The sequence below is a fragment of the Streptomyces sp. NPDC090032 genome (assembly GCF_044748025.1).
GTDB lineage: Bacteria > Actinomycetota > Actinomycetes > Streptomycetales > Streptomycetaceae > Streptomyces.
Genome location: NZ_JBIVFF010000007.1, coordinates 222455 through 277803, shown reverse-complemented (window position 1 = coordinate 277803; position 55349 = coordinate 222455). Strand labels below are relative to the sequence as shown.

Below are 55349 nucleotides of genomic sequence, written 5' to 3'. Positions count from 1 at the left end.
ATGGCGATGCCGCCGAGTGCGGAGCCGAGCGGTGCGCCGCCGTCCATGAGGACGGCTCCGCGGCCGCGTTCCTTCGCGGGCAGCCAGTTGGCGTTGAGTTTGCCGCCGGCGGGCATGACCGGTGCCTCTACGGCGCCCAGGAGCAGGCGGAACCCTAGGAGGGAGCCGACGCCGGTGGCCGCGCCGGTGAGTCCGGTTGCGAGGCCCCATCCGACACAGGCGCCACCGGCCATGTAGCGGGGCCCGAAGCGGTCGATGAGCCAGCCGCTGGGGATCTGCATCAGGGCGTACGTCCAGAAGAACGCGCTGAGGACGAAGCCGGTGACCTCTTTGGAGAGGTGGAGGTCCTCGGTGATGAGGGGCAGCGCCACGGAGACGGAGCCGCGGTCGATGTAGTTGAGGGCCACGACGGCCAGGAGAAGGACGAACACCTTCCAGCGGGTGCGGGTGGGCCGGGCGGCGGGGGCGGGCCCCGCGTCGGCCCCGGTTCTTTCGTCTGTGCTGTGTACGGGGTTGACCTGAGACATGGCGGACCCTCGATTCGGCGGACTTCGGGTACGTGCTGACGTGCAACTTCCGCGCTATGGCATACCAAACAATGAGGGGAACCCCAGGGCCCCGTCAAGCGTTTGGTATACCGTAAGGGCAACTTTTCGGGGAGGACACATGACACAGGGCCAGGCCCGGGACGCCACGTCCCAGAGCGGGACGGGGTGGCTGCGCGACCAGGTCTGCGAGGGGATCCGCGACCAGATCATCGGCGGCCGGCTCAAGCCGGGCGACCGCCTCGTCGAGCGGGACGTGGCCGAGGAGTTCGGCGTCTCCCGCATCCCGGTGCGCGAGGCCATCTGCATCCTGATGAGCGAGGGGTTCCTCCAGGCCCTCTCCCCGCGGCGCATCGTCGTCAAGGAGCTGTCGCGGCAGGACGTGGCGAACCTCTTCGACCTGCGCGAGGCCCTGGAGGTCCTGGCGGCGCGCCGCGCGGCGGAGAACGCGGACGAGACTCAACTCCTGCGACTGAAGCGCCTGTTGGAGAGCGCCCGCAAGGCCACGCTCGCCGGGCGCCCCGAGCGCGTGTCGCGCGCCAACACCGCGTTCCACCACCACATCGTCGAGACGGCGGGCAACGAACTCCTCGCCGCGACCCTCGAACCCCTCGAAGGCCGGCTGCGCTGGCTGTTCCACCAGATCGACGACCCCACGTCGGTGTGGGAGGAACACCGCCGCCTGTACGAGACGATCGCCGCGGCCGACCCCGACGCGGCCGCCGCGTGCGCGCTCCGGCATGTGCGCCACTACAGGGAGGTGGCGCTGCGCCTCCTGTTCGAGGCGCCCGACACCTAGGACCTCTCGTTTGGATCACGCCGGTCTCGCGGGATCTGGCACCGCACCCTGACCCGGCCTGACCCAAACGAAAGACCCTACTGAGCCCCGAGTCCGGACGGCCGACGGTGGGCCCAGGGCGCCGCCCGCTCGAACGCGGCGGCGGCGCGCAGGACTTGGGCGTCGGCGAGGTGGCGGCCGACGATGTGCAGCCCGACCGGCAGACCGCCCCTGGTCCATCCGGCGGGCACGCTCACGGCGGGCTGGCCCGTCAGGTTGGCGGGGAACGTGAAGCCGGTCCAGGCCGTGTCGGCGACGGCGCGGCCGTCGATGCGCTCGGGTCCCTGGATGCCGATCCCGAAGGGCGGCACGGCGGCCGTGGGCGTGACGAGCAGGTCGTACGTGGACATGAGGCGCGCGGTCCGGTTGACGACCGACTTGCGGACCATGTTGGCGTCGGTGAACTCCTCGGCCGTCCAAGGGCGTTGCATCATCGCCACGAGGTGGGGCGACATCCGCTCGCCGTGCTCGTCGACGAGGCGGCGCATCCCGGTCAGATCGGTCTCGGCGGCGATGAGTGCCGCGAACGCGCCGGCCGGGTCGTCCCAGCCGGGGTCGACGGCGTCGACACGGCAGCCGAGGTCCTTCTCCAGGACGGCGACGGCCTCGCCCACGACACGCCGCACCTCCGGGTCGACGGCGAGATAGCCGAGGTCGGCGCTGTAGGCGACGCGCAGACCGGAGAGGTCGCCCTCCTCCTGCTTCACGGTCCAGTCGACGTCGCCGCACGGGATCGAGTGCCGGTCGCGCGGGTCGGGGCCGGCGAGGACGGACATCATGAGGGCGGCGTCGGCGACGGTACGGGTGAGCGGGCCGATGTGCTCCAGGGACTCCCAGCCGGAGACTCCGGGATACCGTTCGTCGCGGCAGCCGGGCCATACCGGGACCCGGCCCATCGCGGCCTTGAACCCGACGAGCCCACAGTGCGCGGCGGGCACCCGTACGGAGCCCCCTCCGTCGGAGCCGAGCGCGACCGGGCCGAGGCCCGCGGCGACGGCGGCGGCCGACCCGGCGCTCGAACCGCCGGGCGTGAGCGCGGTGTTCCAGGGGTTGCGGGTCGCGGGGAACACCGGATTGTGGCCCACGGCGCTGTAGCCGAACTCGGTGGCGTTGGTCTTGCCGAGGACGACCGCGCCCGCGGCGAGGACGCGTTCGACCACGATGTCGTCCTCGTCGGGCACGAAGTCCTCGTAGGCGACCGAGCCCGAGGTGGTGCGGATGCCCCGGGTGGTGATCAGGTCCTTCACACCGAGGGGTACGCCGGCCAGCGGGCCTGGGTCCTCGCCGCGTGCCAGGCGCTCCGCGATGCGGCGGGCCCGCTCGCGCGCCTGATCGGGGACGGGGGTGCAGAAGGCGTGCAGGGTGATGTCGAGGTCCGCCATGCGGTCGAGTACCGCGTCGACGGCCTCGACCGGCGATACGTCCAACTTCCGTATACGGGTGGCGAGTTCGGTGGCGGGCAGGCTGCAGAGTTCGTTGCGGGCGGCGCGGTCCATGGTTGTCCTCCTCCGGCGTCCGGCGTGCGGGTCAGGCGGTCCGGGTCGCGGGCGGGGCGGCGACGCGCTCCGACATCACGTACACACCGCAGGCCACAGCCATGCCGATGACCGCGTCCACGGAGCCGGGCAGCAGGTAGTGGGCCAGGGTCGCGGCGCAGGCCCCCGCCGCCCAGGCGGCGAGGGCGGACGGGCGGAACGCGCGCGGCGCCCGCCCAGCCGTGCGGCGGCGCAGGAACACCTGGTCGGCGATGAGGACGGCACCGATGGGCGGAACGAAGATGCCGAGCAGGTTCAGCCAGTCGAGGAAGAGGCTCCAGACACCGGTCAGCGCCGCCGCGAGGCCGATGACGCTGAGGACGATCGCGAGCGGGCGCATCCGCAGCGGCGTGATCGCGGACCAGCCGACGGCTCCGTTGTAGAGGCAGTGCGAGGCGACCGAGCCGAGGTTGACGAAGACGAACAGCACGGCGACGGCGGTGAGGAGCGGCCCGTGGCCGGTGAGGAGACCGAGGAATCCGCCTCCGTTGACCGCGGGGTCGACGGCGCCGCCGACGGCCACGACGAGCCCGCCGATCAGATACGAGACGCTGTTGGCGAGCGGGAACGCGCAGCCGGCGGCGGCGACGGCGGCCCTGCCGTTCCTGGCCCACCGCGTGAAGTCGGCCGTCATCGTGCCCGAGTCGGAGAATCCGGCGACGACGATGCTGGTCGCCGCGGCGAAGGACAGGGTGTGCCCCGCGCCTTCGTACGACAGGGCGGAGCCGAGCGAGGCGCCGCCCTCGCCGAGCGCGAACCAGACGGCGACACCCGCCAGGACGACGAACAGCGGCGTCGCGATCAGGCCGATCAGCGCGAGCGCCTGGATCCCGATGACGGTCAGCACGGTGTAGAGGACTCCGCCGGCCAGCGCGCCCAGCAACGGCGCCCAGCCCAGGGCCTCTTGGAGTGTGGTGCCGCTCAGGCCGATCTGGAACGAGTACCAGCCGATGACGACCGTGGAGAGGAACCCGGCCGGGACGCGGCTGCCCAGGGTGCCGAACGTGCGGGCGGCCTGGTGGGAGAAGTTCTCTCCGGTGCGGCCCGCCAGCCAGCTGAGGGCGCCGACGTAACCGAAGAGCACCAGGTTGCCCAGCAGGATCGCGGCGGCTCCTCTCGCGAGGCCGAGGTTGAAGACGATGACGCCGCCGAACACGGCGTTGCCGAGGTTCATCGGGAAGCCGAACCAGACAGCGGACACCGACAGGAGTGAGCGGCGCGCGTGCGGGGGCACGGGTTCGTGCTCGAACTCCTCGCCCAGCGGCCCGCCGTCACTGTGCGGCGGCCGGGCGGCCTTGCTCGCGGTCGTGGTGGTGGTCACGGATCCTCCCCGGATTTTTGGTATACCGTTCGTTCGCTTGGACGGTAGGTTCCGGGTGTTTCCGCCGTGGACACGACGCGTTACGGGAACGGGACGCCTGCGCCGGCGCGTTCGGGCCCGCGCGGGTTCGCGGTCAGTGCCCCGCGAGCAGCTTCACCCCCACCACGCCGGCCCCGATCACCCCGTCGACCACGGCCGCCAGGCTCGACGCGAGCAGCCCGCCGCCCATCCGGCGGCCGCCCTCGAAGCCCCAGGCGGCGAGGCCGGCGATGCCCACGCCGGCCGCGATCCACAAGGCGGTGTGCAGATCGAGGGCGCCGGTCGCGGACAGCGCGACCATCGCGAGCGGGCCCGCCGCGGACGACAGGAGAGGGCTGCTGACGAACAGCATGTGCCGCGCCTCGGCGCGCCCCGGGAATCTCTGGTGCACGACGCGGTGCGACTGCACGTCCGCCACCAGCGTGGCCAGCCACAGGCCGACCGCCGTGCCCGTCACATAGGCAGCGGCGGTCCAGTGTCCGGTGTGCGCGTTCTGCGCGAGACCCACGACCACCGCGAGCATCGTGATCGCGGCGTAGATGCGCTCCTTGAGCCGCTCGCGCAGGGTGTTGAGCAATTCCCCTTTTTTCTCCACATTCACAGCCATGCGCGAACGATAAATTGCGCGAACGACAAATGCAGCGTCCGCCGGGAGGTCGCTCCCGCCGGACGCTGCACCGGTGTCCGCTGTGATGCGCCTACGGCTTGCGCGCCACCCCGGCGTAGATTCCGCCGTTCTCCGACGGCGGTGCGTCCGCGCCCTGGAACCAGTCCGTCGCCGTCACCAGGCCCGGCTCCACGAGTTCGAGCCCCTCGAAGAAGCGGCCGACCTCGTCCCGCGAACGGAACCCGAGTTCGATCCCGCCCTTCGCGTACTCGGCCGTCACCTGCGCGGACAGCTCCGGGAAGATGTCGGACGACGCATGCGAGAGCACGAGACAACTGCCGGAGGGCAGCGCTTGCACCAAGGTGGAGACGATGTCGTACGGCTCCTGCTCGCCGGGCAGGAAGTGCATGAGCGCGATGAGCGAGAGCGCGATGGGCCGGTCGAAGTCGAGGAGCTTGCGGGCGTGGTCGAGGATCTCCCCGGGCGCGCGCACATCCCCCTGGACGTAGTCGGTCATGCCCTCCGGGCTGCTGACCAGCAGGGCCTCGGCGTGCCGCAGCACGATGGGGTCGTTGTCCGTGTAGACGACGCGGGACTCGGGGCGGATCGCCTGGACGATCTGGTGCAGGTTCGGCGCGGTCGGGATCCCGGTGCCGATGTCGAGGAACTGGTCGACACCGGTGCCGGCCAGCCATGCGACGGCGCGGTGCATGAACTCACGGTTCTGGCGCGCCCCGTCCCGTGCCTGGGGCGGCAGCTGCTCCCCCACTTCCTCGTCGACGGGGTAGTTGTCCTTGCCGCCGAGGAGATAGTCGTAGACACGGGCCGGGTGGGGCTTGCTGGTGTCTATCCGGGGGCTGGATGATGTCTCTGCCGTCATGACCATGCAGTCTGCCACAGCAACTCGCTTGTCAGTACGGGTGGTTGGCGGGCAACCTGCGGCCGGTCAGCTCACACTGAGCGACGTGTCGTCGACGACGAACGACGTCTGCAGGGTGGACCCTTCCGTGCCGGTCAGCTTCACGGTCACCGCCTGCCCCGCGTACGCGGCCAGGTCGAACGTCTTGAGCGCGTAGCCCGAGGCCGCGTCGAGGTTGGAGTACGTGCCCAGCGTGGAGAGGACCGTGCCTCCGCTGCCCAGGACCTGGACCTTGAGCGTGTCGTACGCCGTAGTGATGGTGGTCTCGGCCGTGTCGATGTGGAGGTAGAGGCTGAGGGTGGCCGCGCAGCCGGTCGGGATGTTCACCGTCTGCGACAGGGTGTCGGTGTGGGCCGAGCCGTAACCGTTCAGCCATGCCTTGTAGATGCCGGTACGGGCGGGTTCGCCGGTGTCGTCGGTGATGACGCCGCTGGAGGCGGTCCAGGTGGTGCTGCCCGACTCGAAGCCCTGGTTGGCCAGCAGTTGGGCGGCGGTGCAGGTGCCGCCGCCTCCCCCGCTGCTGCCGGTGGCTCCGGAGAGCCACTCGGTGGCGTTCAGGGCGAGCGGCGCGTTCGTGCCCGCGGGGTCGTTCCAGCCGTCGTAGAGGGTGTTGCCGGACTGGCCCGTGCCGTCGTCGATCGGGGAGCTGTCACCCCAGAACGCGACGCGGCCGCTGCCGAACGCGCTGGTGGCGAAGAAGGCACCCGTATTGCCGGAGGAGCCGGTGCGGTGGACGAGGCCCTTGACCGAGGAGTTGTCGGCCGGCTTGAGCGTGGCGGTGGTGCCGCTGCGGATGATGCTGCCGCCGACCTTGCCGAACGACCCGTTGATGACGGGGTCGGTGGCCGAGGTGATGGCCTTCGGGTTGTCGGTGCTGATGCTCAGGGTGTCGACGGAGAAGCCGAACGGGTCGGTGGAGTCGACGGAGTTGTTCGTCATGAGGTCGTTGATGACCTCGACCGCGTCGTTGCCGTCGTTGTTGCGGTCCGCGCCGGTGTGGTCGGAGATGAGGAAGAGGCCGCCGCCGTTCTGGACGAACTTCATGACGGCGGTCTTCTCCGCCGCGCTGAGCAGCACGTTCGGCTCGGGCAGCACGAACGTGTCGAAGTTCTTGAGATCCAGGGCGGACGAGGTCCCGTAGCTGATGGAGTTACCGGCCGGCAGCGTCTTGAGCGCGTAGTCGCCGGTCTTCTGGAGGCCCACGCCCCATGCGGAGAGCGCGCCCGTCCAGTCGTTCTCGGCGGACGGGGTGGCGTCCTGGCCGAGCGGGTCGGGCTGGCTGGTGCCGATGATCCAGTCGGCGTTGCCCGCCGTCTCGGCCTTGGTGTTGTCGAAGAGCACACGGTGGGGCGTCGCGGCGGTGGCCGGGGTGGCGGCCGAACCGACCGTGACACCGGCGAGAAGCATCCCGAACACGCCCGCCGCACACGCGATGCGGCGGCGGGTCCCGATGGATCTGAGCATCCGTCATACCTCCTGGAGGGGTGGGGAGAAGGCGGTGCGGGCGCCGAGTCTGCGCGCGTAGAACGTCGCCCGTGAGTGGGGTGGGCCACGCATTGTTGAACAGTACATGGCAATCCGATACCTCGACAGGCATGGCGAGACGTCGGTCCGCGTCACCACGAACCGTCGCCCCGGGTCACTGCGGACCGATACGCCGCGCGATCTCCTCGGTGTGCCGCAGGCGCGCCTGCGCGTCGTCACCGAGCGCCGCGACGACTCCGGCGACGACGGTCTCGACCACGGCGAGGGGCGTGCACGTCTGCGGTCTACGCGGCCACGGAGGCCGGCGTCGGAGCGGGCGGGCGAACGTCCGCCATGCGGCGCTCGGGTCCACGCCGCCGCAGCACCAGATGACCGACGAACGCGGCGGGCCCGAAGAAGATCTGCGCGGGCACGATCTCGGGGAGATGCCCGGTGAGCGCCTCGACCGTGACGGGTGTGAGGGTCGGCAGCAGCGCGCCGAACACGGCGACGAGACCGAGAGCGGTGGCGAGACCGGACCGCCCGTAGGCCTTGTACGCGACGGTGCTGTAGAGGGCGTACACGAGGAGGTCCCCCATACCGAGCACCGCGCCGAGGTCTCCGACGCGCAGGCCCGCGGAGGGCGCGAAGGCGTAGCCCTGCACAGCGTCGAAGAGCCGCTGCGTGATGGGCACGGCCGTGGCGAAGAACAGGTCGTACGCGGCGAGGGCGAGCGCGAACCGGGCGACGTGCCGCAGGCGGAGACCGCCCTGGGCATTGAGATTGGCGGCCCCGACCGCCATCAGCATGATGACGGTGCTGTTGATCAGCCAGTACGGGAGCGCATGGGTCGGGTCGTGTTCGGCGGTGCGCGCGGCGAACCAGTCGGCCGCGAGGAGCGCGGCGATGAGGAGCCACCGGAGCCGGGCGCTTCGGACCACGGGGCCGTAGGCGACGGCGAGGCCGCCCGCCAGGGTGAGGCCGAGGACGGGCGGCAGGAGCGCACCGGGCAGGGCCAGGTAGAGGAACGGCAGGGCGACGACGAAGCCCATCATGATGACCATGTCGTTGCCGTTGAAGGCTCCGACTGCCGGCCGCGGCAGGGTGACGAGCCGGAAGTACGCGACACCGGCGAGCGAGACGCCCACGGCGATGCCCAGCGTGACGAGGGTGAAGAACACGGACTGTGCGACGCTCACGAGGCCCTCCCGGCGAAGCTGTGCTCGACCAAGTCGCAGCGGTACCGCCGCAGTTGGTGTCCTTCGGCGTCGGTGAGGGCGACGGTCGCGTCGATGCCGGCCTCGGCAAGGCGGCCGGCGATGTCGGACGGACTGTTGTCCCCGGCGCACGCGGCGGCGAGTTCCAGCCGCAGCCGGCCGTCGGTGACGTCGGTCCGGTAGCGCATGGGCCACCGGACGCCCGGCAGGGCGTCGAGGACCTCGATGATGTCGCGCGGCATCACGGCCCCGGCGCCGGTGCTCAGCACATGGTCGGCCTTGCCGAGAATGTGCGAGGTGGCCGGGACGTTCGCCATCTCGCAGGTGAGAGGCACGTCGGGCAGGCGCCGCACGAGATCGCGGGTGTCGTAACGGAAGAGCGGCATGCACTCCCGGTACGGGAAGAACGGGGTGGCGACGATGGTGCCGAGCGCACCGGGCTCGGCCGGCTCCCCGGTCTCCAGGTCGCACACCTCGACGAGGCCGATCCCGGCGTCGATGTGCAGATGCCGCTGCGCGCAGATCGCGCCCGCGACCGGAGTCACCTCGGTCATGCCGTAACCGTCGTGGACCGGAGCGCCGAAGGTCTCCTCGGCGGCGGAGGCCAGGGCCGGCGACAGGACCTCGCTCCCCACGTTGATACGCCGCAGTCGGAAGTCGGCGGGCCCGAGGCCCCGTTCACGCGCGAGGACGACCAACTGGCCCAGATAGCTCGGGTAGGTGACCATCAGGGTCGGGGCGGGGGCGTCGGTGCCGACGGTGAGGTCGAGGGTCTCGACGGGGGGCACCAGGCCGACCATGCGGATCGCGGCCCCGGCCATGCGGGCCACCTGCATCTCCGCGTACGCGGTGCCGGTGGCGCGGGAGCTGACGTTGAACTGGACGAGGTCCGTGGTGCGTACATTGCCGCGCAGGACCTGCGAGAGAGCGACCAGAGCGGGCCACAGCCGCTCCTCGTAACGGGAGTACCAGACCTCGGCGGGGCGGCCCGTCGTGCCGGTGGTGCGCGAGGCGAGGAACGGCTCGCCGCACAGAAAGTCGCGAGACCGCTTGACGAGGTCCGTCTTCGTGGTGACGGGGACGCTGCCCATGGTGTCGACGGTCAGCGTGGCGGGGTCGACGCCCGCGGCCTCGAAGTGCTCGGCATAGAAAGGTGACTTGTCGGCCAGTCGCCTGGCGGTGCGGCGCAGGGCCTTGTTCGTCAGGTCGGCACGCAGTTGCGGGTCGGCGGCCGCGCCCCGCAGGAGTTGCTCGACATCCTCTCCCGGCGAGCCGAACTCGGCGATCGTCGCCAGGGCGTCCTCGACCAGCCGCTCGGCGGACCGTACGTCGATGGGGCGGCCGAGCACCATCGCCAGCGCCATTCGGAACTGCCGGATCCCCGCGTCGAACATGGTTCCTCCCCCGCCTCCGACACATCGCGCACCGTGAACCGTGACGCCCTGAACCAGCAAAGAGACGGGGCGGGCGGCCGTCGCCGCCCGCCCCGTCGCCGCGTCAGCTGGGGCAGTTGGTGAAGAGCACCGCCGCCAGCGAACCCATGACGTACTTGGTGTGCTTGAGCGTGGAAACGATCGCGGACATTCGTAAACCCCCTCCATCGTTCGGATGACCTTCACCGGTCGGTGAAAGCACAACGATGCTCATGGGGGCAAACTCTTCTGTCAAGAACGCAACCAACGATCCATCGTCCGCACCGAAACATGCAATCGGGCGAGATCGTCCCGCGTCCCGCCGCTGCCGCGTTCACGCGATGAGTTCCGGCGCCGCAGGCCCCGAGGCCATCGCCGAAGTGGCGCGGGCCGCCGAGCGGTTCGGGTTCGACAGCGTGTCCCTGTCCGAGCGGCCACGGCTCCCCGCCGGGACTGGCGACGACGGGCATCGTCTCGGGGACCAGGTGGCCGCGATGGCGGCGCTGACGAAGGCCCTGGACCTCGACACTTCCTGAGGGCCACTGCGCCGGACCCGCCCCGGCGTGCTCCGTTTACGATGGCGGTGTACCGCCGCTCATGTGCCGGCGGGCCGCCGGTCGGGAGGGGCCATCAATGATCATTTTCGGTACGCGGGGATATCTGTACCAGCTCGCGATGCTCACGTTCGTCTGTGGCAACTGCGGGAATCCCGCGGCGCACGCGCTGCGCAAGTACGTCACGAAGTTCACGCTGTTCTTCGTGCCGCTGTTCCCCATCTCGAGCAAGTACCGCTCGCAGTGCACGTTCTGCGGGATCGAGCACCACCTCGCCAAGGAGCAGGCGGAGGCGCTGCTCGCGCAGGCCGCCGCGCCCGCCGGTTACCCGGCTCAGGGCCAGCAGCAGCCGGGCCAGCCGCTCGGGCAGAACCCGTACCAGCAGTAGTCGTTCAGGGGCTGGCGGCGAACGGCGCCGTGAGGCGCAGCCGCCAGTCCCGGTCGGTACGGACCACGAGATCGACCCGCCAGGCCACCACACGCAGCGGAAGCAGCGGCCGCACCCGGTCCCGCACGAGCTCCGCCTCCTCGTCCGTGGCCCCCGTCGCCAGCGTGACATGCGGCTCGGGACGCTCCCCGAACCGGCCGCCGTACGGTGCGATGTGCGGCCAGCGGGCGCAGAACGCGTCGGCCACGGCCTGCAGCGCGGGCACGGGCACGGCGACGAAACGCGGCGCCGTCACGAAGTCCTTCAGATCAGTCTCGACCGCGGGCAGTGACGCCGCGAGATCGCGCACCTCTGCGTCGACCTCCGCCGTCAGCTCCGCCGCGGGCAGGAACGGGTAGAGCAGCGAGACATGGGCGGGCAGGCCCTTTCTCACCAGCGCGGGGCTGACCTCCGCCACCGCTTCGAGCAGTGGGTTCGCCATGGGCAGGGTGATGACCAGAGCGCTCCGGTCCTCCGGGGGGCGCCCCTCGCCGACGGCCGTCATGGCCACCTCACCTCCGTGCTCGGACATGCGTGCGGGGGCGGACCAGGAACGGCCCGCCCCCGCACATGTTCTCAGCCCTGAGCGGCGCTGCGGCGCTTGCGCGTCGCCCACACAAGACCGCCACCCGCGACGATCACCACGGCGGCCGCCCCGGCGATGAGCGGCGTGGCGCTGGACGAGCCCGTCTCGGCGAGGTCACCGGAGTCGGGGCTCGGCTTGGACGAGGGCACCGCGGCAGCGGAGCTCGTCGCCGTGCTGGGCTTGTCGCTCGGCGTGGGAGTCGACGTGTCGGCAGGCTTCGACGGAGTCGGAGTCGGCTTCGGCGTGTCCGACGGCTTGGGCGTGCTGCCCTCGCACACCGGGGCCGTCTTCTCCTCGTCGCGCGAATACTGGTCGCCGTCGCCGGCCTTCACGACCAGGCGGACCGTGAGCTCCTTGCTGTGCTCAGGCAGGTCCAGCTTCTTGTGGAAGTCGTTCTGGAACTTCTCGGTGGGCAGCAGGTCCTTTCCGTCCACCGTGACATTCACCGTGTTCTCGGACCGCGACCCGTAGTTGGTCAGGTCGAGGCTGACCTGCGAGCAGGTCACCTCCCACACGGGGGTGTGCGCCTGCGCCGGGCTCGCGAAGAGCCCCACGCCGAACGCACCGGCCGTGGCGGCCGCTATGAGGGCGCCCGATGCCCGCCACGTCTTCTTGTTCTCAGCCACAGAATTTTCCTCCGCGATGTTTCGCCCCGTGTGACAGTGCGCGCACCCTACTCCTGACGCACCGGGGGCTCGCAACCGCCTCCCCCTTATCCCCCGTCCCCCTGGTTCAGAGGGAGTTGGGAGCGTCCCCGAAGTCCGGGATGTCCAGGCGTGTACCCCCGCGAAGGGCCGACTCGTGGGCGACGATGCCGGGCATCGTGTAGCGGGCGGCGACCCAGGCGTTCACCGACGGCAGGGTCCTCGTGGCGACGGCGGTGACGAAGTCGTCGACGAGGAAGTGGTGGCTTCCCTCGTGACCGTTGGGCATGTGGTCGAACTCGCGGGGCAGCCGGGCGCGGTCGTGCACGGGCGCCGATCCGGAGGTGAACGCGTCCCTGAGGGCGGGTGCGATGTGCTGGAGCGAGGGGTCGTCGGCAGGCAGGGTCGGCTTGGGCTGGAGGAGCTCCGAGATGTCCTGCACGCCCTTCTTGTCCTGCCAGAAGCTGACCGTGGCCAGCTGCTCCATGCTGGCGTCCGTGCCGAAGAAGCGGAATCGCGATTCGCGGATGTGCGAGGGATAGCCGACCCGGCGGAACTCGTTCGTACGGAACGAGCCGCCGCCCGCGACCTCGAAGAGCGCCGTCGCGTTCGACAGGTCGTTGCCGAACTGGCTGACGTCCTTGTCGAAGACCCCGTCACCGCGCTCGTCGGGCACACCGATCGCGGAGACGCTCACGGCGTGGGTCTGCCAGGCGCCGAGCACGCCGCCGACGGAGTGCGTCGGGTAGAGCAGGGGCGGATAGCTGGCGGTGGCCTTCCAGTTGTCGCCGCCGCTGTACCGGTAGGCGTCGTAGAAGCCGAGGTCCATGTCGTGGACGTAGTCGCCCTCGGCGTAGAAGAGCCGCCCGAAGGCGCCGTCCGCGATCTGGTTGCGGGCGTGCACGGTCGCCGGGTTGTACTGGCTGGTCTCACCCATCATGTACGTCAGCCCCGTGTCGCGCACGGCGTCGATGATGGCGGCGATCTCGTCCTCGGTGATCGCCATGGGAACCGCCGAGTACACGTGCTTCCCGGCGCGCAGCGCCTTCAGGACGAGCGGGCCGTGGGTCCAGCGCTGGGTGAAGACCGCCACGGCGTCGACCGTGTCGGACTCCAGCATGGCGTCGAACGAAGGGAAGGTGCCGGTGAGCCGCTCGGCGGCGACGAGCTGTTCGGCGCGCTCGGGCAGCAGGTCCGTGACGTGGATGTCGCCGACACCGGGGTGGGCGCGGAACAGTTTGGCGAACTGCCCGGAGAACTGCCCGGCGCCGACGATGCCGATGGAGAACGTCATGAGGATCCCTTCACAGACTGAACTTCACTGAACTGCACTGAGCTGCACTGGACTTCCTGAACTGCACTGAACTTCACTGGGAGAGCAGGAGGTTGATCTGGCTGTTGGTGCGGTCGAGGCCGCCGACGGGCGCGTCGTTGGCGTAGATGTCCTGCATGGCGGGCCGCATCAACGCGTACACGTCCGCCGCGTAGTTGGTGATCGGGAAGGAGAAGGTCGTCTTGTCGGCGACCGGCTTGGTGAACGCCGTGACGTCGATGCCGTCCTTCTTGTACGCGGCCACAGCCGCCGCCGTGCCGTCCTTGGTCGCCGGGAACACGATCCCGTGCTCGCCGACCGTCCGCTGGCAGGCGTGGGAGGCGAGGTAGGCCACCCACTTCTCGGCACCCGGCTTGTTGCGCGCGTTCTTGGTGACGGAGTCCGCGAGGCCGTTCATCATGGTGGCGCGCTTGCCGCTCGGGCCGACGGGAGTGACGGCGGTACCGGCCTGGATGCCCTTGAACCCGTAGTACGTCTTGATCATCCACGAGCCGTTGAGCGAGGTCGCCGCCGTGCCCGAACCGAACTGCACATCGGGGCCGTTGGTCTGGGAGAAGTCCTTCTGGGGCGGCAGGTAGCCCTTCTTGGCGAGGCCGAAGTACCAGTCGATCGCGGCCTTGAACCTCTTGTCGTCGTAGTTGTAGTGGGTGCCCCAGGCCGGCTGGTCGGTATAGCGCCAGCCCATGGACGCGGCGAACGTGCTCCACTGGGTCTGGCCGTCGCCGTCTCCCGCGTCGTTCGTGGCGAGGCCGTAGACCTTGACGTGGTTCTTGTCGAAGCCCTTCTCGTCGCCGCGCACTCCGTTCCTGTCGACGGTCAGGTGCGCGATGGCCTTCTCGAAGGTGCCGCCGTCCTCGGGGTTCCACGTGAGGTTGTTCAGCTGCCCTGCGGTCAGTCCGGCCTCGCGCGCCATCTTCTTGTTGTAGAAGAGCGCGACGGTGTCCCAGTCCTTCGGTGCGCCGTAGCGGTGCCCGTCCTGGCCGACCCAGGAGGCGGCGAGCCCGGGCTGGTAGTCCGCGTCCTTGATGCTCCTCGTGTGCGGGAGCTTGTCGAGGGGCGCGAGCACTTCCAGGTCGGCGAACTGGGCGAACTTCTGGATGTGGTCGGTGAACACGTCGGGCTGGGTACCGGCGATGAAGCTCGCGGTGAGCTTGGTCCAGTAGTCGTTCCACCCCATCTGTGTGATCCGTACGTCGAGGCCCGGGTTCTCCTTCTCGAAGTCCTTGGCGCAGGCCTCGTACGCGGGCAGCTGGTTGGAGTCCCACAGCCAGTACGTCACGGTGTGCGCGGCGGAGCCGGAGGAGGTTCCCGCCGAACAGCCGGACACCAGTGAGAGGGCGAGCGCCCCCGCGAGGGCGGTGAAGGCACGCAGTCGCATCAGGTTCCTGCCTCTCTACTTGATCCCGCTGAAGCCGATGGAGTTGACGATGCGCCGCGCGAAGCAGCCGAAGAGCACGAGCATCGGGAGCGCGGCCACGAGCGTCGCCGCCATCAGCCCCGACCAGTCGGTGCCGCTCTGCGGCGTCTGCGCGCGGAAGATGCTCAGCGCGACGGTGAGCACACGTGAGCTGTCGCTGTACGACACCATCAGCGGCCAGAAGTAGTCGTTCCAGGCCGTGATGTACGTCAGGACGCCCAGCGTGACGACCGGGGTCGACGCCATCGGCAGCAGCACCCGGAAGAAGATCCGCACCTTGCCGGCGCCGTCGAGCAGCGCGGCCTCCTCGACCTCCCGGGGCAGGTTCATGAAGAACTGCCGCAGGAAGAACACCGCGAAGGGCGTCATGAACAGGCTGGGCAGGGCGATCCCGAGCAGGGTGTCGACCAGGCCGAGCTGTTTGATCAGGACGAAGTTCGGCAGGAGGGTGAAGATGGTCGGCACCATGAGCCCGGCGAGGAACAGCCCGAACATCCGGTCCCTGCCGCGCCAGCGCAGCCGGGCGAAGGCGTACGCGGCCATGGCGGAGAACAGGAGCTGGCAGACGGTGATCAGGGTCGAGACGACCACGGAGTTCAGCAGATAGCGCCAGAAGTCGATCGACCCGCCCGCGCCGCCCTGGGCAAGCGCCTCCTTCGTGCTCTGCTGCCCGAAGACCCGGGCGAAGCCGCCGCCTGTCAGGCCGGTGGGCAGCGGGGACGAAGGGTCGGCGGTGAGCCCGGCGTTGGAGGACAGGGCGGTGCGCAGGATCCAGTAGAACGGCACCAGGGTGATGACGACGATCGCGGTCAACACGGCCCAGGCGAGGGCGCGTCCGGGCGAGATCCTGCGCCGGGCGCGGGCGCGGGGCGCTGTGGTGGTCACGGCGGCCATGGCGATGGCTCCTTTCTCTCGCTCGTCGCTATCCGAGGTCGGTGTGTCCGGCGCGGGTGAGCCGGTACTGGATGACGGTGATCACGCTGAGGACGGCCAGGAGGGCCACGGACATGGCGGAGGCGTAGCCGAACTGGAAGCGGCCGAACGCGGAGCCGTAGATGTACAGCTGGAGGACGTTCGAGGCGTTGGCGGGCCCGCCGTTCGTCGTCACGGCGACGGAGTCGAAGACCTGGAACGAGCCGATGACGGTCATGATCAGGACGACCGCGAGCACCGGCCGCAGCAGCGGCAGCGTCACGCGCCAGAACATCCGCCACTCGCTCGCGCCGTCGACCTTCGCCGCCTCGTACACGTCGGAGGGGATGGCCTGGAGCCCCGCGAACAGGAGCAGCGCGGTGTAGCCGACGTGGCGCCATACGTTGATCAGCGCGATGGTCGGGATGGCCCAGGCCTCGTCGGTCAGGAAGGGGATGTGGTCGAAGCCGAGCCCGCCGATGACGCGGTTGCCGATGCCGAGCTGGGTGTCGAGCATCCACAGCCAGACGATGCCGGCGACGACGTTCGACACGAGGTAGGGCGTCAGGACGATGCCGCGCAGCAGCGCCGACTTCGTCAGCCGCTGCATCAGGACGGCGATGGCGAGCGCCGCGACCGTCTGGACGCCGATGTTGATGATCACGTACTCGACGGTGACCTTCAACGACCCCCAGAAAATAGGGTCGTTGACCATGCGCACATAGTTGTCGAGGCCGACCCACTCGGCGGGTGTGAGCAGGTTGAAGCGGGTGAAGCTCAGATAGATCCCGCGCAGCGTGGGCCAGAGCAGGAAGACCAGGAAACCGAGCAGTGCGGGGGCGATGAACACCGCCGCGAGGACACCGTCCCCGCCGTTTCCGCCGCCGTCCCGCTCCCTGATCCGGTCCTTGGTCTTCTTGCTCGCTGCTTCGGCACCAGACAGCCGCACTCGGGTGGGTGGGCTGCTTGAGGCGACAGTCATCTGAGACTCCCTCGTCCGCGACTCGTCCTCGCGCCGATTACTTTTGACGCGGAACAATCAGCGCGTCAAGAGGCCTGCAGCGACCTTCTCCAGAGCACCTCACGCGAGATCGAGCCTTGACATTGCTTCCGCCCCGGAATAATCCTATGTCACAGGCTGTGACAGACTCAGGCCCACACGTCACCCCCTTCAAAACCAGCGCGAGGAGCCCATGAGCGCACGTACCGCGAGCTGGCTGCCCCTGAGCCCCGGTGAACGCGCGGTCGCGATCGAGGTGTTGACGCACGGCCCGCTCTCGCGCAGCGAGCTCGCCAAGCGGCTCAGCCTGTCCGCCGGCAGCCTCACCCGACTGACGAAGCCGCTCATCGAGTCCGGCCTGCTGGTCGAGGACGCCACGACGGCGGCATCGCTGCGCCAGGGGCGCCCCTCACAGCCGCTCGACATCGTCGCCGGGTCACAGAACTTCGCCGGGTTCAAGATCACGGCGGACGCGGTCTACGGCGTGGTCACCACGCTCAGGAGCGAGATCGTCGCCCGCCGCGCCGAGCCCCTCGACACGCACGATCCGGAGGAGATCGCTGACCTCCTGCACCGGATGACCACGGGTTTTCAGGAGAGCTTCCCGCGCCTCGCCGGAATCGGCATCGGCGTGGGCGGCAAGGTCCGACACCGGGCGACCGTCGTCGCGAACGCGTTCCTCGGCTGGGAGGAAGTACCGCTCGCCGGGATGATCGAGGAGCGCACGGGACTGCCCGTCGTCGTCGACAGCGACGTGGCGGCACTGATCGAGGCCGAGGCCTGGTTCGGCGCGGGCCGCGGCCTCGACCGGTTCGCGGTCCTCACCATCGGGGCGGGCATCGGCTACGGTCTCGTGCTCGGCGGACGCCTGGTCCGTACCGGCGAGGACGGCCACGGCGTCGGTAAGCGCTGGATCATCAACACCAACGGCCCGCTCACGCCGGAGGGCGAACGGGGCAGCGCCATGGCCCTGTTGACCATCCCGAGCATCTGCTACCAGATCCGCGCGGCCACCGGCCGGGACGTGACGTACGAGGAGATCCTGGCCGGCGCCGAGTCCGGAGACCCGCTGTGCTCACGCGTGATCGGCGAAGCGGCCCGGGCCCTGGGCACCCTCGTCGCACAGATCGCCAACTTCGCGATGCCGGAGAAGATCCTGCTGGCGGGCGAGGGGGTGGGCCTCGCCGACGTCGCGGGCGGCGTGGTCCGCGAGGCGATCCTCGCCAACCGCCACCCCCTGGCAGACCCCGTCCCCCTGGAGACAAAGGTCTCCGACTTCCACGAGTGGGCCCGCGGCGCCGCGGTCCTGGCCATCCAGGTACTGGTACTCGGGACGAACGAGGGGTGAGGGGGCGGCCTGGTGGGCGCCGCGCACGACGCCGGCGATCAGATCGTGGATGAGGAACTCGCCGGGCCCACAGTTCTCCTTCAGCCGGTCCAGCTCGTCGGCCCCGAACCAGCCGTACTCGGAGTGCTTGGCCCACTCCAGGGCGGGGTGGGCCAGATCGCCGTCGACCTCGACGACCCAGTCGGCCTCGTGCCGTCGGCCACCACCGTCGTCACCGGTCCAGGTGGAGACACCGAGGAACGCGCCCACCCGTCGTAGCCGCCAGCCCGTCTCCTCCGTGATCTCCCGGGCCAGCGCGCCGAGGAGACTCTCGCCCGGCTCGACATGGCCGCCGACAATGTCCCAGGTGTCGGGAAAGAGACGCCGGTCGGAGCTGCGCCTCTGCGCGAAGGCCTGCCCCTGCCGATTGAGGATCACGGCGCCCACGGTCCACACCTCGCCCGCTCTCATCACGGGAAGTGCGGGTGTCGGGGCGCTCTGGTCGTGGTGCTCGCTCGGCGGCATGGGGCCACTCTAGAAGGGCTCGAGCCGGACGCACGGAGCCCGGGCTCACGAGGAACTGACGGGCTCCGTGCGCGACTGGTCGGAAGAGCCCCCGGTAAGTGGCATCGTGGAAGGTGAGCGCACCGCCGGCGCCGCTCCGCGTGAGCGGCCCGTACGGCGGCGTGCCGCTGCGGAGCGAAGGCGGTGACGGCTGTGGCAACCACTCTGAAGGCCGGAGGGAGCCGGTTCAAGGCCGACCGGCAGCTGACCGCACGCATGCTGGTCACCGTGTTCCTGCTGGGCCTGCTGTACGTGGCCTTCGTCGGCGCGCTCCTCGTCCTGCTCAAGTCGACGCTCCTGGTCGTCGTGATCGCCGCGGGACTCCTCGGGTCGCAGTACTGGTTCTCCGACCGGATCGCCCTGTACGCCATGCACGGCCGGATCGTGACCCGTGAGGAGCAGCCCCAGCTGCACGGCGTGATCGACCGGCTGTGCGCGACCGCCGACATGCCGAAACCGCAGGTGGCCATCGCCGGCACCGATCTGCCGAACGCCTTCGCCACCGGCCGCAACGCCGATCACGCCGTGGTCTGCGTGACCACGGGCCTGCTGCACCGTCTGGAGCCCGATGAGCTGGAGGGTGTCCTCGCGCACGAGCTGTCCCACGTGGCGCACCGCGACGTCGCCGTGATCACCGTGGCCTCGTTCCTCGGCGTGATCGCCGGCATCGTTGTGCGCTTCGCGTTCTACTCCGAGCTGCTCGGCGGCCGCCGCAGGACCGACCAGAACACCCTGATGGTCCTCGCGGTGGTGGTGGGCGTCTCGGCCGCCGTCTACGCGATCAGCTTCGTCCTCATCCGGGCACTGTCCCGGTACCGGGAGCTGGCCGCCGACCGGGCCGCGGCGCTGCTCACCGGCCGGCCGTCGGCGCTGGCATCCGCGCTGACCAAGCTCGACGGGGACATCGCCCGCATCCCGAACAAGGACCTGCGCACGGCCCGCGCGTTCAACGCGTTCTACTTCATCCCCGCGCTGTCGAGGACCGCCCCGCTTCCCCGGCTCTTCTCCACGCACCCCTCGCTCGAACAGCGCCTCGACCAGCTGGCGGCGATCTCCGCCGACCTCGGGCGCCCGGCCTGAGCCCCGAAGGGATCCGCATGGGCTTCCTGGACATCCTGCTCGGGCGCACGAGGCCCGCCCCACCGGACCTCGACCGGCTTTTCGGCCTGCCGGCGGCGGCGGTGACGCTGGAGGCGGCCGCCGGGTTCACGCCGACCGGCCTCGGCTCGGTGTGCTTCACGACGGTCGAGGGGACGGCCTTCGACACGATCCGCCAGGACGTAGGGGCACTGCTGAACGCCGACGCCGAACGGGGCGAAGCGGCGGAGTTCAGCCGGGACGAATACGGCTACACGTGGCTGCTCTCCCGACGCGCCCCCTCGGACCTGCCGGCGCTGGTCGGCGATCTGCACGCGGTGAACGCCACGCTCGAAGGCAACGGCTTCGGCCCTCAGCTCCTGTGCTCCCTGGCCGGCTTCCGTGACGCGGAGGGCCGCTCACTGGCGCTCGTGTACCTCTACAAGCGGGGCACGTTCTACCCCTTCGCCCCGCTCCCCGGGGAGAAGCGTGACAACGCCCTCGAACTGCGCGTACGTGCGGTGGTCGGAGACGACCTCCGCATCGAGCCGGACCTCGAACGCTGGTTCCCGGTGTGGGGCGCACCCGGACTGGGACAGACGTGACCTAGGGCCGGACCGGAGCGACAAGGCGGACCACGGCGTCGAGTCCGCGACGAGCCCCGGGGGCCGCCCCGGCCGGCAGGACGTAGGCGCGCAGCCCCGCGGCGACGGCCCCGCCGTCCTTGGCCGGGTGGTCACCCACCATCAGGGCCTCGGCGGGCGCGACGCCCAGTTCGTCGCAGGCCAGCCGGGCACATTGAGTCGACAGACCCCGATGATCACGCCCGCAGAGCGACAACCGCCTCATCCGTGTACATCAGGAACGTCAGCGTCTCCTGGAAGTACAGCTCGACGCCGTTCGCGTCGTGGGAGGTGTAACCGATCGAGAGATCCTGGCCGATGCGGAGTTCGTAGTCGCCGCCGCGGGTGGTCAGGACGAAGGCGCCGTTGATCGCGGGTGCCCAGATCAGTTCGCCGTCCAGGAGGCGGGCGATGTGGCCGGACACGGGGAACCCGTGGTCGGTGGTCTCGCTGACCGCCGTGTACTGCTCGGCGCCGAGCAGCAGCGAGTACGGGCCGTCGACGCCGGCGAGGCGCAGGGCACTGAGGGCCCTGCTGATGGTGTCGGGGTAGTCGCGGGGTTCGGCGGGCAGACTCAGCACCGGGTTGGACGTCCGCTCACGGACACCCTCGATCTGCGCCGCGGCGTAGCCGTCGAAGATCGCCTGGTCCTCGGCGAAGGCCATGGTGCGGGCCGCGTCCTTGACCGGCTGCCAGTCGGAGTCGTTGGAGCCGCGAGCGACATCGTCCACGGCTTCGCGGCTGACGGTGAAGGGGACGCGCAGTTCGACGAGAGGCTGCGCCTCGCGCAGCCGTGCCATGACGCCCGGGGCGGGCGGCGTGACGGACCGCAGGTGCCCGGTGCCGACGGCCGCGAGTTCGAGCCCGTCGGGTCCGGTGACGTCGAGGACGCGGCGCCCCGCGACATGGCGCTGGAAGGTGCGGCCGGCCTCCTGCTCGATCTCCGCCCAGGCGGCTTCGCTGATGGGGGCGAGTTCGCGGTGCAGATTGTTCATGACGCGGGGGCTCCTTTGAGGCCGCCGATGCCCAACGAACCGTCGGGCGGGGCGACGACGGGCTGCGGTGACACCACCGCAGGGGCGGGAAGTTCGCGTGCTGCGTCCCGGAGAGCGGGCGGGTCCGGCAGGTTGTCGAGGAAGTCTGCGCTGGGGACGAAGAACAGGTTTCCGGTGACAGCGGTGGAGAAGTCGAGGATCCGGTCGGTATTGCCGGGCGGGCTGCCGATGAACATGTTCTCGAGCATCTGCTCGGTGACCTCGGGGGTCCGCGCGTACCCGATGAAGTACGTCCCGAACTCGCCGCGCCCGAGCGTCCCGAACGGCATGTTCTGACGGACGATCTTCCGTTCCTCGCCGTCCTCGGTAATCGTGTTGAGGGCGACGTGGGAGTCGGCGGGCTTGGTCTCGTCGGACATCTCGATGTTGTCCGCCTTGGAGCGGCCGATGACCTTCTCCTGCTCCTCCGTCGACAGTGCGTTCCAGGCAGTCATGTCATGCAGGTACTTCTGCACCACGACGTAACTGCCGCCCGCGAACGGGGCGTCCTCATCTCCGATGAACACGGCAGAGCGCGCCGCGTCACCGGTCGGGTTCTCGCTGCCGTCGACGAAACCGAGCAGGTCCCGGTCGTCGAAGTAGTTGAAGCCATGCACCTCGTCCACCACGGTCACGGCGTCGCCGAGCTGACCGACGATGTGGCCGGCCAGCTCGAAACAGAGGTCCATGCGCCGCGCCCGCACATGAAAAAGGAGATCCCCCGGCGTGGCGACGGCCCGGTGCCGATCGCCGTTCAGCTCACGAAAGGGATGCAGCCCCGCAGGCCGCGGCCCGCCGAACAACCGATCCCAGACAAGAGATCCGATCCCGACGGTGCACGACAGGAACGAGTCCGGGGAGCGGAACGAGACCGAGCGCAGCAGCCCGTTCAAGCTACTGAGCTCGTCGCGGACGCGGAGTTCGGCGCCGGGAGCGGTGGTCACGACGAGAAAGAGGGCCGCTGTCGAGTACGGCGCCATAACAGGCTGCGTTTGCGTCACTGGCTCTCCCGCAGGGGTGCAGTGCAGTCGGCTGACTTCCGTCACCCTAAGCCGGGCTCACCTCTCCCGCACGGTCAGTCGGTGACCCGCCGCGGATCACGCCCTCTGCGGACGTCCTCCACGAGGTGCATGGCGGCCTCCTCGGCGGACGCGGCCGCACCGTCGATCCCGACGTCCTCGGCGAACAGCTCACTCTCCTTGTCCCTGCGCACGCCTTCACCGGGCGCCACGAGCCGGCCCGAGCGCGTGTCTCCCACCTCGTCGTCGAGCGGTTCGCCGTCGGTGTCCCAGGTGTCGCCGATGCCGTCGTCGTCGGGCACCAGCAGGTCGGGGATCTCCTCGGACAGACGCTCGTCGAGCGTCTCGCCGAGCCGCTGCTCGGTGCAGGTGACACCGGTGTGCTCAACCCCCCAGGGCCGCTCGGGCGGCGAATAGCCCTGGTCGAGCGGATCGGTGACGCCGCCGCCGAGCAGGGTGTCCTCCTGGTCGAGGAGACCCTCGTCGTCCTGGACCTCGGACCCGTCGGGCTGGTAGACGTCGTCTCCCCGCCCTTGATCGTCGATGTCCACGTCGCCTCCTTCAGCGGTGGCCCCTGCCTCCATTGTGGGCGGGGAGGGGGCGGCGCGTCCTGCGGAAGGATCCCGGAAACGAAAGTGCCCCGACCGTGACGGGGGATCACGGCCGGGGCGGTCCAAGTGGCAGCGGATGGCGGTCGCCTCTCGGCGGGGGCTCCACAAGGCTTCAGCCGAACGATCGTCCTTGCAGGCACATGAGATGAGGCCCGGGGACACAGTTCCATCCGCGTCCACTGCCTAGTTTAACGGCGAACCACCCAAGGGAATTCCCCACCCCCGAAGTCCGCCCTATGAACTACGCCACGGTCACCACGCGGCGCCACCCCGGATACGCCCGCACAGGCCGGCACCCGACAACGCACCAGAGCCCACCAGCGCACCTCCACCCCTCCGTCAGGGCGTGACCGGCACATTCTCCAGCGCCGAGAGACGCCGGCCGATCGCCTCGAGCGCGCCGGGCCGCCGCCCGGGAACCGCACGGCGCAACCGCGTAAGAGACGCCGCGAGCGCACGCGCCTGCGCCGGATCGGCAAGCTGCTCCCACTGATGATGCGCACGGTCCACGGCGGCCTCGACGTCCTCCTCGCCCGGCACCTGCCCGCGCGCGAGCCGGGCCTCGGCGGCAGCCGTCCACAGTTCGCAACTGCGCCCAGGATCCTGCGCGAGCCGGGCAAGATCCGCACGCACCTCGAGCCAGTGGAGCGCCTCGGGCGACCCCACGCCATGAGTACGCAGAGCGGTGCTCTCCCACATCGCGGCGATGGCGGCGGCCTCACCGTGCCGCCCGGACTGCGCGGCGGCAATGATCGCCGGGTGCGGATCGGCATCAGGGCCGGGCCCGACGACTGGAACCGCCACCTCCGGAGCCACGGGCGGCACAGCCGACCGGGCAGCCGCCGGCGCATGCCCCGGCCCACCATCGGCCACGAGGAACACCGCATCGCCGGGACCGGCCTCCGCAGCCGCCTGAGCATGAAGATGCGCAAGCGGCGGACGGTGCCCGTTGCGCCATATCGACGCGTAGGTCTTGAGATAACCAGGCACCGCAGTAGAACGGCGCGGAGGCGGCGGCGATACCCGCCCGAACAAGCGAACCCCAGGCCCTACGCCGAAACCTCCGCCCCGCACCTGCTCCCACGCCTCACCGTCAGCCACCAGATCGAGGACCACCGTGGTGGTGTCGGGCCGCCGCAGCGCGAGTTCGCCGGTGAGCCAGTGCCAGGGCAGGGCGGTGTAGCGCAGGGTCGACGGAGTCGTACGGGCCAGGGCGAGATGAAGCAGGCGCTGGCGGTGATCCAGATGGAGCTGCCCGGTCACGAACAGGGCGAGAGACCCGGGCGCGGCGGCAGCGGTGCGGATGCGGGTGAGGACGGTCTGCGGATCGACGGGGTCGGCGAGTTCGACGACGGTCGCGGCGGCGGTGCCGGTCAGGGCACTGGGCGGTACGGCCGCGAGAGCGGGCAGTACGGAAGTCGCGTCGATGAGGCAGCTCTTGTTCGCCGGGGCGGCCGCAAGGAGCAGTGCGGCCCCGGTCACTGTCTGTTCCCCGTTGTCCTGCTGAGTGATCACCACTACAGCACCGTAACTGGTCCATCGATGGCACCGGTGACCGGTGGCAGGAGCTCGACTGGTGCTCATACAGGGCGATTTGGGCGGAATCAGGAAGTGGCTGCCGCGCGCGCACGGGTTCCGCCATTGTTGGCGGAACGAGAAAGACAACAAGAAAGAGAACGAGAAAAAGCCGCCCCCGCGGCCGATCGCGGACGCCACGCGTCCAGCGCCGGTGCCCCGTCCGGGTGCGGAGCCGATTCATGTCACGGAAGCTGATGACTATGGACGAACCCGAAGGATTTCCACCTGTCGTCGTGCATGCCACCCAGCCCGGCGGCCGCCGTGTGACGATCCGCGGCGAGGACGCCGGGCTGGCCACCGGGCAGGAGGACGTGCTCGAGTTCCTGCGGCGCGCGGGCCTGGAGGACGCGCGGCTGGACGACCCCGAGCTGGTCGAGTGGCGGGGCGGCGGTACAGAGGTCTGGCCGGCGCAGATCTGAGAGCGACCGCCCGCACCCCACACCCCACAAGGCGTCAGCGGTACGAGTTCGCGTCGGCCGGCTTGCCGGGATCCTGCACCTCGACGAGATAGCGCCAGGCGTCGGGCCGGCTCCCGTCGACGTCGGTGAACCCGTACACCTGGGCGAGTGCCCCGCTGGAGGTCGACTGTCCGTTCCAGCGGGCAACTTCGGGGTCGGCGGCGAGCGCGGCGACGGCCCGGCCGACGTAGAACGGGGTCTCGGAGATGCCGAAGTGCGGCTGCCGCTCCAGGGCGTCACGCCAGTTGTCCTCGGTGACGCCGTAGTGGCCGAGCATGATCTCCGAGCGGAGCCAGCCCGGGGTGAGGGCGAGGGCCGTCGCGCCGCGCGGGCCCAGCTCCTGCCCGAGGGCGAAGCCCATGCGCAGGACGGAGCTCTTGGCGAGGTCGTAGAAGAACGAGACGCGATAGTTGTCGCGGTTGTACTCGGCCGTGCCGTCGGTCACCTCGACCACCAGACCGCCGGGGTTGCGGAGCAGGAGCGGCAACGCGTGGTGGCTGGTGATGGCGTGCGTCTCGACGGCGAGGCGCAGCAGCCGGAGCCCGTCGTCGAGGTCGTGCTCCCAGACGGGGGTGTCCCAGGCGAAGAGGTTCTCGCCGCCCCAGATGTCGTTGACCAGAACATCCAGCCGGCCCTGCTCGGCGGCGATGCGGTCGACGAGTGCCTTGACCTGGGCGGGCTCCAGGTGGTCGGTGGGCACGGCGATACCGCGCCCGCCGGCCGCGGTCACCAGGTCGGCCGTGTCCTCGATGGTCTCCGGCCGGTCGTACTCGGAGCGCCGGTCGCGGGTGGTGCGCCCGGTCACGTACACCGTGGCGCCGGCCGCGCCGAGTTCCACGGCGATGCCCCGTCCCGCGCCGCGGGTCGCACCCGCCACGAGGGCGACCTTGCCGTCCAGCCGGGGACTTCCGGTCCCGGGTTCCTGCGTCATGAATCCGCCTCCTTGCTGCTGCTGGACGGGGCCGCCGTGCCACGCCACGCCCTGGGTTTCGAGCATGACCCGAAATCCGGACAACGAATGTCGCCATTCATGAGCGGATGACGACGCCGATGACCAGGACGAGAAGAGCGAAGAACGAAGAGCCGAGGAAGAACCAAGACCGAAGAATGAAGAGTGATCTCGCCCATCGGTCACATACCAGGCCCGGCCCGTGTCATAACAGTGACCAGGGAACCCGCACGATGTGACAGGGAGACGCTGATGCCACCCGCCCGGACCACGAAGCAGCGCAAGCAGGACACCCTCGACCGGCTCGAACGGGACGAAGACGTTTGGGTGGCCACGGCCGACGGGGAGGATGCGACGCCGTATCTCGTACCGCTGTCGTTCCTGTGGGACGGTTCGACGCTGCTGCTCGCCACCCCTGCGGCCGGCCCGACGGGACGCAATCTGCGGACCACGGGGCGGGCCCGGCTCGGCGTCGGCCCGACACGGGACGTCGTCATGATCGAGGGCACGGTACAGACGCTGACGGCCGCCGGACTCCCGGACGACGTCGGTGACGCGTTCGCGGAGAAGACCGGGTTCGACCCGCGCCGGCAGACGTCGGAGTACCTCTACTTCCGGGTCACACCGCAGCGGGTGCAGGCCTGGCGCGAGGCGAACGAGCTGGCGGGCAGGGAGCTGATGCGCGAGGGCGAATGGATCGCGGACTGAACTGCCTGCACCGACCCACGAGTTGAACCCACCGAAACGACCACACGACCGCACCGCACCACACCGCACCACCGCCGAAGCCCGACAACGCAGAACAAGGAACGCGGAACGCGGAACGCGCCCGCCGAAGAGATCTCCGACGGGCGCGCCCTGGGCCACACACTCACGCCGGCTCAGCCGGCGGCGGCAGGCTCCAGCTCCTTCTCCTCGCCGCCCGGCCGCGGCGTCTCGTTCTCGGCGTGCCAGTCCTCGTTGTCGGCGAGCGGCTTCTCCTTCAGGACGAAGGCGAGAACGAGGCCGACCGCGAAAACGGGCACCAGGTACAGGAAGATCGGCACAAGTGCCTCCTGGTACGAGGACACGACGGTGGCGCGCAGGTCGCCCGGCAGCGCCCGTACGAGGGCGGGCGTCAGCGAGTCGCTGTCGCCGACCTTCGACGCGGCGTCGGCGGGCAGGCGCGAGGCGAGCTGGTCGGTGAGGCGGCTGGCGAAGACCGCGCCGACGACGGCGGTGCCCAGGGTCGCGCCGATCTCGCGGAAGAAGTTGTTCGCGGAGGTGGCGGTGCCGACCTCCGCGCCCGGGAAGTCGTTCTGCACGGCGAGTACGAGGGTCTGCATCATCAGGCCGACCCCCGCGCCCGCGAGACCGACGTACAGGCAGACCAGCCAGACCGGGTCGCTCACGTCGAGGCGGGACATCAGGAACGCGACGAGCATGATGATGACCGTGCCGACGATCGGATAGATCTTGTAGCGGCCGGTCTTGCTCATGATCGCGCCGGACGGCAGGGCCGTGGCCATGATGCCGACGACCATCGGGATGAGCAGCAGCCCCGACTCGGTGGCGGTCTTGCCGTAGACCATCTGGAGATACGTGGGCATGTAGCCCACGATCGCGAACATGCCGAGGCCGATCACGATCATGCCGAGCAGCGTGGCGACGTTGAAGATCGGGCTGCGGAAGAGATGGAGCGGGATGACCGGCTCGGCGGCCCGCTTCTCGGCGACGAAGAACAGCACCCAGGCGACGACCGCGCCGATGCCGAGCGCGATGACCAGCGGGTCGGACCACTCGTACTGCGTGCCGCCCCAGCTCGCGAACAGCACGGTGCAGGTGACGGCCGCGGCCATGAGGGCGGTGCCGAGGTAGTCGAGGGTGACCTTGACGGCCTTGCGCGGCAGCTTGATCGCGACGGCCGCGACGAAGAAGGCGAGGATGCCGAGCGGCAGGTTGACCCAGAACGCCCAGCGCCACGAGTGCTCGTCGGTGAACCAGCCGCCGAGCAGCGGCCCGACGACCGAGGAGAGACCGAACACGGCGCCCATGGGGGCCATGTACTTGGCGCGTTCCCGGGGCGGTACGAGGTCGGCGATGATCGCCTGTGAGGTGATCATGAGGCCGCCGCCGCCCAGGCCCTGGAGGGCGCGGCCGGCGACGAGCGTGCCCATGTTCTGGGCGAGCCCGCAGACCACGGAGCCGACCAGGAAGAGCGCGATGCCCGCGAGGAAGATGTTCTTGCGGCCCATGAGGTCGCCGAGCTTGCCGTAGACCGGCATGCCGATGGTGGCGGCGAGGATGTACGCGGTGGTGATCCACGCCATGTGCTCGATGCCGTTGAGCTCGCCGACGATGGTCGGCAGGGCGGTGCTGACGATGGTCTGGTCGAGCGCGCCGAGCAGCATCGTCAGCATCAGAGCGCCGAAGATCAGCCCGAAGTTGTGCGGCTTGGCCATGCCGTCCTCAGGGGCGGGAGCTATGCCGTCCTCAGGGGCGGGAGCTATGCCGTCCTCAGAGGCGGGATCGGTGCCCGCCGGTGCGGGGGCGTGGGTCATGCTCAGGTCTCCGTACGTGAAGGGATGGGATGCGCGGCGCGCGAGCGGTCGCCGCCCGAGGAGTCCGGGGATTGTTCTGGGGTGTTCGGGGCTGGGGTGGGGAGTCGCGTGGGGCCTGCGCGGGGAGCGCTCGCACCGGCGCCGTGGGGGCGGCTGCCGGGTCGCGCTTCGGGAGCCGCGCCTCAGGCCTCCCGTTCCGTGGTGGCGTGTGGGGAGTGCGCCGGTGAGAGGAGGCCGCGCAGGGCGGTGAAGGAGTCGCGCACCGAGGCCGCGGGACCGTCGGGGTGCTGCTTGTCGCGGGCCCATCGCATGAGGCCGTTGCGTACGGCGGTCATGGCGATCCCCGCGAGCAGCGCGACGGTCTGCCCGTCGGGGGCGGCTCCGGTGCGGCGGGCGATGGCGCCGGCGAGGTCCCGTTCGAGCGCGTCGCACTCGGCAAGGAACGCGCCGAGCGCCGAGGGCACGTTCTCGACGATGGCGAAGACGTCCTCGAACGCTCCGGCGCCGGGCGCCATCTCGTCCACGTGCGTGGCGAACACGTCGCCGAGGTCCCTCAGCACGGAGTCCGGGTCGCGGCCGGGCGCGGAGACGAACTGCTCCGCCTCGGCCTCCGTCAGACCGCCGGGCCAGGCGAAGAGCGCGGTCTCCTTGGTGCGGAAGTAGTTGAAGAAGGTCCGCGGGGAGACGCCGGCTTCCTTGCTGATCATCTCGACCGTGACGTGTTCGAGGCCGTGTTCACGGGCCAGGCGGACCGTGGCGGCGTGCAGTTCGGCCCGGGTCTGGCGCCGTCGCCGGGCGCGGAGCCCCTCGGCCGGCGCCTGCTCGCGGACCGCCGACGTCGCGGCGCCTGATGTCTTCACGCCGCAGATTCTTGCACACACTGCAATCTTTGCGCGCACTGCACCTACGGCCATCCCCGGCATACGGACCTGCGGTTACGGCAGGAGCCTGGGCGGTGACGTGGGCAGATGCTTTCATCCGAGATACGCTCCTTAGGCATTGTTTCGGGTGAAATGGGAAAGCCACTGTTCGCCGGGAGACCAGACTGATGCTCACTCGCACCGTTCTTGCCGCCTCCGCCGCCGCGCTGCTGGTGTCCGCCACCGGCGTGTTCGCCTCCACCGCGCCGGCCTCCGACGCCCGCCCCACGAACCCCGCCGCCGCACCGGCCGCCACCCTCAAGCCCTGCGCGGAGAAAGCGCTGACGCTGAGGGCGGCCCCGTCGGCCCAGGACCACGTCCTGCGGCTGAGCGTCAAGAACCACTCCTCGCAGGCCTGCCTCGTGGACCGCGTCCCGCTGGTCACGTACGGCGATCTCGACGGGGCCGCCGTTCCGTTCCCGCTCTCCGGCAGCGCCGCGTACAAGCTGGATCCGGGCAAGACGGCCCACGCCGTCGTGCGGTCCCTGTCCCCGAGCGGTGGCAGCGAAGCCCGGTCGGTCGGCTACGTCATGGTGTCGGCGAACCCGGAGCACCACGGCAAGAAATTCACCGCCGCCACGCTCGCCGAGCCGGGCGGGCTGCGCGTCTGGGAGCCGGTGACGACCCTGTGGCAGCCGACGCGGGCCCTGGCGGACGAGGTCCTGGCCGAGTCCGACGGCGCGGGGATCCTGCAGGTCTGACCCTCGCGCCCCGGCGGACCAGGGTCTTTCGTTCGGATCAGGCCGCGTGCCCGGCATGCCCGAAGGAAAGACCTAGGCCGCGACCCGCACCGCGAGGAGCGAGGCATCGTCCTGGAGCCGGCCTTCCGCATGGCGGAGCAGGTCGGCGGCGAGGTCGTCGGTGAAGTCCTCGAGGACCGTGTTCTCCAGGGCGGCGGCCCGCTCCGCCAGCGGGTAGAACGCTCCGCGCGCGTCCCTGGCCTCGCTCACCCCGTCCGTGTAGAGCAGCATGGACTCCCAGGCGGTGGCCGGCACCGGCTGGGCGGCGCACCAGCCGGAGTGCAGGTCGAGCAGGCCGAGCGGCGGCGCGGGCGCGGGAACCGCCGCGTGGACGGCGGCGCCGTCGCGCAGCAGGACGGGCGGCGGGTGTCCGCAGCAGACCAGTTGGGCGGATCCGTCGGGTTCGACGCTGAGCAGGGTGGCCGTGACGAAGCGGTCGGGTTCGTCCGAGCGCGCGATCAGCGCGTGCAGCCGTACGGCGATTCCCTCCAACCGCGCCTCACAGGCGGCGAGATCGCGCCAGGCGCGTAAGACGGTGTCCGCGGTGCGGGCGAGCGCGCGACCTTTGCCCATGACATCGCCCATCAACAGGCGTGTGCCGTAAGGGGATTCGAGGGCGCCGCACACATCGCCACCGGATCCCGCGGGGCTTCTCTCCACCGGCGCGACGGCGGCGTTCGCCAGGTGCCGGGCGCTGACACGCAGCGTGCCGACCCGCTCGGGGAGAGGAGAGACCGGTTGGGAACGGGCAGCCATGCAGGGACCTTCCGGGGTGCGGCCGGACGTACTGCCCGACGTGTCGCGCCGCGCCAGTGTAGCCAGTCGCACGCGAACGGTAACCGATTGTCACCGAATCCGTCCAAGCGGCTTCCGCTCCCCCGAAGTCGTCAACTCCGCGCTCGCACCTGCCGGTTCACGTGTCCGCATCCGGGGCCGCCGCCCTCGCCACGCCACTTGGGGGCCTGCGCCCGCACGGCGCGCCTCAGTCGGTGAGGTCGGCCCGCAGCGTCAGCAGATTCGTGCCGAGGGCGCGCACGGCGGCGCTGTTGTAGCGCGGCAGGCGCTTCAGTCGTGCGCGGGCGTCGTCGTCCGGCAGCAGGTGTGCCGTGCCCGTGTGCCAGCGCCCCTTGATCCGTACGCGGATCCTGGGGTCGGCCTGGATGTTGCGCACGTACTGCGACTTGTCGCCGTACTCGGACACCCACCAGAACTCGCGTCCGACCAGGCGGCCGCCGACAGGGGTCCGCCTGGGCAGCCCGGACGTGCGGCCGGTGGTCTCCAGCAGGATCTGGCCGGGGAGCCGGGAGATGAACGGATTCCCGATGCGCCGCTGGAACGACGTCACAGCCCTGAACTTGAACTCGCGATACCGCGACATGTGCGTCCCTCCGCCGGCACTGTGCCTACCAGCCGCACTCTAGGTGACCCGGCGGACGGGGGCAGGCAGGCACCTTCCCCGGTGCCGCGGCCAGCGCCTTACCCCGTACCGCGGCCGGCACCTTCCCTCATGCCGCGGCAGGCGCGGGACGGGGCAGGGCCAGGGCCGCCGCCACCGCGAGCGCCGCGACGGCCGCGGCGGTCAGCCGGCCGTGGCGGAACGCCGTGAGGGCGGCTTCCGCCGTACGGGGCTCGCCGATGAGTCCGACCATCACGGCCACTCCGAGGACGGATCCCGCCTGCCGGGCCATGGTCGTGACCGCGGACCCGGTGGCGAACCGGCCCGGTGGCAGCGCCGTGGCAGCCGCACCCACGAAGGTCGGCAGGGCGAAACCGACGCTGACGCCGGTGACGAGCATGCCGGGCAGGAACGCGGCCGCGCAGTGCGGCGCCGCGCCCAGAGCGAGGGCTCACCACACGAGACCGCCCGCGAAGAGGAGGCAGCCGGCCGCGGACGTGCGGCCGGCACCAAGGCGTCGCACGACGGGCCCGGACGCGACGGCGAGCACGGGGACGACCAGCGGGCCCGGCGCGATGGCCAGTCCGGTCCCGATCGCGGAGTAGCCCCACACCTGCGTGGCCCGGGACCGACGTCATGTTCTGCGACCTCACGCGCGGACACGTCCCGGTCCACGCGAGCCGCTCACCGGGCTCCCCCGTGATCGGGTACCTGGAACGGGGCGGCGCGGCCGACTGGTTCGTCACCGAGATGAAGGGCGAGACGTACCGGGACGGCGCCGCGGAGAACAACTGGTGGGCCGGCACCCGGGCGGACAACGGCCGTTGGGGCTGGACGCCCGAGGTGTACTTCGCGGGCGGCGGCAACTACGAGGACGACGCAAGCCTGTTGATGCCGGGCTCCCGCACCTGCGCAAACACGTGTGCCTCCGTCCCCTTCTGGGCGCGCTGACCCCGCGGCGTACCGGGGGTGGAGCCACGCTCCCCCACCCCCGGTTCGGCAGCACCCTTCGGCAGCCTGCTTCGACAAGCCCGCTTCGACGAGCCCGGTTCGACAAGCCCGGTTCGACAAGCCCGCCCATGATCATCAAGACTGCGGATCATGCGATTCGGCGTGAACCTTCTCAACTTCGGCCCCGGCACGACCCCGCGAACCCTCGAGCGCCAGGCGACGGACGCCCGCACGCTGGGCTTCACGTTCGCGATGATCTCCGACCACATAGCCGTCACCCCTGACGTGCACGAGGTGTATCCCGCTCCGTTCTACGACCAGTTCGTCCTGGCCGCGCATCTGGCGGGGCGGGTCCCGGGGCTTCAGCTCGGCACGACCATCACCGTCATCCCGTACCGGCACCCGCTTCAGACGGCGCGGCTCGCTGCCAACATCGACCAGCTCAACGACGCCGGGTTCATCCTCGGCGCGGGCGTGGGCTGGTCGGCCGCCGAGTACCGCGCGCTGGGCGTCCCGTTCGAGGAGCGCGGCGCCATCACCGACGAGTACCTGGCCGCGATCCGCGCCGCCTGGGCGCAGGACCCGTGCAGCTTCAAGGGGCGCTACGTCTCGTACGAGGGGATCCGGACGGCCCCCGCGCCGGCGGCCGCGCAGCTGCCGGTCTGGGTCGGCGGCGACTCGCCCGCCGCGCTGCGCAGGGCCGCGCGGCTCGGCGAGGGGTGGCATCCCTTCATGCCGACCCTCGCGGGCCTGCGCGCGAAGCTGCCGGTCGTGGCCGCCGAGGCCGAGAAGGCCGGGCGGCCCGCGCCGGAGCTGGTGCCGCGGCTGCAGATCGCGCTGGGGGCGCGGCCCGACACCGAGGACCGCCCGCTCGGCCACGGCAGCGTCGATCAGATCCGCGCCGACCTGCACGCGCTGGCCGAACTCGGCGCCACGCACGTCCTGTTCGACACCTATCCGGGCGACCCTGCCGCGCGCGCCACGGCCGATGAGGACCGCCGCGTCCTGGAGGTCCTCGTGGAGCAGGTGGTCGATGCGGCCACGGGCGGCGTGCGCTGACGGCGGGGTCCGTGACCAGCGTCACCGCTGCCTGAGCGGATACGTTCCTTGCCCAGGGCGTCTGCCTCCGCGCCCTGGGCATCCGTTCACCGAACTTACGCAAGCAGATTGCAAGTCTTGCGCTAATCTTGCGTTCCATGACACGGAGACTTGCTCAGGTGGCACAGAAGGTCGGCGTCAGCGAGGCGACGGTCAGCCGGGTGCTCAACAACAAGCCCGGCGTCTCGGAGGCCACCCGGCAGGCCGTGCTCACGGCTCTGGACGTCCTGGGCTACGAGCGGCCGACCCAACTGCGCGGCGAGCGCGCGCGCCTGGTCGGGCTCGTCCTGCCGGAGCTGCAGAACCCGATCTTTCCCGCGTTCGCGGACGTGATCGGCGGCGCGCTCGCCCAGCAGGGCCTCACCCCCGTCCTGTGCACCCAGACCAACGGCGGCGTCTCCGAGGCGGACTACGTGGAACTGCTGCTCCAGCAGCAGGTGTCCGGGGTGGTCTTCGCGGGCGGCCTGTTCGCCCAGGCGGACGCCCGGCACGAGCACTACCGGCTCCTCTCGGAGCGCAAGGTCCCGGTCGTCCTCATGAACGCCGCGATCGAGGACCTCGGATTTCCCTGCGTCGCGTGCGACGACGCCGTCGCCGTCGAGCAGGCCTGGCGGCATCTGTCCTCGCTGGGCCATGAACGCATCGGTCTCGTGCTCGGCCCGGACGACCACATGCCGTCGATGCGCAAACTCGCCGCGGCACGGAGCGTGGCACGAGTGGCCGGCGGGACGCTGCCCGAGGACGCGGTCGAGCGGGCCATGTTCTCGCTGGAGGGCGGCCAAGCGGCGGCGGCGCGCCTCGTGCGCCGCGGCGTCACGGGCATCATCTGCGCGAGCGACCCGCTGGCTCTCGGCGCGGTGCGGGCTGCGCGGCGCGAGGGCCTGCGCGTGCCGGACGACATCTCGGTGGTCGGGTACGACGACTCCGCTTTCATGAACTGCACGGAGCCGCCCCTGACCACGATGCGCCAGCCGATCGAGGCGATGGGCCGGGCCGCCGTCGAGCTGCTCGTCACGCAGATCCAGGGCGGCTCGGTGACGCCCGGTGAGCTGCTGTTCGAGCCCGAGCTGGTGGTGCGCGGCTCCACGGCGCAGGCCCCGCCCCGCACAACCGCGGCATAGTCAATTTTTTGCGGAGTCTGCACGACATCTTGCGGGCATCTGTTCGCGGTGGTTGAGTGTGCCCGCGCCCCGGCTACGCGGTAGCTGTAGGCCTTCCTGCGGTTGTCGTCAGCCGTGGGCCCTCCATGCTCATGCCCGAAGGGGACCACCGATGAGAAGCTCCTGGTTCCGCCCTACCCGCCGTACCTCCGCGGCCGCGGTCGCTGCCGTGCTCACCCTGACCTCCCTCGCCGCCTGCGGCACCAGCAGCAGTGACGACAACAACGGGTCGGGCGGCGGCTCGAAGGCCGACGTCTCGGCTCCCCTGGATCCGAAGACCAAGGTCACGCTCACCATCGACTGCATGCCGCCGGCGGCCAAGGCGGCCGAGCTCAAGGAGTGGAAGCAGGACGTCAAGGAGTTCAACAAGAAGTACCCGAACGTCACGATCAGCGGGAAGTCCACGCCGGGCCAGTGCGAGGAACCCGCCCGCTTCACCGCCCAGCTCAAGGCGAAGTCCCAACCGGACGTCTTCTACACGTACTTCACCGATCTCCAGCAGGTGCTCGACAACAACGGCGCCGAGGACATCACCGCCTACGTGACCCCCAAGACCGTGCCGGCCCTGAACTCCATCGACGCGAACGTCCTCGGAGTCCTGAAGAAGGACGGCAAGCTCTACGGGCTGCCCACCAGCAACTACACGATGGGCCTGCTGATCAACCGCAAGCTCTTCGAGCGGGCCGGACTCGACCCCAACAAGCCGCCGACGACCTGGGAAGAGGTCCGCACCGCCGCCAAGAAGATCGCCGGCCTCGGCAACGGCATCTCCGGCTACGGCGAGTACAGCGCGGAGAACACCGGCGGCTGGCACTTCACCGCCGCGATGTACGGTCTCGGCGCCGACGTCGTGTCCGCCGACGGCAAGAAGGCCGCGTTCAACGATGCCACCGGCAAGCAGGTCGCCCAGCAGCTGCACGACATGCGCTGGAAGGACGACAGCATGGGCAAGACGCAGCTGCTGAAGTGGGGTGACCTCCAGAAGCAGATCGCCTCCGACAAGCTCGGCATGTTCCTCGCCGCGCCCGACGACATCACGTACATGGTCCAGCAACTGGGCGCCGAGTACGAGAACTTCGGCATGGGGCCGATCCCCGGTGGCAAGACCACGCTCTTCGGCGGCAACGACTACATGATCAAGAAGGGTTCGTCGCCCGACAAGATCAAGGCCGCGATCGCCTGGCTCAACTTCAAGAACCTCACCCCGGGCAAGGGCCAGTTCCAGTGGGACCGCACCAAGGCGGACAAGCTCCCCGTGGGCCTGCCGCAGCCGAACTTCTTCACCGGTGACACCAAGGCCAAGGACCTCGCGTCCCGCACGGAGAACGCGACGATGCCCGTCGAGAACTTCAAGCCGTTCCTGGATAACCCCGTGCCCGGTAAGGCGGAGCCGCCGAAGGCGCAGGAGGTCTACAAGGTCCTCGACAACGTGATGTCGGGCGTCCTCACCAACCGCAACGCCGACATCGACAAGCTGCTCGCCACCGCGGAGCAGCAGGTCAACCAGGTGCTGGCCAACCAGTAGCCCACCGGCACCTGCACCCCGAGGAGCGACCATGTCGGCCCCCACGCTGCCCACGAGCCCACCGGCGCCCGCACGTGCGCCCCGCCAACTCCCCGTACAACGCGGCTCGTTGGCGCGAGCGGTGAAGCGCAATCTCTCCGCCCACGGCTTCCTGATCGGCGCGGTGCTCTGCTTCTCCTTCTTCTCCTGGTATCCGATGGTCAGGGAGTTCCTCCTGGCCTTCCAGAAGAACAAGGACGGGCGGACCACCTGGGCCGGCTGGTCCAACCTCTCCTACGTCTTCAACGACCCGGCCTTCTGGCAGGCCTGGCGCAACACCCTCCTGTTCACGGGGCTCGCGCTCGTGCTGGGGTTCGCGGTGCCGTTCCTCGTGGCGATCCTGCTCAATGAATTCCGGCACGGCCAGGGCTACTTGAGGATGCTCGTCTACTTGCCGGTGATGCTTCCGCCGGTCGCCTCGGTCCTGCTGTTCAAATACTTCTACGACCCCGGGTACGGCCTGTTCAACCGGATCCTCGGCATCTTCGGGATACCTGACCAACAGTGGCTCCAGTCCACGAACACGGCGATGATCTCCGTGGTCATCGCCGCGACCTGGATGAACATGGGAGGCGCGACCCTGATCTATCTCGCCGCCCTCCAGGGCATACCCGGCGAGCTGTACGAGGCGGCGGAGCTGGACGGCGCCGGACTGTGGCGCAAGATCTGGCATGTGACGATCCCTCAGACGAGGCTGATCCTGTCCCTGATGTTCCTCATGCAGATCATCGCCACCATGCAGGTCTTCACCGAGCCGTTCCTGCTCACCAACGGCGCGGGCCCCGAGGGCTCCACCATGACCGTCGTCTACCTCATCTACCAGTACGCCTTCAACTTCAACAACTACGGCGGCGCGGCGGCGCTCGGCCTGGTCCTGCTCGTCCTGCTCGCCGGGTTCTCGGCAGTGTACGTACGCCTCAGCCGCACCCAAGAAGACTGACCGGCACGGGAGTTCACATGGCTACCGACACGATGCGCCCCCGGACCCTGATCTCGCCGGCCCAGCTCGGCAGGCGGCGCGGCAAGGTCGTCTACTGGGTCGTCTTCGCCCTGGTGATGGTTCTCTTCACGCTGGTCTTCCTGGGTCCGATGTACTGGATGGTCAGCGGCGGCCTCAAGACCACACAGGAGTTCGTCAAGTCCCCGCCGACGCTCGTACCCACCAGCGTGCACCCCGGCAACTACGGGGACGCGTGGCGGGTGATGGACCTCGCGAAGCTGCTCGGCAACACGCTGTACTACGCGTTCGGCGCGCTCGCCTTCCAGCTCGTCCTCGACGTCGCAGCCGCCTACTCGCTGTCCAAGCTGCGGCCCCTGTTCGGCAACGTCATCCTCGGCATGATGCTGGCGACGCTGATGATCCCGGCCACCGTCCTGGTCGTGCCGCAGTACCTGACCGTCCTCGACGTGCCGATCTTCGAGCGCAATCTGCTCAACAGCCCCTGGGTGATCTGGCTGCCGTCCGTCACCAACGCCTTCAACATCTTCCTGCTCAAGCGGTTCTTCGACTCGATCCCGCAGGAGCTGCTGGACGCGGCGTCCATCGACGGGGCATCCGCACTGCGGACCCTGCGGTCCGTGGTGCTGCCCATCTCGCGGCCCATTCTCGGCGTCGTCTCCATCTTCGCGGTCGTCGGCGTGTGGAAGGACTTCCTCTGGCCGATGCTGACGCTGCCCGACCCCGGCAAGCAGACCCTGAACGTCGGCATCTACTCGCTGGCCAGCGGCGTTCCCGAGAACTGGCTGATCGCCGCCCTCACCATCGCCTCGCTGCCGACCCTGATCCTCTTCCTGCTGTTCCAGCGCAACATCATGAGCGGTCTCACCGCGGGCGGCCTCAAGGGCTGACGCCCGCCGCCCTGCCCGTACGCCGCCCCCGTGACGGCGCGCCCCGGCACGCCCTCCTGCCCGAAAGGACCTCTACGTGGCAGCCCCCCAACCCTCAGACACCGGCGACTGGTGGCGTTCCGCCGCCATCTACCAGGTGTACGTACGCAGCTTCGCCGACGGCGACGGTGACGGCACGGGCGATCTCGCGGGGGTCAGAGCCCGGCTGCCGCACCTGGCCCGGCTGGGGATCGACGCGATCTGGTTCACGCCCTGGTACCGCTCCCCGATGGCGGACGGCGGCTACGACGTGGCCGACTACCGGTCGATCGACCCGTCGTTCGGCACGCTCGCCGAAGCGGAGAAGCTCATCGCGGAGGCGCGGGACCTCGGCATCCGCGTCATCGTCGACGTCGTGCCCAACCACGTCTCCGACCGGCACGCCTGGTTCACGGCCGCGCTCGCGGCGGGCCCCGGCAGCCCCGAGCGCGAGCTGTTCCACTTCCGCCCAGGCCGGGGCGAGCACGGCGAACTGCCGCCCAACAACTGGCCGTCCCAGTTCTCCGGCGAGACGTGGACCCGCGTCCCCGACGGCGAGTGGTATCTGCATCTGTTCACCCCCGAGCAGCCCGACCTCAACTGGGCGCACCCCGCGGTGCGTCACGAGCACGAGGAGGTGCTGCGGTTCTGGTTCCAGCGCGGCGCATCGGGCGTACGCGTCGACTCGGCGGCGCTGCTCGCCAAGGACCCCACCCTCGCCGACGCCGCTCCGGACGACACGAGCGGCTACGTCGACCGCGACGAACTGCACGCGGTCTACCGCTCCTGGCGGGCCGTCGCCGACGAGTACGAGGGCGTGCTCATCGGCGAGCTGTGGGTCCCCGACCCCGAGCGCTTCTCCCGCTATCTGCGCCCCGACGAGCTGCACACGGCCTTCAACTTCGACTTCCTGTCCCGCCCGTGGGACGCGTCGGAACTGCGCGAGTCCATCGACATGACGCTCGCCCACCACGCTCCGGTGGGGGCGCCCGCGACCTGGGTCCTGTGCAACCACGACGTGACGCGGACGGTGACCCGTTACGGCCGCACGGACACGACGTTCGCGTTCGCGTCGAAGCGCTTCGGCACGCCCACGGACCTGGCGCTCGGCACCCGCAGGGCGCGCGCGGCGGCGCTGCTGTCACTGGCCCTGCCGGGCGCCGTCTACCTCTATCAGGGAGAGGAGCTGGGCCTGCCCGAGGCGGAGGTCCCGCCCGGCCGCATCGAGGATCCGATGCACTTCCGCTCCGGCGGCACCGACCCGGGCCGCGACGGCTGCCGGGTGCCCCTGCCCTGGACGCAGGACGGCCCTTCGTACGGCTTCGGGTCAGCCGGGGAGCCCTGGCTGCCGCAGCCGGCGGGCTGGGGGACGTACGCCGCCGCACGGCAGGACGCCGACCCGGATTCGATGCTCTCGCTCTACCGCGAGGCGCTGCGCCTGCGCCGTACGGAGCCGGGCTTCGGTGACGGGCCGATGCACTGGCTCCCAAGTCCCCCTGGCGTACTGGCTCTTGCCCGGGGCGAGGGCCTGGTCTGCGTCGTCAACTTCGCGGATCCGGCCGCCGCGCTCCCGCCCCGGTCCCGTCTCCTGCTGGCCAGTGGCCCCTTGGACGACGAGGGGCGGCTCCCACGGGACACTGCGGTGTGGCTCCGCGTCTGAACCGCCCGCCCGGGAGGACTCAGGTATATGCCAGAAGCATCACCGCACCGGGTGTTGCCAAACCCCTTACGGGGCCTGTCAGGCTGTGCGACAGTCAATACCGGTCCTTCCGTCAGTCTTGGTCGTGCCGCGCCTGTATCGGAGTACGTCATGCCTCCCCATGTCTTCGCGGACCGCCCCGCCGCCCAGCCGCCTGAGCACGGTTCGGTCGACGCGCTGATCACGCAGACGCGTCGGCTGCTCGGTGACGTCGACGCCGTGCGCCGTGAGGCCATCTCGGACGACGGTGACCCCGAGCGACGCTGGCAGCGCGCCCTCTACGAGCTGGCCGTGCACCAACTCAGCGACCTGGACAAGCACTTGGCGCAGCTGCGCGACGGTCCGCCGCGGCCGACCGTGGAGTCCCCGATCCCCGAGGCGCGCGGATCCGCGCCGGCCGAGCCGCACAGCGGTTCCCTGCTCAGCCGCGTGGGAAGCGCGGAATGGAATCTCCTGACCGACGAGGCGAGCTGGTCCGGGGAGCTGTTCCAGATCCTCGGCCGCAGCCCCGGCGCACCGCCTCTGACCCTCGACGAACTGCCGTCCGTCGTGCACACCGATGACCAGGCCATGCTCACCAGGATGGTGACGGACTGCCTCATCGAGGGGAAGCCGATCGACGGCGAGTTCCGCATCGTGCGCCCCGACGGCACCGCCCGCACGGTGCACATGATGGGCGAGCCCGTGCTCGACGCCAACGGCTCCACCGCCTCGATGTGGGCGGTCCTGCGCGACGTCAGCGAGCTGCGCCGCACGCAGCGGACCGTACGCGAGACCCATGACTCGCTCCAGCGCCGGCGGCACGTAGAGCAGACGGGACACCGGCTCACGGCCGAGCTCCAGGAGGCCGTGCTGCCGCCGTGGCGTGGCTCGCTGCGGTTCTCCCAGGGGGCACCGCGCGACCTCGATCTCGCGGGCGGGCAGCTGCCGTCTTCCTCGGGCGAGCTCGTCGGCGGCGACTGGTACGACGCCCTCGAACTGCCCGACGGACAGACCCTGCTGAGCGTGGGCGGCCTGACCGGACACGGCGTGGCCGTGACCTCCGCCATGGCGATGCTGCTCGGCGCCCTGCGCGGCATGGCCGTCACGGGGACCCGGCCCGGTGAGCTGATGGGCTGGCTCGACCAGCTCGCCGACACCTCCGTGCAGCCGTCCCTGGGCAGCGCGCTCTGCTGTCGCTACGACCCCCGGTCGCGCACGCTGACCTGGGCGCAGGCGGGACACCCCGCCCCGCTGCTGTTCCGCGACGGGGTGGGGCGCGCGCTGACGCCGCCGGAGGGCGTGCTGCTCGGAGCGACCGCGGGTGCCACCTACGGGCAGGCCGAGGAGTCGCTCCGCGCCGGCGATCTGCTGCTGCTGCACACCGATGGCCTGGTCCCCCACCACAGCGGCGCCGCGGCGGCGAACAGGCTCCTCGATCTCGCGCCACGGCTCGCCGAGGCCGCCACCGCACAGGACTGCGTGCGGACGGTCTTCGAGGAGTTCGCCGCGTACGAGCGCACGGACGAGGCCTGTGTGCTGGTCGCCAGGATCGGCTCCTGACGCGGACAGCTGACTTGTCGTAGACGGGTACTTGTTGAAGTCCGGTGGTCGTTGAAATCCGGTACTTGTCGAAGTCGGGTACTTGTTGGAGTCGGGCCGCGTGCCCCGGAGGTCACGCCTCGGCGCGCTTGCCTCCCGTGGGCTTTCCCGGAACCTTCGGCAGCGCGAGCTTGATCTCCTCACGCAGGTCCACGATCTTCGGGTAGGTCGCGTACTGCCCGGTGAGCCGGTACATCTCGCGGAGCCGGTCCCAGGTGCGATGGGAGGAGTTGGCCCCCATCGACACCAGCGCCAGGCGCGCGTACCGGTCGGCCTGCTCCGGGTCGTCGGCGATGAACAGGGCCGACGCGAGCGAGATGTAGTCGAAGATCTGCGACCGCTGCCGCCCGTTCGCCCGCAGTTCGAGGGCTTCCTTGGCGTGGCGCTGCGCGGTGTTCGCCGCGGCCGGCTCGTGGTCGGCGAGGGTCCGGTACGCCAGGGCCTGCATCCCGTGCAGGTCCGCCTCGTCGAACATCTGCATCCAGCTGGGCGGCGGGACGTCTCCCTTGTCGGAGACGAAGAGGTCCTCCGCGTGGCCGAGGGTGCGCCGCATGGCCTGGCCCTTGCCCATCGACGCCTGTGCCCAGGCCTCGATGGTGTAGAGCATGGCCCGGGTGCGCGGCAGGGTCTCGTCGCCGGATCCGGACTTGGCGAGCTTCATGAGGTCGAGGGCGTCGTCGGGCCGGCCGAGGTGCACCATCTGACGGGCCGCCCTGGACAGGGCCTCCCCGGCGCGCGGCCGGTCGCCGCCCTCCCGCGCCGCGTGCGCGGCGATGACGAAGTATTTCTGGGCCGTTGGTTCGAGGCCGACGTCGTGCGACATCCAGCCCGCGAGGACGGCCAGGTTGGCGGCGACGCCCCACAGGCGCCGCTGGAGATGGTCGGGGTGCCGGTAGCTGAGCATGCCGCCCACTTCGTTGAGCTGGCCCACCACCGCCTTGCGCTGGAGGCCGCCACCGCGGGCCGCGTCCCAGGCCCGGAACACCTCGACGGAGCGCTCCAGTTCCTCGATCTCCTGCGACCCGATGGGGGCGGCCTCATAGCGGTCGAACCCGGCGGGGTCGGCGTGCAGGGGGTCTTCGGAACGTGGGGCGTCGGCCGCGAGGGCCGGATCGGTGTGCAGCCAGTCGTGCATGGCGCCGCTGAGTACAGATCCTGCGGCGAGCGCGGCACCCGCGCCCACCAAGCCGCGTCGGTTGAGCATGAGGTCCATTCCCGTGAATTCGGTGAGGACCGCAGCAGTCCGCTCGGGCGCCCATGGCATTCCGTCGGGGTGTTGCACAGCCCCGTCGTCACGCCGTTTCCCCGTGCGCCCGTGCCGGACCAGACCGAGGTCCTCGATGGTCACGACACGGCCGAGTCGCTCGGTGAACAGCGCCGCCAGCACCCGGGGCACCGGATCGCGCGGGATCTCTCCCATGTCGATCCAACGCCGCACCCGTGAGGTGTCGGTCGCCAGCTGTGGGTGGCCCATGGCCGCCGCCTGCCGGTTGACCAGCCTCGCGAGCTCGCCCTTGGACCAGCCGGCGAGGCCGAACAGGTCGTTCAGGCGGGTGTTGGGTTGTCCGTTCACGTCAAGCCCCCAGGTTCTCGGCTGAGTTGACAGTAACCCTCTGTCAGTTGCTGAGCGACTATTCGCCAGGGTTCGCCAGGGTGCGCCAGATGGTGTGCCACTGGGCACCGGGTGTCAGGTAGGAATGCGCCACCCCGACCCGGTTGCCGCGGCTCACTCCCCAGGGTGCACCACGGTTCCCGGGGCGGGTGGCGCAGGCAACTCGCAGGCACACGAAGGGATCTGTTCGCCCATGTACGCAGCATCGTCCTCCGTGTCCGCTCCGCCCCGGCCGCTCTACGCCCGGCCCCCGGTTCGCGGCAACGGCCGCGCAGGGGAGGCCTCACCGGCCGGCAGCGGCCCGTATCTCGACCCCGCGCGATCTGCGCCCGCAGGGCTCGGCTCCGGTCGGACAAGGCGCGTCCCGGGGCTCGCCACTCAACCGCTCAGCGGGAGACTCGACTTGTCCGGCCCCCAGGGCGCGCAGTTGCGCACGGCGATCGCCTCGGTGCACCGGATCTGCCCGGAGTTCAATCCGGTGCAGGTGCTGCGCCGCAGTGGACGGTCCGTGCTGCTCGTCGGCACCACAGGGCGCAGCACCGCTGTCGCCAAGTGTTTAGTGGACCACTCCCCTGTCTGGGCCGAGCGGATCCGCCATGAGATAGCGGCATACCGCTCGTTCGTCCGGCACCGGCCACCGGTCCGGGTGCCGCGGCTGATCGCCGCGGACCCCGACAACTGCACGCTGGTGATCGAGCGGATGCCCGGCCGGGTCGCTGCTCTGCAGCGGCACCCGGCCGAGGCACCGCCCCGGGCGGACGTGCGGGCCGCGCTCAGCGCGATCTGCCGGCTCAACCTCTGGCGTCCGCCGGCCGGCACGTTCAACGCGCCGCTGGACTACGCGGACCGGATCTCCCGCTACCACGACCTCGGGCTGCTCACCGACCGGGACATGGGTGATCTGCAGAAGCTGCTGCACGGCATCGCGCACTCGTCGGGCCGGCAGGGCATGGGCCAGTTCTGTCACGGTGACGCGCTGCTGTCGAACATCCTGCTGTCCCCTGCGGGCCCGGTGCTCGTGGACTGGGAACATGCGGGCTGGTACCTGCCGGGGTACGACCTGGCGACGCTGTGGTCGGTGCTCGGTGACGCGCCGGTGGCGCGGCGCCAGATCAGCCAGCTCGCCCAGTCCGGTGGTCCCGCGGCGCGGGACGCGTTCCTGGTGAACCTGATGCTCGTACTGACGCGGGAGATCCGGACGTACGAGACGGCCGTGCAGCGTTCGATGCACGACACGACCCCGGCGGCATCGGGCACGGCCCCGCACGGTGCTGCGCCGTCCGGCGAGGAACAGCGGCTGCTGCTGAGGCGGCTGCACGACGACTGCCAGCTGGCCCGCCGGGCCGTGCGTGCGGCGGTCGGCACTCGCTGACGGGGACGGAAGTCCGCGGTGCGCCAGGACAGCGGCGCACCGCGGATTCTCGTGTGCTCCTACTCGCTTGGGGGCTACGGGTTGCTGAACTGCACGGCGTCCACGTCGAACGAGTTGTCCTGCGGGGACTTGAACACGAGGTACAGCTTGTGCGTTCCGGTCAGCGCGTCGACCGGGACGGCGGGTGTGGCCTGGTAGGTGTCCCAGTCGCCGGTGTTCGGGACGGGTGTGGTGGACAGGAGTGTGCCGTCGGGGGCGTCCGCGCGCAGCTCGACGGAGCCGACGCCGTACGGTGACGACAGTTTGTAGCTGACCTGTCCGATGCCCTCGACGCTCATCGGGTCGAACGCGACCCAGTCGCCGTCGCTGACGTCGCCGATGCGCTTGCCGTTCTCGGCACCCTCCTGCGCGACGACGCGCGTGCCGGACTGGGCGTCGTAGTACTCGGCCTGCTTGTGCTTGGGCTGGAGCACGGACCTGCCGTAGCCGGTCAGGGCGCTGACGCCGTCGCCTCCCTTGTCGGTGTACTTGGCGTTGAGTACGTAGGTGAGGTCCGCGCCCTCGGGGTGGCCGCCCAGGTCACCGGTGTCGACGGTGCCTTCGCAGCCGGGGATGTCGGTGGTGGGGTGCTCGTGGTCGTCGTGGCCGAGGGCCGGGTTGACGGTGACCTTGGAGCAGTCGACCGTGCCGTCCTCGGGGTCGGTGACGGTGACCTTGTACGGGATCTTGTCGCCGAAGTCGATGAGCTTGCCGTCGACGGGGAACTCGATCTTCACCTTGGGAGCGGTGTTGCCCGCGGTGACGGGGACGTTGGCGTAGCCGGACTTGCCGGTCGAGTCGGTGACCTTCAGCTGGGCGTTGAAGTCGCCCTTCGCCGTGTAGGTGTGGCTCGGGCTCGCCTCGGTGGAGTCGTAGGTGCCGTCGCCGTCGAAGTCCCAGGCGTAGGTGAGCGCGTCACCGTCGGGGTCCTTGCTTCCCTCGCTGGAGAAGGAGACCTCCAGCGGGGTGGGGCCGTTGGTGACGGAGGCCTTCGCCTCGGCGATCGGTACGCGCTGTCCTTGTGCGTAGTCGATCCGGTAGAGCCCGGAGTCGTTGTTGCCGCCGCCGAACTCGCTGCCCCATTCGAGGACGTAGAGCGAGCCGTCGGGTCCGAAGGTCATGTCCATCGGCTTGGCGAACTTCGCGGTCTTCAGGAAGTCGTTGATCTTGAGGAGTTTGCCGTCCTGGTCGAAGCGGATCTCCTTGACCTGGTCGCGGGCCCACTCGTAGAAGAAGCTCGCGCCCTCGAAGTAGGCGGGGAACTTGGTCGGCGACGGGTTCTTCGCGTCGTAGTGGTAGACGGGCCCGCTCATGGGCGCGGAGCCGCCTTCGCCCATCTCCGGGAACTCCTTGGACTTGCCGTAGCCGTACCAGATCACCGGCTGCTGTACGGGCGGCAGGTCGGTGAGGCCCGTGTTGTTCGGCGAGGGGTTTACCGGCTTGTCGCAGTCGAACTTGGCGCCGACCTCCTTGGTGTCCGGGTTGTAGGGGGCGTACGCCTGGTTGTTGCCGTGGCAGAAGGGCCAGCCGTAGTTGCCGGGCTTCTTGATGACGTTGTACTCGACGAGGCCCTCGGGGCCGCGGTCGGTCGTCGGGGCGCCGCGGTCGGGGCCGTAGTCGGAGACGTGGAGGGCGCCGTTCTTCGGGTCGACGTTGAAGCGGAACGGGTTGCGGAAGCCCATCGCGTAGATCTCGGGGCGGGTCTTGGCGGTGCCCTTCGCGAAGAGGTTGCCCTTGGGGATGGTGTAGCCGCCGGCGTCGGTGGGCTTGATGCGCAGGATCTTGCCGCGCAGGTCGTTCGTGTTGCCGGCGGTGCGGGCGGCGTCCAGCATCTGCTTGCCGGGGCGCCAGTCGATCGGGGCGTAGCCCTGCCAGTCGGGGTCGAGGTTGGGCGGGGTGTCGTCGCCGACGCCGAGGTAGAGGGTGCGGTTCGGGCCGAACTCGACGGCGCCGCCGGTGTGTCCGGGCTCGGGGAAGCTGCGGTCGCGGTAGGCGGGGACGTCGAGGAGCTTCTTCTCGCTCGCCAGGTCGAGGGTGTTGTCGGACTTGACGGTGAAGCGGGAGAGCCGGTTGACGTCGTCCTTGGCGTCCTTCGGGGCGTAGTACAGATAGATCCAGTGGTTGTCCTTGAACGACGGGTCGAGCTCCATGCCCACCAGGCCGTCCTCGCCGCCGGTGTAGACGTCGAGCTTGCCCGAGGTCGCGGTGGCGTGCGTGGCGGGGTCGTAGACCTTCACCTCGCCGCTGCGCTGGATGTAGAAGACCTTGCCGTCCTTGGCGACGTCCAGCTCCATCGGGTCGGCGGTGTTGTCGTCGAGGGCGGTCTTCTCGTAGCCGGACCAGACGGTGCCGCCGCAGTCGCCGGGCTTGTTGCCCGCGGCCCACTGGATGCCGCCGAGCACGTGGGAGCGGAAGGCGGGTTCACTGTAGGAGGCGGTGTCGTGGCCCATGGCGGTCGCCCAGACCTTGCCGCCCTCGGCGTTGCGGCACCAGGAGATGGGGTGGTCGGCGCCCATCGCGGAGCCGCCCGGGTTGTACGTCGTCTCGTCGGCGGTGACGAGGACGTGCACGTCACCGCGCGGGTCCTTGTCGAAGTTGTACCACTCCTCGGGGCGCTCCCAGCGCTCGGGAAGTCCCTTGGTGGAGGGGTGCACGCGGTCGGCGACCTTGGCCGTGCCCTGGAGCACGCCGGGTGAGTGGGCGGGCATGTGGGCGCCGCCGTTGATGGTCTCGTCCCACCAGGGGAACTGCTCCTCGACGCCCATGTCGAGGGTGTTGTGGATGGCGACGACGCCCTTGCCGCCGCGGACGTACTTCTGCAGGGCCTCTCGCTGGCCGTCGGTGTCCCAGACCATGCCGGAGTTCTGCAGCATGACGATGACGTCGAAGTCCTTGAGCTTCGCGTCGTCGAAGACGGTCGAGTCGTCGGTCTGGACGACCTCGAAGTTGTTCGCCGCGGCCTGCTCCTCGACCATCTGGATACCGGCCGGGATGGAGTCGTGGACGTAGCCGACGGCCTTGGTGAAGAGCAGGGCGCGGAAGGCGGGGGCCTTCTGTGCGGCCGTGGCGCCGGTCGGCAGGAAGCCGACGGCGAGCAGCAGTGCGGTCAGTAACGCGAGGGCAGCTCTTCGCATACCGCTCATGTCACGAGCATGACATCCCATCAGGTGGTCCTTTCCGTGGCCACAGTGGACGGACTTGCGGGGTGCCGGAATTCGGGGAAGTCAGAGGTTCAGCGGGTTCGGCCGGTCGCGGCGCGCAGGAAGCGCAGGCCCTCCGTGGCCAGCGCGTCCTGGCCGTCGGCGAGCGGGCGCCACACAGAGGCAGCGACGGCGATCGCGTCGTTGTGCGCGGTGAACGACTCGATGCACAGCGGGCCTTGGTAACCCGCCTCGCGCAGCGCGTCCAGGAAGCCGCCCCAGTCGAGGTGGTCGGCCCCGGGCGTGCCACGGTCGTTCGCGCAGACCTGGACATGCGCGATGCGGTCCCCGGCCGAGCGGACGGCGGCGGGGAGCGAGTGTTCCTCGATGTTCTGGTGGTACGTGTCGAGCGCGACGCCGATCCCGTCGTGCGGCAGCCCTTCGAGGGCGTCCAGGGTCTGGGCGACGGTGTTGAGCAGGCTGGTCTCGTAGCGGTTGAGGGGTTCCACCGCGAGGCGCGCCCCGGCCGCACGGGCGTGCTCGACGACGGGGGCGAGGTGGGTGCGCAGCTCGTCGTACGCGGCCTCGCGCGCGGCACCGTCCATGCGCCAGGTCCGGCCGACGGACGCGTACAGGGGGCCCGCGACCACCGGTGCCCCGATCGCCTGGGCGGCGTCCACGCAGTGGCGCACGTAGTCCTGGGTGGCGCGCACCGTGGCGGGATCCGCGTCGACCAGGTCGCGGCCGTGCGGCATGACGGCGATCACGGCGGCGGGGGCGAGACCGGTCGCGTCGAGGAGCTTCGCCGCGTCGCCGGGGTCCCAGTCGCCCGCGCTCTCCATGGGCAGTTCCACGCAGTCGAACCCCCAGGCGGCGAGCCGGGGCAGCGTGTCGGCGAGGGCGCGGCGGGTGACCGGCGAGTGCCAGATCCAGGGGTTGGCGCCCAACTCCCAGGCGGGGGAGGTCACTTCCAGTCCTTCGGATAGCCGGGCAGGTCCTGGCAGCCGCACATGGCGTAGTGCAGCGGCGGCATGCCCTCCTGGAGGTATTCGTCGAGGTTGTCCTGGGTGACGGTGGGCTGCGGCAGCTTCCACTCCTTGGGGACCTGCTTCCCGTCGAGCACGCGCAGGGCGGCGATGACCGGCGTACGCCACTGGAAGGTGGGGTACGTGGGCGCGATCGCGGTGAGCTTCTTGTCCTTCCATGCCTGGAGGAAGTCCTGCTGGTCCTCGCCGGTGATGGGCGGGACGTCCACGCCGGCGTCCTCGAACGCCTCGACGGCGGCCAGGGAGGTGGCGCCCGAGTCCATCCAGACCCCGTCGATCGAGCCGTGGCGCGAGATCGCGTCCGCGACGATCGACTTCGTCTTGGCGGGGTCACCGTCGGTGAACTTGACGTCGGCCACGTCGAGTCGACTCTTGTCGAAGGCGAGCTTCGCGGCGGACCAGCGGGTCTCCAGGACGTCGACACCGGGCGAGATGCGCAGGGCGAGGATCTTGCCCTTGGGCTTGACCTTGTCGACGAGGAAGTCCGCGGCGACGGCTCCGTAGCCGTAGCCGCCGATGGGGTTGATGAACGTGACGGCGCAGTCCGTCTCCACGCCCCGGTCGAAGACGATGACGGGCAGCTTGCCGCAGGCCTCCTTCACGGCCGGGGTGAGAGTGGCGGTGGTGTTCGGGGACACGATCAGGGCGTCGCAGCTCTTGTTCCCGGCGAGTTCCTGGATGTCGGAGATCTGTTTGTCGTCCTTGCCCTGGGCGTCGAGGACGGTGAAGTCGCTGATCTCCTTGTGGAGTTTCACCTCGGCCTTCATGTCCTTGAGGCCGACCTGGCGCCACGGGTTGAAGACGCCGGCGTTGGAGAAGCAGAGGTGGGTGCCGCCGGAGCCCTTCTTCTTGTACTGGGCCGTATCGGTCATCTCGGGTTCGAGCATCTGCTCCCAGGGCTTGTCGACGGGCCCCTCGGGCGTGGCCTCGGCAAGGGCCAACTGCTTGTCGTATTCGGCCTGTTGGAAGAACTTCGACGGCTTGTCGGCGCCTCCCTTAGCGGCGCTCTCCGATGCGGTGCCCGCGGCGGAGTCGGCCGGCATGTCGCTGGAGCACGAGGTGAGCAGGGCCGCGGCCGCAATTGCGGCGGCGACGGCGAGTGGACGTCTGCGGGTCATGAGGGGGTTCCTCCCGAAGAGTGGGTACGACGGCGGCGCAGGCGGGAGAAGTCGGCGGCTCCGAGACCTACCGCGGCGATGACGATGACGCCTTGGACCGTGGATTCGAGGGCGCCCGAGACGCCCTGCAGATTGAGCAGCGTGAACAGGGCCTGGAGCGAGAAGGCCCCGGCCATCGCGGCGACGACGCTGCCGCGGCCCCCGCCGAGTGCGACGCCGCCGAGCACGACGGCGGTGATGGCCTCGAACTCGTAGCCGCGGCCCGCCTGCGCGGACACTCCGGAGAATCCGCCGACGAGTACGGCGGCGAGCGCTGCGGCCATGCCCGACAGGACGAACGCGATGATGCGGGCCCGGTGGACACGGACGCCCGCGAGGGCGGCGGTGCGTTCGCTGTCGCCGGTCGCGATCAGGGTGCGGCCGAAGTCCGAGCGCATGACCAGGACGGCGGCGGCGCCCGCCACGAGGCAGGCGAGGACCGCCCAGGGCAGCCAGCCGCCCGCCGTGCCGCGGCCGAGCCGGCGGAACTCCGCCGGGAGCGATCCGTGCGGGGAGCCGCCGGTCCAGAAGAAGACGGCGCCTTCGAGGATCAGCATCATCCCGAGCGTGGTGATGAACGACGGCACGCGGAGTTTCGTCGTGATCAGCCCGCTGACGAGGCCGGTCAGCGCTCCGGCGAGCAGCAGCCCGCCGGTCACCACCATCCAGGAGGCGTCCGGGTACGAGCCGTAGAGTTCCGCCGCGACAACCACGCCGGCGGTGACGATCGCCCCGACGGACAGGTCGAACTCCCCGCAGACGATGACCAGATACTGGCCCGCCGCCAGGATGACGAGCGGCGCGGCGCGTTTGACGAAGGCGAGGAAGCGGTCGGGTTCGTAGAAGCCGGGGTCGGTGGCGGCGAGGGCCACGAGGAGCACGGCGAGGAGTACGTAGACGGGGGCGCCGGTCCCCAAGGTGCGGGCAACTCGCCTGTAGGGGCCGACCGTTGGGTTCGCCGTGGTCATGCGGGCCTCCCTGTGCCGCGCCGGGCGTACAGGGCGACGGCGGCGATGATGACGACGCCGCGTACGACGTTCTTGAAGAACGGGTCGACGCCCAGCTGGTTGAAGACGGAGTCGAGCACGGCGAGGACCAGGACGCCGCCGAGCGTGCCCGCCACTCCCCCTCGGCCGCCCGCGAGCGCGGTGCCGCCGAGAACGACAGCGGCGATCGACTCGAGGTCGTAGCGGGCCTCGGTGCCGGCCCAGGGGGCGCCCGCGCCGAGCCGCGCGGCGAGGAAGAGCGCGGCGGCCCCCACACACAGGGAGCACAGGACGTGGGCGGCGACGACGGTGCGCCGGGTACGGACGCCGGAGAGGCGGGCCGCGTGCTCGTCACCGCCGGTCGCGTACAGGTGGTGGCCGAAGCGGGTGCGGCGGGTGACGAGCCACAGGGCGGCGGCGACCGCGGCGAGCAGGAACAGGGAGACGGGGACGGGCCCGACGCGGTCGTAGCCGAGGTGCTGGAAGGACGCGGGGACCTTGCCCGCGGGGCCCGTGTAGTTGTCCTCGATCCAGCCGCGCAGGATGAACGCCGTGCCGAGCGTCGCGATGAACGCGTTGACCTTGAGGCCGGTGACGACGAGACCGTTGGCGAGGCCGACGGCGGCGGAGAGCGCCAGCACGGCGAGGACGGCCGTGACGACACCGCCGTCCTCCATCGTGGTGGCGGCGACGAGGGTGCCGAGGCTGATGAGGTATGCCACGGAGAGGTCGAGGGAGCCGGTGAGGATCACGGCGGTCTGCCCTACGGCGACGAGTCCGAGTGCCACGCAGTTCTGGAGGACGCCGACGACATTGGCGAGGGTGAGGAAGTCCCCGCCGCGCGCGGCCACCACGATCCAGCCGGCCGCGGTGACGGCCGCGGCGGCCAGCCAGACACCGACGGCGGGGTCGGTCAGACGGGTCCTGCGCGGCGGGGCGGACTTCGCGGCGGTCGGCGGGGCGAGGGCGGTCCCGGTCATGCGCTTCCTTCCGCAGGGGCGGGCGGGTGGTCTGTCGGGCCGCCGCCGGTGGCCAGGCGCATGATGTCCTCCTCGCTCGCTCCGGCGGGGAGTTCACCGGCGAGGCGGCCCTCCGCCATGACGAGGACGCGGTCGCTCATGCCGATGAGTTCGGGGAGTTCGGAGGACACGATGAGGACGGCGAGGCCCTCGCGGGCGAGGTCGCGGACGAGGGTGTGGATGGCGGCCTTGGCGCCGACGTCGACGCCCCGGGTCGGCTCGTCGAAGAGCAGGATCTGCGGGCGGGCGGCGAGCCACTTGGCGATGACGACCTTCTGCTGGTTGCCGCCGGAGAGGAACTGCGCCTGCTGGTCCTCGCCGCGCGCGTGCAGCCGGACGCGCTCCAGGAGGGCGGTGAGGTCGCGGGCCGCGGGCGGCCGGCCGCGCGCGGGGACGGCCCGGGTGACGAGGAGCGCGTTGTCGCGCACGGACTGACGCAGGGCGAGGCCTTCGGCCTTGCGGTCCTCGGTGACCAGGGCGATCCCCGCGCGGATGGCCTGGCGCGGGCTCGTGGGGCGCAGCTCGCGCCCGCCCACGGTCATGGCGCCGGTGGTGAAGGGCGCGGCCCCGAACAGGGCGCGGGCCAGGGACGTGCGCCCTGATCCCTGGAGGCCCGCGATGCCGGTGACCTCTCCCGAGCGCAGGGTGAGGTCGATGTCGCGCAGGCGCGCGTTGCCTGCGCCGCGCACGGTCAGCCGGACGTCGCCCGCCTCGCCGGGGCGGGCGCGCGGCGGGTAGTAGGCGCTGAGCTCCCGGTCGACCATGGCGCGGACGACCTGGTCGGTGTCGGTGTCCTCGGTGCGTACGGTCGTGACGTGCCGGCCGTCCTTGAGGACGGTGATGCGTTGCGAGAGGTCGAAGACCTCGCGCAGGCGGTGCGAGATGTAGAGGATACCGAGGCCTCGCGCGGCCAACCGGCGTACGAGTGCGTGAAGTTGGGCCGCCTCGTGGTCGGCGAGGGGGGCGGTCGGCTCGTCCATGACGAGGACGCGGGCGGGCGCGTCGTCGGAGGCGAGGGCCTTGACGATCTCGACGGTCTGCTGGCGTGCGACCGGCAGATCACGGACGTAGGTGCGCGGGGTGATGCCCGACTCGCCGAGTTCCGTGAGGAGTTCGGCGGTGCGTGTCTCCATCGTGCGGCGGTCGACGAGGCCGCGCCGGGTCGGCTCGCGGCCGAGGAACACGTTCTCGGCGACGGTGCGGTGGGGCAGGAGGGCGAACTCCTGGTGGATGATGCCGATTCCGGCGGCCTGGGCCTGCGCGGGGTGGGTGAAGGACTGCTCGGTGCCGTCCAGGGTGATCGTGCCCTCGTCGGGGACGTGCTCGCCCGCAAGGACCTTCATCAGGGTGGACTTTCCCGCGCCGTTCTCCCCGACGAGTGCGTGCACCTCGCCCGCGGCGAGGTCGAGGGAGACCCCGTGCAGCACCCGTACACCGAGAAAGCTCTTGGACACGCCGTGCATCGCCAACATCGTCTGTGTCGCCTGCATCGTTCAGCCTCTCCGGCTTCTTCGGCAGTCTTCGGCAGCGGTCTGCAGAGCAATGTGCTGACCGTTCTTTGACCTGTCAAGGGCCCAAGCATGGTACGTACAAAGGGAATTGACGGGGACTTAGGTCGACGGGCGAACAGCATCGGCCTTGTAAGCAGCGGAACTCGTCCCTATCGTGACTGCCATGTCTGGAGCGCCGGATCACCTGAATTCCGCGCCGCCGTCGTCGCCCGGCGAGGTCCTCGCCCTGCTGCGTACGGGGGCCGCCACGACCCGCGCGGACATCGCGCGGATCACCGGCCTCGCGCGGTCGACCGTGTCGCAGCGGGTCGACGCGCTCATCGCGCACGGCTTCCTCATCGAGGCCGGAGCGGAGGCCGGGGACTCGACGGGTGGCCGGCCCCCGCGACGTCTCCATCTGCGCACCCGCGAGCACGTGGTGGCGGGGGTCGACCTGGGCGCCTCGCACTGCCGGGTCGCGCTGCTCGACATCGGCGGGAAACAACTCGCGCTGCGCGAGGACCAGTTGTCGATCGCCGACGGCCCGTCGTCGATTCTCGGCCACGTCGAGCGGACGCTCCGCGCGCTCCTCGACGAGGCGGGCCTCGACCCGGCCTCGCTCCAGTCGATCGGTGTGGGCGTGCCGGGCCCCGTCGAGTTCACCACGGGACGGCCCGTGGATCCGCCCATCATGCCTGGCTGGCACCAGTATCCGATCCCGGAGTTCTTCGCCGACCGGTTCGGTGTGCGGGCCCTCGTGGACAACGACGTGAACGTGATGGCGCTGGCCGAGCAGCGCCGGGCGTTTCCGGACACCCGCTATCTCCTCTACATCAAGGTCGGTACGGGCATCGGCTGCGGCATCGTCGCGGACGGCCGGCTGCACCGGGGTGCGCAGGGCAGCGCGGGCGACATCGGGCACATCCGGGTGGGTGACAGCCGGCAGGAGGCGGCGCCGTGCCGGTGCGGTAACTCGGGGTGCCTGGAGGCGGTGGCGGGCGGCGCGGCGCTGGCCCGCGAGCTGGCGGACCTGGGCCTTGACGCCGCGTCGAGCCGCGACGTCGTGCGCCTGGTGAAGTCCGGCAACCGTGACGCCGTACGGATGGTGCGCGAGGCGGGCCGTGCGGTCGGCGAGGTCCTCGCGGGCCTGGTGAACTTCTTCAACCCGGACACGGTGGTGGTCGGCGGCGCGCTGGCCGCCGTCCACGACCAGCTCCTCGCCGGCGTACGGGAGGCCGTGTACCGCCGCTCCCACCCGCTGGCCACCCATGTGCTGCGCATCGAGCCGAGCCGCACCGGAGCGAACGCGGCCGTGGTCGGCGCGGCCATCCTGGCGATCGAGCACGCCCTCTCGCCCGAGCAGGTGGACCGGGTCCTCGGGGGCGCTTCACCGCGCTAGCCACGCCGGGGCGGCTCACCGGGTACACCCGCGCGGTCGATCCGCCGATCAGGTGGAGTACGCGGACGAGTCCGGGTCGCCCTCCCGTATGCCGAGACGGCGGCCCCACTCTTTCCGAGCGGTCATTGGTCCACTCCACTGACGCGCCGCAGGCGGTGAGCCCTCCTTGGCGAAAGCCCGCCGAACGCGCGCTGACATGGGAAATCCCTTGCCCTGAGCATGATTGACGGATCGTCGGCAAGCCGATACCACTGACCCACGATCGCCCCCGCACACCCGTCGGCTCATCTGTCCCAGGACCGTTCCCAGGAGGCCGCTTTGCCCTCGACCACCAGCGACCGCTCCCCGGCCGCCCGCAGACGCACCAACCAGGCGGCCCGGGCGGCAGGAACGCTCGCGACGGCGGCCCTGCTGCTCCCCCTCCTCGGCGCCGCCCCGCCGAGCGAGGCCCGGGATGCGTCGGACGCGGGACTCCAGCACGCGTTCGCGAGCGCGGCGGCCGAGTACCGCGTGCCCCAGAGCGTCCTGCTCGGCGTCTCCTACCTCCAGTCCCGGTGGGACGCG

At 70.4% G+C, this 55349-nt stretch carries 55 protein-coding genes and 1 pseudogene (2 of these 56 running past the window's edge); 21 read left to right on the top strand and 35 right to left on the bottom strand.

From position 1 onward, the window contains the following. Nucleotides 1-527, bottom strand: partial view of an MFS transporter gene (locus ACIPWY_RS19470; protein WP_362902838.1) — the beginning only. Its footprint begins 811 nt before the window's first position; only the first 527 of its 1338 coding nucleotides appear in the window; the start codon lies at nucleotides 525-527; its stop codon lies off the left edge, out of view. A 139-nt stretch (nucleotides 528-666) separates the two neighbouring features. Here ACIPWY_RS19470 and ACIPWY_RS19465 point away from each other — a divergent pair, with 139 nt between their 5' ends. After that, entirely contained in the window at nucleotides 667-1344 is a 678-nt protein-coding gene (locus tag ACIPWY_RS19465; protein ID WP_401534025.1) for a GntR family transcriptional regulator, read from the top strand. Nucleotides 1345-1421: 77 nt separating this feature from the next. On the opposite strand, the gene ACIPWY_RS19460 is transcribed toward ACIPWY_RS19465, so the two are convergent. The 8 genes from ACIPWY_RS19460 to ACIPWY_RS19425 all read right to left on the bottom strand — a co-directional run bounded on the left by ACIPWY_RS19460 (nucleotide 1422) and on the right by ACIPWY_RS19425 (nucleotide 10132). Then, a complete protein-coding gene (locus ACIPWY_RS19460; protein ID WP_362902835.1) occupies nucleotides 1422-2879 on the bottom strand; it encodes an amidase family protein in 1458 nt (485 codons plus the stop codon). Between the two features lie 31 nt (nucleotides 2880-2910). Continuing rightward, nucleotides 2911-4239: a purine-cytosine permease family protein gene (locus ACIPWY_RS19455; RefSeq protein ID WP_401534023.1), complete on the bottom strand. Its 1329-nt coding sequence runs from the start codon at nucleotides 4237-4239 to the stop codon at nucleotides 2911-2913. 133 nt (nucleotides 4240-4372) lie between these two features. Beyond that, a complete protein-coding gene (locus tag ACIPWY_RS19450) occupies nucleotides 4373-4885 on the bottom strand; it encodes a hypothetical protein (RefSeq protein ID WP_393700769.1) in 513 nt (170 codons plus the stop codon). 91 nt (nucleotides 4886-4976) lie between these two features. Continuing rightward, nucleotides 4977-5765, bottom strand: a complete 789-nt coding sequence (locus ACIPWY_RS19445) for an SAM-dependent methyltransferase (RefSeq protein ID WP_401534020.1) — start codon at nucleotides 5763-5765, stop codon at nucleotides 4977-4979. Between the two features lie 66 nt (nucleotides 5766-5831). Beyond that, nucleotides 5832-7268, bottom strand: coding sequence for a hydrolase (locus tag ACIPWY_RS19440; protein WP_401534018.1), 1437 nt, complete (start codon nucleotides 7266-7268; stop codon nucleotides 5832-5834). Nucleotides 7269-7573: 305 nt separating this feature from the next. After that, nucleotides 7574-8467, bottom strand: coding sequence for a hypothetical protein (locus ACIPWY_RS19435; protein WP_393700763.1), 894 nt, complete (start codon nucleotides 8465-8467; stop codon nucleotides 7574-7576). Then, nucleotides 8464-9879 carry an AMP-binding protein gene (locus tag ACIPWY_RS19430; RefSeq protein ID WP_362902824.1) on the bottom strand — a complete coding sequence of 472 codons (1416 nt, stop codon included), beginning with the start codon at nucleotides 9877-9879 and terminating at the stop codon, nucleotides 8464-8466. Before ACIPWY_RS19430 ends, ACIPWY_RS19435 begins: the two co-directional genes overlap by 4 nt. 103 nt (nucleotides 9880-9982) lie before the next feature. After that, nucleotides 9983-10132 carry a hypothetical protein gene (locus tag ACIPWY_RS19425; protein WP_362902822.1) on the bottom strand — a complete coding sequence of 50 codons (150 nt, stop codon included), beginning with the start codon at nucleotides 10130-10132 and terminating at the stop codon, nucleotides 9983-9985. 106 nt (nucleotides 10133-10238) lie between these two features. On the opposite strand from ACIPWY_RS19425, the gene ACIPWY_RS19420 reads away from it, so the two are divergent. Both ACIPWY_RS19420 and ACIPWY_RS19415 read left to right on the top strand, forming a co-directional pair. Continuing rightward, nucleotides 10239-10433 (top strand): hypothetical protein, encoded by a 195-nt coding sequence (locus tag ACIPWY_RS19420; protein WP_362902820.1) that lies wholly within the window; start codon nucleotides 10239-10241, stop codon nucleotides 10431-10433. A 97-nt stretch (nucleotides 10434-10530) separates the two neighbouring features. Beyond that, nucleotides 10531-10839: a zinc-ribbon domain-containing protein gene (locus tag ACIPWY_RS19415; protein ID WP_362902818.1), complete on the top strand. Its 309-nt coding sequence runs from the start codon at nucleotides 10531-10533 to the stop codon at nucleotides 10837-10839. Between the two features lie 4 nt (nucleotides 10840-10843). Here ACIPWY_RS19415 and ACIPWY_RS19410 read toward each other — a convergent pair whose 3' ends face one another. From ACIPWY_RS19410 to ACIPWY_RS19385, 6 genes are all read right to left on the bottom strand, one after another. Continuing rightward, a complete protein-coding gene (locus tag ACIPWY_RS19410; RefSeq protein WP_362902816.1) occupies nucleotides 10844-11410 on the bottom strand; it encodes a 2'-5' RNA ligase family protein in 567 nt (188 codons plus the stop codon). A 44-nt stretch (nucleotides 11411-11454) separates the two neighbouring features. Continuing rightward, nucleotides 11455-12090, bottom strand: coding sequence for an LAETG motif-containing sortase-dependent surface protein (locus tag ACIPWY_RS19405; protein ID WP_362902814.1), 636 nt, complete (start codon nucleotides 12088-12090; stop codon nucleotides 11455-11457). Between the two features lie 106 nt (nucleotides 12091-12196). Then, nucleotides 12197-13402 carry a Gfo/Idh/MocA family protein gene (locus ACIPWY_RS19400; protein WP_393700755.1) on the bottom strand — a complete coding sequence of 402 codons (1206 nt, stop codon included), beginning with the start codon at nucleotides 13400-13402 and terminating at the stop codon, nucleotides 12197-12199. Between the two features lie 73 nt (nucleotides 13403-13475). Then, nucleotides 13476-14819: an ABC transporter substrate-binding protein gene (locus tag ACIPWY_RS19395; protein ID WP_393700753.1), complete on the bottom strand. Its 1344-nt coding sequence runs from the start codon at nucleotides 14817-14819 to the stop codon at nucleotides 13476-13478. Between the two features lie 15 nt (nucleotides 14820-14834). Continuing rightward, nucleotides 14835-15752, bottom strand: a complete 918-nt coding sequence (locus tag ACIPWY_RS19390; RefSeq protein WP_393700751.1) for a carbohydrate ABC transporter permease — start codon at nucleotides 15750-15752, stop codon at nucleotides 14835-14837. Between the two features lie 28 nt (nucleotides 15753-15780). Beyond that, nucleotides 15781-16752, bottom strand: coding sequence for a sugar ABC transporter permease (locus ACIPWY_RS19385; protein ID WP_362902806.1), 972 nt, complete (start codon nucleotides 16750-16752; stop codon nucleotides 15781-15783). 211 nt (nucleotides 16753-16963) lie between these two features. On the opposite strand from ACIPWY_RS19385, the gene ACIPWY_RS19380 reads away from it, so the two are divergent. Next, on the top strand, nucleotides 16964-18118 hold the full coding sequence (locus ACIPWY_RS19380) for an ROK family protein (protein ID WP_393700749.1): 1155 nt from the start codon (nucleotides 16964-16966) through the stop codon (nucleotides 18116-18118). 12 nt (nucleotides 18119-18130) lie between these two features. Further along, on the top strand, nucleotides 18131-18376 hold the full coding sequence (locus ACIPWY_RS19375) for a hypothetical protein (protein WP_393701191.1): 246 nt from the start codon (nucleotides 18131-18133) through the stop codon (nucleotides 18374-18376). Here the strand turns inward: ACIPWY_RS19375 and ACIPWY_RS19370 are convergent. Beyond that, a pseudogene (locus ACIPWY_RS19370) lies at nucleotides 18257-18568 on the bottom strand (NUDIX hydrolase); the annotation flags it as partial. The gene ACIPWY_RS19375 and the pseudogene ACIPWY_RS19370 sit on opposite strands and share 120 nt — an antisense overlap. Nucleotides 18569-18814: 246 nt before the next feature. Between ACIPWY_RS19370 and htpX the strand changes: the two are divergent. Continuing rightward, entirely contained in the window at nucleotides 18815-19741 is a 927-nt protein-coding gene (htpX, locus tag ACIPWY_RS19365; RefSeq protein WP_362902802.1) for a zinc metalloprotease HtpX, read from the top strand. 17 nt (nucleotides 19742-19758) lie between these two features. Continuing rightward, entirely contained in the window at nucleotides 19759-20343 is a 585-nt protein-coding gene (locus ACIPWY_RS19360; protein WP_401534012.1) for a hypothetical protein, read from the top strand. A gap of 1 nt (nucleotide 20344) precedes the next feature. On the opposite strand, the gene ACIPWY_RS19355 is transcribed toward ACIPWY_RS19360, so the two are convergent. The 5 genes from ACIPWY_RS19355 to ACIPWY_RS19335 form a co-directional block, all read right to left on the bottom strand. After that, the gene (locus tag ACIPWY_RS19355; protein ID WP_401534010.1) at nucleotides 20345-20578 is read right to left on the bottom strand and encodes a hypothetical protein; all 234 of its coding nucleotides are present in this window, start codon (nucleotides 20576-20578) and stop codon (nucleotides 20345-20347) included. Then, complete coding sequence (locus tag ACIPWY_RS19350) at nucleotides 20559-21356, bottom strand: family 1 encapsulin nanocompartment shell protein (RefSeq protein WP_362902796.1); 798 nt, start codon at nucleotides 21354-21356, stop codon at nucleotides 20559-20561. Before ACIPWY_RS19350 ends, ACIPWY_RS19355 begins: the two co-directional genes overlap by 20 nt. Then, the gene (locus ACIPWY_RS19345) at nucleotides 21353-22375 is read right to left on the bottom strand and encodes a Dyp-type peroxidase (RefSeq protein WP_393701169.1); all 1023 of its coding nucleotides are present in this window, start codon (nucleotides 22373-22375) and stop codon (nucleotides 21353-21355) included. The genes ACIPWY_RS19350 and ACIPWY_RS19345 overlap by 4 nt, the downstream gene beginning before the upstream one ends. Before the next feature lie 95 nt (nucleotides 22376-22470). Beyond that, entirely contained in the window at nucleotides 22471-22959 is a 489-nt protein-coding gene (locus ACIPWY_RS19340) for a DUF5709 domain-containing protein (RefSeq protein WP_362903368.1), read from the bottom strand. Nucleotides 22960-23364: 405 nt separating this feature from the next. Continuing rightward, nucleotides 23365-24741 carry a hypothetical protein gene (locus tag ACIPWY_RS19335; protein WP_401534008.1) on the bottom strand — a complete coding sequence of 459 codons (1377 nt, stop codon included), beginning with the start codon at nucleotides 24739-24741 and terminating at the stop codon, nucleotides 23365-23367. 62 nt (nucleotides 24742-24803) lie between these two features. On the opposite strand from ACIPWY_RS19335, the gene ACIPWY_RS19330 reads away from it, so the two are divergent. Beyond that, on the top strand, nucleotides 24804-25022 hold the full coding sequence (locus ACIPWY_RS19330; RefSeq protein ID WP_362902792.1) for a hypothetical protein: 219 nt from the start codon (nucleotides 24804-24806) through the stop codon (nucleotides 25020-25022). Nucleotides 25023-25056: 34 nt separating this feature from the next. Here ACIPWY_RS19330 and ACIPWY_RS19325 read toward each other — a convergent pair whose 3' ends face one another. Then, complete coding sequence (locus tag ACIPWY_RS19325; RefSeq protein ID WP_362902790.1) at nucleotides 25057-25992, bottom strand: SDR family oxidoreductase; 936 nt, start codon at nucleotides 25990-25992, stop codon at nucleotides 25057-25059. Nucleotides 25993-26262: 270 nt separating this feature from the next. Between ACIPWY_RS19325 and ACIPWY_RS19320 the strand changes: the two genes are divergently transcribed. Beyond that, a complete protein-coding gene (locus tag ACIPWY_RS19320; protein WP_362902789.1) occupies nucleotides 26263-26718 on the top strand; it encodes a pyridoxamine 5'-phosphate oxidase family protein in 456 nt (151 codons plus the stop codon). Between the two features lie 173 nt (nucleotides 26719-26891). Here ACIPWY_RS19320 and ACIPWY_RS19315 read toward each other — a convergent pair whose 3' ends face one another. Both ACIPWY_RS19315 and ACIPWY_RS19310 read right to left on the bottom strand, forming a co-directional pair. Continuing rightward, entirely contained in the window at nucleotides 26892-28550 is a 1659-nt protein-coding gene (locus tag ACIPWY_RS19315) for an MDR family MFS transporter (protein ID WP_401534005.1), read from the bottom strand. A 182-nt stretch (nucleotides 28551-28732) separates the two neighbouring features. Further along, nucleotides 28733-29410 (bottom strand): TetR/AcrR family transcriptional regulator, encoded by a 678-nt coding sequence (locus tag ACIPWY_RS19310; RefSeq protein WP_393700740.1) that lies wholly within the window; start codon nucleotides 29408-29410, stop codon nucleotides 28733-28735. A gap of 188 nt (nucleotides 29411-29598) precedes the next feature. Here ACIPWY_RS19310 and ACIPWY_RS19305 point away from each other — a divergent pair, with 188 nt between their 5' ends. Then, nucleotides 29599-30171, top strand: coding sequence for a DUF4232 domain-containing protein (locus tag ACIPWY_RS19305; RefSeq protein ID WP_393700738.1), 573 nt, complete (start codon nucleotides 29599-29601; stop codon nucleotides 30169-30171). Nucleotides 30172-30243: 72 nt separating this feature from the next. Here the strand turns inward: ACIPWY_RS19305 and ACIPWY_RS19300 are convergent, their stop codons facing one another. The 4 genes from ACIPWY_RS19300 to ACIPWY_RS19285 all read right to left on the bottom strand — a co-directional run bounded on the left by ACIPWY_RS19300 (nucleotide 30244) and on the right by ACIPWY_RS19285 (nucleotide 32219). Next, nucleotides 30244-30966 (bottom strand): PP2C family protein-serine/threonine phosphatase, encoded by a 723-nt coding sequence (locus ACIPWY_RS19300; RefSeq protein ID WP_362902784.1) that lies wholly within the window; start codon nucleotides 30964-30966, stop codon nucleotides 30244-30246. 226 nt (nucleotides 30967-31192) lie between these two features. After that, nucleotides 31193-31588, bottom strand: a complete 396-nt coding sequence (locus ACIPWY_RS19295) for a nitroreductase/quinone reductase family protein (RefSeq protein ID WP_362902782.1) — start codon at nucleotides 31586-31588, stop codon at nucleotides 31193-31195. A gap of 127 nt (nucleotides 31589-31715) precedes the next feature. Beyond that, nucleotides 31716-32006: a hypothetical protein gene (locus ACIPWY_RS19290; RefSeq protein WP_393700735.1), complete on the bottom strand. Its 291-nt coding sequence runs from the start codon at nucleotides 32004-32006 to the stop codon at nucleotides 31716-31718. Between the two features lie 51 nt (nucleotides 32007-32057). Further along, entirely contained in the window at nucleotides 32058-32219 is a 162-nt protein-coding gene (locus tag ACIPWY_RS19285; protein ID WP_393700733.1) for a hypothetical protein, read from the bottom strand. A 23-nt stretch (nucleotides 32220-32242) separates the two neighbouring features. Between ACIPWY_RS19285 and ACIPWY_RS19280 the strand changes: the two genes are divergently transcribed. The 8 genes from ACIPWY_RS19280 to ACIPWY_RS19245 all read left to right on the top strand — a co-directional run bounded on the left by ACIPWY_RS19280 (nucleotide 32243) and on the right by ACIPWY_RS19245 (nucleotide 41486). After that, on the top strand, nucleotides 32243-32557 hold the full coding sequence (locus tag ACIPWY_RS19280; protein ID WP_393700731.1) for a hypothetical protein: 315 nt from the start codon (nucleotides 32243-32245) through the stop codon (nucleotides 32555-32557). 150 nt (nucleotides 32558-32707) lie between these two features. After that, nucleotides 32708-33616, top strand: a complete 909-nt coding sequence (locus ACIPWY_RS19275; RefSeq protein WP_393700729.1) for a TIGR03619 family F420-dependent LLM class oxidoreductase — start codon at nucleotides 32708-32710, stop codon at nucleotides 33614-33616. Between the two features lie 137 nt (nucleotides 33617-33753). Next, nucleotides 33754-34776, top strand: a complete 1023-nt coding sequence (locus ACIPWY_RS19270; protein ID WP_362902774.1) for a LacI family DNA-binding transcriptional regulator — start codon at nucleotides 33754-33756, stop codon at nucleotides 34774-34776. A 151-nt stretch (nucleotides 34777-34927) separates the two neighbouring features. Then, nucleotides 34928-36340, top strand: a complete 1413-nt coding sequence (locus ACIPWY_RS19265; RefSeq protein ID WP_393700726.1) for an extracellular solute-binding protein — start codon at nucleotides 34928-34930, stop codon at nucleotides 36338-36340. A 31-nt stretch (nucleotides 36341-36371) separates the two neighbouring features. Continuing rightward, nucleotides 36372-37319: a sugar ABC transporter permease gene (locus tag ACIPWY_RS19260; protein ID WP_362902770.1), complete on the top strand. Its 948-nt coding sequence runs from the start codon at nucleotides 36372-36374 to the stop codon at nucleotides 37317-37319. Nucleotides 37320-37351: 32 nt separating this feature from the next. Further along, nucleotides 37352-38227 (top strand): carbohydrate ABC transporter permease, encoded by an 876-nt coding sequence (locus tag ACIPWY_RS19255; protein WP_362903366.1) that lies wholly within the window; start codon nucleotides 37352-37354, stop codon nucleotides 38225-38227. A 76-nt stretch (nucleotides 38228-38303) separates the two neighbouring features. Further along, the gene (locus ACIPWY_RS19250; protein WP_393700723.1) at nucleotides 38304-39905 is read left to right on the top strand and encodes a glycoside hydrolase family 13 protein; all 1602 of its coding nucleotides are present in this window, start codon (nucleotides 38304-38306) and stop codon (nucleotides 39903-39905) included. A gap of 150 nt (nucleotides 39906-40055) precedes the next feature. Continuing rightward, nucleotides 40056-41486, top strand: a complete 1431-nt coding sequence (locus tag ACIPWY_RS19245; RefSeq protein WP_393700721.1) for a PP2C family protein-serine/threonine phosphatase — start codon at nucleotides 40056-40058, stop codon at nucleotides 41484-41486. 112 nt (nucleotides 41487-41598) lie between these two features. Here ACIPWY_RS19245 and ACIPWY_RS19240 read toward each other — a convergent pair whose 3' ends face one another. Continuing rightward, nucleotides 41599-43098 (bottom strand): hypothetical protein, encoded by a 1500-nt coding sequence (locus ACIPWY_RS19240; protein ID WP_393700719.1) that lies wholly within the window; start codon nucleotides 43096-43098, stop codon nucleotides 41599-41601. A 232-nt stretch (nucleotides 43099-43330) separates the two neighbouring features. Here ACIPWY_RS19240 and ACIPWY_RS19235 point away from each other — a divergent pair, with 232 nt between their 5' ends. Then, a complete protein-coding gene (locus ACIPWY_RS19235; protein ID WP_362902762.1) occupies nucleotides 43331-44509 on the top strand; it encodes an aminoglycoside phosphotransferase family protein in 1179 nt (392 codons plus the stop codon). A 74-nt stretch (nucleotides 44510-44583) separates the two neighbouring features. On the opposite strand, the gene ACIPWY_RS19230 is transcribed toward ACIPWY_RS19235, so the two are convergent. The 6 genes from ACIPWY_RS19230 to ACIPWY_RS19205 all read right to left on the bottom strand — a co-directional run bounded on the left by ACIPWY_RS19230 (nucleotide 44584) and on the right by ACIPWY_RS19205 (nucleotide 53368). Beyond that, nucleotides 44584-47691, bottom strand: a complete 3108-nt coding sequence (locus ACIPWY_RS19230; protein ID WP_393700716.1) for a ThuA domain-containing protein — start codon at nucleotides 47689-47691, stop codon at nucleotides 44584-44586. Between the two features lie 89 nt (nucleotides 47692-47780). Further along, entirely contained in the window at nucleotides 47781-48656 is an 876-nt protein-coding gene (locus tag ACIPWY_RS19225) for a sugar phosphate isomerase/epimerase family protein (RefSeq protein ID WP_393700714.1), read from the bottom strand. Further along, nucleotides 48653-49852 carry a substrate-binding domain-containing protein gene (locus tag ACIPWY_RS19220; RefSeq protein ID WP_362902758.1) on the bottom strand — a complete coding sequence of 400 codons (1200 nt, stop codon included), beginning with the start codon at nucleotides 49850-49852 and terminating at the stop codon, nucleotides 48653-48655. The genes ACIPWY_RS19225 and ACIPWY_RS19220 overlap by 4 nt, the downstream gene beginning before the upstream one ends. Further along, nucleotides 49849-50859: an ABC transporter permease gene (locus tag ACIPWY_RS19215; protein ID WP_393700711.1), complete on the bottom strand. Its 1011-nt coding sequence runs from the start codon at nucleotides 50857-50859 to the stop codon at nucleotides 49849-49851. The genes ACIPWY_RS19220 and ACIPWY_RS19215 overlap by 4 nt, the downstream gene beginning before the upstream one ends. Continuing rightward, nucleotides 50856-51857 carry an ABC transporter permease gene (locus ACIPWY_RS19210; RefSeq protein ID WP_362902754.1) on the bottom strand — a complete coding sequence of 334 codons (1002 nt, stop codon included), beginning with the start codon at nucleotides 51855-51857 and terminating at the stop codon, nucleotides 50856-50858. The genes ACIPWY_RS19215 and ACIPWY_RS19210 overlap by 4 nt, the downstream gene beginning before the upstream one ends. Further along, nucleotides 51854-53368: a sugar ABC transporter ATP-binding protein gene (locus ACIPWY_RS19205; RefSeq protein WP_393701166.1), complete on the bottom strand. Its 1515-nt coding sequence runs from the start codon at nucleotides 53366-53368 to the stop codon at nucleotides 51854-51856. The genes ACIPWY_RS19210 and ACIPWY_RS19205 overlap by 4 nt, the downstream gene beginning before the upstream one ends. Before the next feature lie 202 nt (nucleotides 53369-53570). On the opposite strand from ACIPWY_RS19205, the gene ACIPWY_RS19200 reads away from it, so the two are divergent. Together ACIPWY_RS19200 and ACIPWY_RS19195 are read left to right on the top strand one after the other, a co-directional pair. Continuing rightward, nucleotides 53571-54785, top strand: coding sequence for an ROK family protein (locus ACIPWY_RS19200; RefSeq protein WP_393700708.1), 1215 nt, complete (start codon nucleotides 53571-53573; stop codon nucleotides 54783-54785). A gap of 318 nt (nucleotides 54786-55103) precedes the next feature. After that, nucleotides 55104-55349 carry the 5' portion of an N-acetylmuramoyl-L-alanine amidase gene (locus ACIPWY_RS19195; RefSeq protein WP_393700706.1) on the top strand. The gene runs 1740 nt beyond the window's last position, so only the first 246 of its 1986 coding nucleotides appear in the window; its start codon is at nucleotides 55104-55106; its stop codon lies off the right edge, out of view.

Coding starts and splice junctions, on each gene's coding strand:
- ACIPWY_RS19460 (WP_362902835.1), bottom strand. CDS start 2,879: ATGGACCGCGCCGCCCGCAACGAACTCTGCAGCCTGCCCGCCACCGAA.
- ACIPWY_RS19395 (WP_393700753.1), bottom strand. CDS start 14,819: ATGCGACTGCGTGCCTTCACCGCCCTCGCGGGGGCGCTCGCCCTCTCA.
- ACIPWY_RS19325 (WP_362902790.1), bottom strand. CDS start 25,992: ATGACGCAGGAACCCGGGACCGGAAGTCCCCGGCTGGACGGCAAGGTC.
- ACIPWY_RS19330 (WP_362902792.1), top strand. CDS start 24,804: ATGGACGAACCCGAAGGATTTCCACCTGTCGTCGTGCATGCCACCCAG.
- ACIPWY_RS19265 (WP_393700726.1), top strand. CDS start 34,928: ATGAGAAGCTCCTGGTTCCGCCCTACCCGCCGTACCTCCGCGGCCGCG.
- ACIPWY_RS19235 (WP_362902762.1), top strand. CDS start 43,331: ATGTACGCAGCATCGTCCTCCGTGTCCGCTCCGCCCCGGCCGCTCTAC.
- ACIPWY_RS19360 (WP_401534012.1), top strand. CDS start 19,759: ATGGGCTTCCTGGACATCCTGCTCGGGCGCACGAGGCCCGCCCCACCG.
- ACIPWY_RS19300 (WP_362902784.1), bottom strand. CDS start 30,966: ATGGCTGCCCGTTCCCAACCGGTCTCTCCTCTCCCCGAGCGGGTCGGC.
- ACIPWY_RS19415 (WP_362902818.1), top strand. CDS start 10,531: ATGATCATTTTCGGTACGCGGGGATATCTGTACCAGCTCGCGATGCTC.
- ACIPWY_RS19320 (WP_362902789.1), top strand. CDS start 26,263: ATGCCACCCGCCCGGACCACGAAGCAGCGCAAGCAGGACACCCTCGAC.
- ACIPWY_RS19315 (WP_401534005.1), bottom strand. CDS start 28,550: ATGACCCACGCCCCCGCACCGGCGGGCACCGATCCCGCCTCTGAGGAC.
- ACIPWY_RS19230 (WP_393700716.1), bottom strand. CDS start 47,691: ATGAGCGGTATGCGAAGAGCTGCCCTCGCGTTACTGACCGCACTGCTG.
- ACIPWY_RS19205 (WP_393701166.1), bottom strand. CDS start 53,368: ATGTTGGCGATGCACGGCGTGTCCAAGAGCTTTCTCGGTGTACGGGTG.
- ACIPWY_RS19440 (WP_401534018.1), bottom strand. CDS start 7,268: ATGCTCAGATCCATCGGGACCCGCCGCCGCATCGCGTGTGCGGCGGGC.
- ACIPWY_RS19245 (WP_393700721.1), top strand. CDS start 40,056: ATGCCTCCCCATGTCTTCGCGGACCGCCCCGCCGCCCAGCCGCCTGAG.
- ACIPWY_RS19400 (WP_393700755.1), bottom strand. CDS start 13,402: ATGACGTTCTCCATCGGCATCGTCGGCGCCGGGCAGTTCTCCGGGCAG.
- ACIPWY_RS19350 (WP_362902796.1), bottom strand. CDS start 21,356: ATGAACAATCTGCACCGCGAACTCGCCCCCATCAGCGAAGCCGCCTGG.
- ACIPWY_RS19305 (WP_393700738.1), top strand. CDS start 29,599: ATGCTCACTCGCACCGTTCTTGCCGCCTCCGCCGCCGCGCTGCTGGTG.
- ACIPWY_RS19280 (WP_393700731.1), top strand. CDS start 32,243: ATGTTCTGCGACCTCACGCGCGGACACGTCCCGGTCCACGCGAGCCGC.
- ACIPWY_RS19255 (WP_362903366.1), top strand. CDS start 37,352: ATGCGCCCCCGGACCCTGATCTCGCCGGCCCAGCTCGGCAGGCGGCGC.
- ACIPWY_RS19215 (WP_393700711.1), bottom strand. CDS start 50,859: ATGACCACGGCGAACCCAACGGTCGGCCCCTACAGGCGAGTTGCCCGC.
- ACIPWY_RS19260 (WP_362902770.1), top strand. CDS start 36,372: ATGTCGGCCCCCACGCTGCCCACGAGCCCACCGGCGCCCGCACGTGCG.
- ACIPWY_RS19290 (WP_393700735.1), bottom strand. CDS start 32,006: ATGCTCGTCACCGGCGTCAGCGTCGGTTTCGCCCTGCCGACCTTCGTG.
- ACIPWY_RS19420 (WP_362902820.1), top strand. CDS start 10,239: ATGAGTTCCGGCGCCGCAGGCCCCGAGGCCATCGCCGAAGTGGCGCGG.
- ACIPWY_RS19210 (WP_362902754.1), bottom strand. CDS start 51,857: ATGACCGGGACCGCCCTCGCCCCGCCGACCGCCGCGAAGTCCGCCCCG.
- ACIPWY_RS19345 (WP_393701169.1), bottom strand. CDS start 22,375: ATGGCGCCGTACTCGACAGCGGCCCTCTTTCTCGTCGTGACCACCGCT.
- ACIPWY_RS19275 (WP_393700729.1), top strand. CDS start 32,708: ATGCGATTCGGCGTGAACCTTCTCAACTTCGGCCCCGGCACGACCCCG.
- ACIPWY_RS19385 (WP_362902806.1), bottom strand. CDS start 16,752: ATGACTGTCGCCTCAAGCAGCCCACCCACCCGAGTGCGGCTGTCTGGT.
- ACIPWY_RS19380 (WP_393700749.1), top strand. CDS start 16,964: ATGAGCGCACGTACCGCGAGCTGGCTGCCCCTGAGCCCCGGTGAACGC.
- ACIPWY_RS19220 (WP_362902758.1), bottom strand. CDS start 49,852: ATGACCCGCAGACGTCCACTCGCCGTCGCCGCCGCAATTGCGGCCGCG.
- ACIPWY_RS19445 (WP_401534020.1), bottom strand. CDS start 5,765: ATGACGGCAGAGACATCATCCAGCCCCCGGATAGACACCAGCAAGCCC.
- ACIPWY_RS19465 (WP_401534025.1), top strand. CDS start 667: ATGACACAGGGCCAGGCCCGGGACGCCACGTCCCAGAGCGGGACGGGG.
- ACIPWY_RS19295 (WP_362902782.1), bottom strand. CDS start 31,588: ATGTCGCGGTATCGCGAGTTCAAGTTCAGGGCTGTGACGTCGTTCCAG.
- ACIPWY_RS19425 (WP_362902822.1), bottom strand. CDS start 10,132: ATGAGCATCGTTGTGCTTTCACCGACCGGTGAAGGTCATCCGAACGAT.
- ACIPWY_RS19410 (WP_362902816.1), bottom strand. CDS start 11,410: ATGTCCGAGCACGGAGGTGAGGTGGCCATGACGGCCGTCGGCGAGGGG.
- ACIPWY_RS19430 (WP_362902824.1), bottom strand. CDS start 9,879: ATGTTCGACGCGGGGATCCGGCAGTTCCGAATGGCGCTGGCGATGGTG.
- ACIPWY_RS19390 (WP_393700751.1), bottom strand. CDS start 15,752: ATGGCCGCCGTGACCACCACAGCGCCCCGCGCCCGCGCCCGGCGCAGG.
- ACIPWY_RS19270 (WP_362902774.1), top strand. CDS start 33,754: ATGACACGGAGACTTGCTCAGGTGGCACAGAAGGTCGGCGTCAGCGAG.
- ACIPWY_RS19450 (WP_393700769.1), bottom strand. CDS start 4,885: ATGGCTGTGAATGTGGAGAAAAAAGGGGAATTGCTCAACACCCTGCGC.
- ACIPWY_RS19200 (WP_393700708.1), top strand. CDS start 53,571: ATGTCTGGAGCGCCGGATCACCTGAATTCCGCGCCGCCGTCGTCGCCC.